At 60.9% G+C, this 55,191-nt stretch carries 61 protein-coding genes and 1 pseudogene (2 of these 62 cut by a window edge); 42 read left to right on the forward strand and 20 right to left on the reverse strand.

Going from position 1 to position 55,191, the window contains the following annotated elements:
* The 12 genes from rplF to HJB84_RS15130 all read left to right on the forward strand — a co-directional run.
* Window positions 1-341, forward strand: the 3' portion of a protein-coding gene (gene rplF, locus HJB84_RS15075) for a 50S ribosomal protein L6 (protein WP_007626076.1). 193 nt of this gene lie to the left of the window's left edge; the window shows 341 of its 534 coding nt (coding positions 194-534); the start codon falls outside the window, past its left edge; the stop codon is at window positions 339-341.
* A 12-nt stretch (window positions 342-353) separates the two neighbouring features.
* Complete coding sequence (gene rplR, locus HJB84_RS15080; RefSeq protein WP_007626075.1) at window positions 354-716, forward strand: 50S ribosomal protein L18; 363 nt, start codon at window positions 354-356, stop codon at window positions 714-716.
* Window positions 717-847: 131 nt separating this feature from the next.
* Entirely contained in the window at window positions 848-1,417 is a 570-nt protein-coding gene (rpsE, locus tag HJB84_RS15085; protein WP_007626073.1) for a 30S ribosomal protein S5, read from the forward strand.
* Window positions 1,418-1,431: 14 nt separating this feature from the next.
* A complete protein-coding gene (gene rpmD, locus HJB84_RS15090) occupies window positions 1,432-1,641 on the forward strand; it encodes a 50S ribosomal protein L30 (RefSeq protein WP_003547566.1) in 210 nt (69 codons plus the stop codon).
* Between the two features lie 16 nt (window positions 1,642-1,657).
* On the forward strand, window positions 1,658-2,134 hold the full coding sequence (rplO, locus tag HJB84_RS15095) for a 50S ribosomal protein L15 (protein WP_007626070.1): 477 nt from the start codon (window positions 1,658-1,660) through the stop codon (window positions 2,132-2,134).
* A 233-nt stretch (window positions 2,135-2,367) separates the two neighbouring features.
* Complete coding sequence (secY, locus tag HJB84_RS15100) at window positions 2,368-3,708, forward strand: preprotein translocase subunit SecY (RefSeq protein ID WP_207583846.1); 1,341 nt, start codon at window positions 2,368-2,370, stop codon at window positions 3,706-3,708.
* Window positions 3,705-4,355 (forward strand): adenylate kinase, encoded by a 651-nt coding sequence (locus HJB84_RS15105; protein WP_207583847.1) that lies wholly within the window; start codon window positions 3,705-3,707, stop codon window positions 4,353-4,355. Before secY ends, HJB84_RS15105 begins: the two co-directional genes overlap by 4 nt.
* A gap of 221 nt (window positions 4,356-4,576) precedes the next feature.
* Entirely contained in the window at window positions 4,577-4,945 is a 369-nt protein-coding gene (gene rpsM / locus HJB84_RS15110; RefSeq protein WP_007626066.1) for a 30S ribosomal protein S13, read from the forward strand.
* A 133-nt stretch (window positions 4,946-5,078) separates the two neighbouring features.
* Window positions 5,079-5,468: a 30S ribosomal protein S11 gene (rpsK, locus tag HJB84_RS15115; RefSeq protein WP_007626065.1), complete on the forward strand. Its 390-nt coding sequence runs from the start codon at window positions 5,079-5,081 to the stop codon at window positions 5,466-5,468.
* 97 nt (window positions 5,469-5,565) lie between these two features.
* Window positions 5,566-6,576: a DNA-directed RNA polymerase subunit alpha gene (locus HJB84_RS15120; protein ID WP_003547579.1), complete on the forward strand. Its 1,011-nt coding sequence runs from the start codon at window positions 5,566-5,568 to the stop codon at window positions 6,574-6,576.
* A 177-nt stretch (window positions 6,577-6,753) separates the two neighbouring features.
* Window positions 6,754-7,176, forward strand: a complete 423-nt coding sequence (gene rplQ / locus HJB84_RS15125) for a 50S ribosomal protein L17 (RefSeq protein WP_007626063.1) — start codon at window positions 6,754-6,756, stop codon at window positions 7,174-7,176.
* Window positions 7,177-7,354: 178 nt separating this feature from the next.
* Window positions 7,355-7,777 (forward strand): DUF2809 domain-containing protein, encoded by a 423-nt coding sequence (locus HJB84_RS15130; protein ID WP_207583848.1) that lies wholly within the window; start codon window positions 7,355-7,357, stop codon window positions 7,775-7,777.
* Between the two features lie 10 nt (window positions 7,778-7,787).
* Here the strand turns inward: HJB84_RS15130 and msrQ are convergent, their stop codons facing one another.
* The gene (msrQ, locus tag HJB84_RS15135) at window positions 7,788-8,444 is read right to left on the reverse strand and encodes a protein-methionine-sulfoxide reductase heme-binding subunit MsrQ (protein ID WP_207583849.1); all 657 of its coding nucleotides are present in this window, start codon (window positions 8,442-8,444) and stop codon (window positions 7,788-7,790) included.
* Complete coding sequence (gene msrP / locus HJB84_RS15140; RefSeq protein WP_207583850.1) at window positions 8,444-9,391, reverse strand: protein-methionine-sulfoxide reductase catalytic subunit MsrP; 948 nt, start codon at window positions 9,389-9,391, stop codon at window positions 8,444-8,446. Before msrP ends, msrQ begins: the two co-directional genes overlap by 1 nt.
* Window positions 9,392-9,829: 438 nt before the next feature.
* Between msrP and ilvD the strand changes: the two genes are divergently transcribed.
* The gene (gene ilvD / locus HJB84_RS15145; protein WP_207583851.1) at window positions 9,830-11,668 is read left to right on the forward strand and encodes a dihydroxy-acid dehydratase; all 1,839 of its coding nucleotides are present in this window, start codon (window positions 9,830-9,832) and stop codon (window positions 11,666-11,668) included.
* A 57-nt stretch (window positions 11,669-11,725) separates the two neighbouring features.
* Here the strand turns inward: ilvD and HJB84_RS15150 are convergent, their stop codons facing one another.
* Both HJB84_RS15150 and HJB84_RS15155 read right to left on the reverse strand, forming a co-directional pair.
* On the reverse strand, window positions 11,726-12,079 hold the full coding sequence (locus HJB84_RS15150; protein ID WP_207583852.1) for a lysozyme inhibitor LprI family protein: 354 nt from the start codon (window positions 12,077-12,079) through the stop codon (window positions 11,726-11,728).
* A gap of 23 nt (window positions 12,080-12,102) precedes the next feature.
* On the reverse strand, window positions 12,103-12,483 hold the full coding sequence (locus tag HJB84_RS15155) for a YkvA family protein (protein ID WP_207583853.1): 381 nt from the start codon (window positions 12,481-12,483) through the stop codon (window positions 12,103-12,105).
* 260 nt (window positions 12,484-12,743) lie between these two features.
* On the opposite strand from HJB84_RS15155, the gene HJB84_RS15160 reads away from it, so the two are divergent.
* On the forward strand, window positions 12,744-14,147 hold the full coding sequence (locus HJB84_RS15160; protein WP_221116274.1) for a DegQ family serine endoprotease: 1,404 nt from the start codon (window positions 12,744-12,746) through the stop codon (window positions 14,145-14,147).
* Window positions 14,144-15,460, forward strand: coding sequence for a replication-associated recombination protein A (locus tag HJB84_RS15165; RefSeq protein ID WP_221116275.1), 1,317 nt, complete (start codon window positions 14,144-14,146; stop codon window positions 15,458-15,460). The genes HJB84_RS15160 and HJB84_RS15165 overlap by 4 nt, the downstream gene beginning before the upstream one ends.
* A gap of 33 nt (window positions 15,461-15,493) precedes the next feature.
* Here HJB84_RS15165 and HJB84_RS15170 read toward each other — a convergent pair whose 3' ends face one another.
* Entirely contained in the window at window positions 15,494-16,168 is a 675-nt protein-coding gene (locus HJB84_RS15170) for a VIT1/CCC1 transporter family protein (RefSeq protein WP_207583856.1), read from the reverse strand.
* A gap of 244 nt (window positions 16,169-16,412) precedes the next feature.
* The gene (locus tag HJB84_RS15175; RefSeq protein ID WP_207583857.1) at window positions 16,413-16,724 is read right to left on the reverse strand and encodes a DUF1883 domain-containing protein; all 312 of its coding nucleotides are present in this window, start codon (window positions 16,722-16,724) and stop codon (window positions 16,413-16,415) included.
* A gap of 117 nt (window positions 16,725-16,841) precedes the next feature.
* On the opposite strand from HJB84_RS15175, the gene HJB84_RS15180 reads away from it, so the two are divergent.
* Complete coding sequence (locus HJB84_RS15180) at window positions 16,842-17,834, forward strand: alpha/beta fold hydrolase (protein WP_207583858.1); 993 nt, start codon at window positions 16,842-16,844, stop codon at window positions 17,832-17,834.
* A gap of 41 nt (window positions 17,835-17,875) precedes the next feature.
* Here HJB84_RS15180 and HJB84_RS15185 read toward each other — a convergent pair whose 3' ends face one another.
* Both HJB84_RS15185 and HJB84_RS15190 read right to left on the reverse strand, forming a co-directional pair.
* Window positions 17,876-18,880 carry a ketopantoate reductase family protein gene (locus HJB84_RS15185; protein WP_207583859.1) on the reverse strand — a complete coding sequence of 335 codons (1,005 nt, stop codon included), beginning with the start codon at window positions 18,878-18,880 and terminating at the stop codon, window positions 17,876-17,878.
* A 154-nt stretch (window positions 18,881-19,034) separates the two neighbouring features.
* Window positions 19,035-19,886: an oxidoreductase gene (locus HJB84_RS15190; protein ID WP_221116276.1), complete on the reverse strand. Its 852-nt coding sequence runs from the start codon at window positions 19,884-19,886 to the stop codon at window positions 19,035-19,037.
* Window positions 19,887-20,018: 132 nt separating this feature from the next.
* Here HJB84_RS15190 and HJB84_RS15195 point away from each other — a divergent pair, with 132 nt between their 5' ends.
* Window positions 20,019-20,906 (forward strand): LysR family transcriptional regulator, encoded by an 888-nt coding sequence (locus tag HJB84_RS15195; RefSeq protein ID WP_221116277.1) that lies wholly within the window; start codon window positions 20,019-20,021, stop codon window positions 20,904-20,906.
* Window positions 20,907-21,076: 170 nt separating this feature from the next.
* On the forward strand, window positions 21,077-22,048 hold the full coding sequence (locus HJB84_RS15200) for an alpha/beta hydrolase (protein ID WP_207584293.1): 972 nt from the start codon (window positions 21,077-21,079) through the stop codon (window positions 22,046-22,048).
* A 30-nt stretch (window positions 22,049-22,078) separates the two neighbouring features.
* Here HJB84_RS15200 and HJB84_RS15205 read toward each other — a convergent pair whose 3' ends face one another.
* Together HJB84_RS15205 and HJB84_RS15210 are read right to left on the reverse strand one after the other, a co-directional pair.
* A complete protein-coding gene (locus tag HJB84_RS15205) occupies window positions 22,079-22,702 on the reverse strand; it encodes a carboxymuconolactone decarboxylase family protein (protein ID WP_221116278.1) in 624 nt (207 codons plus the stop codon).
* A gap of 58 nt (window positions 22,703-22,760) precedes the next feature.
* A pseudogene (locus tag HJB84_RS15210) lies at window positions 22,761-23,333 on the reverse strand (sensor histidine kinase); the annotation flags it as partial.
* Between the two features lie 259 nt (window positions 23,334-23,592).
* Here HJB84_RS15210 and HJB84_RS15215 point away from each other — a divergent pair.
* The 12 genes from HJB84_RS15215 (at window position 23,593) to HJB84_RS15270 (ending at window position 39,604) form a co-directional block, all read left to right on the forward strand.
* Window positions 23,593-24,663 (forward strand): LacI family DNA-binding transcriptional regulator, encoded by a 1,071-nt coding sequence (locus tag HJB84_RS15215; RefSeq protein WP_207583863.1) that lies wholly within the window; start codon window positions 23,593-23,595, stop codon window positions 24,661-24,663.
* Between the two features lie 9 nt (window positions 24,664-24,672).
* A complete protein-coding gene (locus tag HJB84_RS15220; RefSeq protein ID WP_207583864.1) occupies window positions 24,673-26,286 on the forward strand; it encodes an acyl CoA:acetate/3-ketoacid CoA transferase in 1,614 nt (537 codons plus the stop codon).
* The gene (locus tag HJB84_RS15225; protein WP_207583865.1) at window positions 26,279-27,058 is read left to right on the forward strand and encodes an enoyl-CoA hydratase/isomerase family protein; all 780 of its coding nucleotides are present in this window, start codon (window positions 26,279-26,281) and stop codon (window positions 27,056-27,058) included. Before HJB84_RS15220 ends, HJB84_RS15225 begins: the two co-directional genes overlap by 8 nt.
* The gene (locus tag HJB84_RS15230) at window positions 27,058-28,578 is read left to right on the forward strand and encodes an aldehyde dehydrogenase family protein (protein ID WP_207583866.1); all 1,521 of its coding nucleotides are present in this window, start codon (window positions 27,058-27,060) and stop codon (window positions 28,576-28,578) included. The genes HJB84_RS15225 and HJB84_RS15230 overlap by 1 nt, the downstream gene beginning before the upstream one ends.
* A gap of 88 nt (window positions 28,579-28,666) precedes the next feature.
* Window positions 28,667-29,929 carry an ABC transporter substrate-binding protein gene (locus HJB84_RS15235; RefSeq protein ID WP_207583867.1) on the forward strand — a complete coding sequence of 421 codons (1,263 nt, stop codon included), beginning with the start codon at window positions 28,667-28,669 and terminating at the stop codon, window positions 29,927-29,929.
* Window positions 29,930-30,070: 141 nt separating this feature from the next.
* On the forward strand, window positions 30,071-31,024 hold the full coding sequence (locus HJB84_RS15240; RefSeq protein WP_207581918.1) for a carbohydrate ABC transporter permease: 954 nt from the start codon (window positions 30,071-30,073) through the stop codon (window positions 31,022-31,024).
* A complete protein-coding gene (locus HJB84_RS15245) occupies window positions 31,021-31,992 on the forward strand; it encodes a carbohydrate ABC transporter permease (RefSeq protein ID WP_207581917.1) in 972 nt (323 codons plus the stop codon). The genes HJB84_RS15240 and HJB84_RS15245 overlap by 4 nt, the downstream gene beginning before the upstream one ends.
* A gap of 3 nt (window positions 31,993-31,995) precedes the next feature.
* A complete protein-coding gene (locus HJB84_RS15250) occupies window positions 31,996-33,111 on the forward strand; it encodes an ABC transporter ATP-binding protein (RefSeq protein ID WP_221116279.1) in 1,116 nt (371 codons plus the stop codon).
* A gap of 15 nt (window positions 33,112-33,126) precedes the next feature.
* Entirely contained in the window at window positions 33,127-34,632 is a 1,506-nt protein-coding gene (locus HJB84_RS15255; RefSeq protein WP_221116280.1) for a GMC oxidoreductase, read from the forward strand.
* A gap of 43 nt (window positions 34,633-34,675) precedes the next feature.
* Window positions 34,676-36,331 carry a GMC family oxidoreductase gene (locus HJB84_RS15260; protein WP_207583870.1) on the forward strand — a complete coding sequence of 552 codons (1,656 nt, stop codon included), beginning with the start codon at window positions 34,676-34,678 and terminating at the stop codon, window positions 36,329-36,331.
* A gap of 12 nt (window positions 36,332-36,343) precedes the next feature.
* Complete coding sequence (locus tag HJB84_RS15265) at window positions 36,344-37,513, forward strand: Gfo/Idh/MocA family protein (RefSeq protein WP_221116281.1); 1,170 nt, start codon at window positions 36,344-36,346, stop codon at window positions 37,511-37,513.
* Between the two features lie 6 nt (window positions 37,514-37,519).
* Entirely contained in the window at window positions 37,520-39,604 is a 2,085-nt protein-coding gene (locus HJB84_RS15270; RefSeq protein ID WP_207583872.1) for an FAD-binding protein, read from the forward strand.
* Window positions 39,605-39,639: 35 nt separating this feature from the next.
* Here HJB84_RS15270 and HJB84_RS15275 read toward each other — a convergent pair whose 3' ends face one another.
* From HJB84_RS15275 to HJB84_RS15290, 4 genes are all read right to left on the reverse strand, one after another.
* Entirely contained in the window at window positions 39,640-39,822 is a 183-nt protein-coding gene (locus HJB84_RS15275) for a hypothetical protein (RefSeq protein WP_221116282.1), read from the reverse strand.
* Window positions 39,823-39,827: 5 nt separating this feature from the next.
* A complete protein-coding gene (locus HJB84_RS15280; protein WP_259671097.1) occupies window positions 39,828-40,061 on the reverse strand; it encodes a hypothetical protein in 234 nt (77 codons plus the stop codon).
* A gap of 71 nt (window positions 40,062-40,132) precedes the next feature.
* On the reverse strand, window positions 40,133-40,924 hold the full coding sequence (gene xth, locus HJB84_RS15285) for an exodeoxyribonuclease III (protein WP_207583874.1): 792 nt from the start codon (window positions 40,922-40,924) through the stop codon (window positions 40,133-40,135).
* 132 nt (window positions 40,925-41,056) lie between these two features.
* The gene (locus HJB84_RS15290) at window positions 41,057-41,554 is read right to left on the reverse strand and encodes a hypothetical protein (RefSeq protein ID WP_207584294.1); all 498 of its coding nucleotides are present in this window, start codon (window positions 41,552-41,554) and stop codon (window positions 41,057-41,059) included.
* Window positions 41,555-41,869: 315 nt separating this feature from the next.
* On the opposite strand from HJB84_RS15290, the gene HJB84_RS15295 reads away from it, so the two are divergent.
* Entirely contained in the window at window positions 41,870-42,412 is a 543-nt protein-coding gene (locus tag HJB84_RS15295; protein WP_221116284.1) for a hypothetical protein, read from the forward strand.
* A 98-nt stretch (window positions 42,413-42,510) separates the two neighbouring features.
* On the opposite strand, the gene HJB84_RS15300 is transcribed toward HJB84_RS15295, so the two are convergent.
* The 3 genes from HJB84_RS15300 to HJB84_RS15310 form a co-directional block, all read right to left on the reverse strand.
* Window positions 42,511-43,134, reverse strand: a complete 624-nt coding sequence (locus tag HJB84_RS15300) for a response regulator transcription factor (protein WP_207583876.1) — start codon at window positions 43,132-43,134, stop codon at window positions 42,511-42,513.
* A gap of 2 nt (window positions 43,135-43,136) precedes the next feature.
* Window positions 43,137-44,525, reverse strand: a complete 1,389-nt coding sequence (locus HJB84_RS15305; protein WP_207583877.1) for a sensor histidine kinase — start codon at window positions 44,523-44,525, stop codon at window positions 43,137-43,139.
* Window positions 44,526-44,588: 63 nt separating this feature from the next.
* Window positions 44,589-44,765 carry a hypothetical protein gene (locus HJB84_RS15310; protein ID WP_207583878.1) on the reverse strand — a complete coding sequence of 59 codons (177 nt, stop codon included), beginning with the start codon at window positions 44,763-44,765 and terminating at the stop codon, window positions 44,589-44,591.
* Window positions 44,766-44,926: 161 nt separating this feature from the next.
* Here HJB84_RS15310 and HJB84_RS15315 point away from each other — a divergent pair, with 161 nt between their 5' ends.
* A complete protein-coding gene (locus HJB84_RS15315; RefSeq protein ID WP_221116285.1) occupies window positions 44,927-45,778 on the forward strand; it encodes a methyltransferase domain-containing protein in 852 nt (283 codons plus the stop codon).
* Window positions 45,779-45,846: 68 nt separating this feature from the next.
* On the opposite strand, the gene HJB84_RS15320 is transcribed toward HJB84_RS15315, so the two are convergent.
* Window positions 45,847-46,128, reverse strand: a complete 282-nt coding sequence (locus HJB84_RS15320) for a hypothetical protein (RefSeq protein ID WP_207583880.1) — start codon at window positions 46,126-46,128, stop codon at window positions 45,847-45,849.
* 199 nt (window positions 46,129-46,327) lie between these two features.
* On the opposite strand from HJB84_RS15320, the gene HJB84_RS15325 reads away from it, so the two are divergent.
* From HJB84_RS15325 to HJB84_RS15355, 7 genes are all read left to right on the forward strand, one after another.
* Complete coding sequence (locus HJB84_RS15325) at window positions 46,328-46,726, forward strand: DUF1236 domain-containing protein (protein WP_207583881.1); 399 nt, start codon at window positions 46,328-46,330, stop codon at window positions 46,724-46,726.
* 113 nt (window positions 46,727-46,839) lie between these two features.
* On the forward strand, window positions 46,840-47,679 hold the full coding sequence (locus tag HJB84_RS15330; RefSeq protein ID WP_207583882.1) for a DUF1236 domain-containing protein: 840 nt from the start codon (window positions 46,840-46,842) through the stop codon (window positions 47,677-47,679).
* Between the two features lie 150 nt (window positions 47,680-47,829).
* Entirely contained in the window at window positions 47,830-47,997 is a 168-nt protein-coding gene (locus tag HJB84_RS15335) for a hypothetical protein (RefSeq protein ID WP_221116286.1), read from the forward strand.
* Entirely contained in the window at window positions 47,994-48,572 is a 579-nt protein-coding gene (locus HJB84_RS15340) for a BA14K family protein (RefSeq protein WP_207583884.1), read from the forward strand. The genes HJB84_RS15335 and HJB84_RS15340 overlap by 4 nt, the downstream gene beginning before the upstream one ends.
* 92 nt (window positions 48,573-48,664) lie before the next feature.
* Window positions 48,665-48,979, forward strand: a complete 315-nt coding sequence (locus HJB84_RS15345) for a hypothetical protein (protein ID WP_207583885.1) — start codon at window positions 48,665-48,667, stop codon at window positions 48,977-48,979.
* A gap of 111 nt (window positions 48,980-49,090) precedes the next feature.
* Window positions 49,091-49,975: a hypothetical protein gene (locus tag HJB84_RS15350; protein ID WP_221116287.1), complete on the forward strand. Its 885-nt coding sequence runs from the start codon at window positions 49,091-49,093 to the stop codon at window positions 49,973-49,975.
* A 78-nt stretch (window positions 49,976-50,053) separates the two neighbouring features.
* The gene (locus tag HJB84_RS15355) at window positions 50,054-51,055 is read left to right on the forward strand and encodes a L,D-transpeptidase family protein (RefSeq protein WP_207583887.1); all 1,002 of its coding nucleotides are present in this window, start codon (window positions 50,054-50,056) and stop codon (window positions 51,053-51,055) included.
* Window positions 51,056-51,101: 46 nt separating this feature from the next.
* Here HJB84_RS15355 and HJB84_RS15360 read toward each other — a convergent pair whose 3' ends face one another.
* Complete coding sequence (locus tag HJB84_RS15360) at window positions 51,102-51,893, reverse strand: phenylalanine 4-monooxygenase (protein WP_207583888.1); 792 nt, start codon at window positions 51,891-51,893, stop codon at window positions 51,102-51,104.
* A gap of 124 nt (window positions 51,894-52,017) precedes the next feature.
* Here HJB84_RS15360 and HJB84_RS15365 point away from each other — a divergent pair, with 124 nt between their 5' ends.
* On the forward strand, window positions 52,018-52,479 hold the full coding sequence (locus tag HJB84_RS15365; protein ID WP_207583889.1) for an Lrp/AsnC family transcriptional regulator: 462 nt from the start codon (window positions 52,018-52,020) through the stop codon (window positions 52,477-52,479).
* 42 nt (window positions 52,480-52,521) lie between these two features.
* Here the strand turns inward: HJB84_RS15365 and HJB84_RS15370 are convergent, their stop codons facing one another.
* Window positions 52,522-53,022 carry an Lrp/AsnC family transcriptional regulator gene (locus HJB84_RS15370; RefSeq protein WP_207583890.1) on the reverse strand — a complete coding sequence of 167 codons (501 nt, stop codon included), beginning with the start codon at window positions 53,020-53,022 and terminating at the stop codon, window positions 52,522-52,524.
* Between the two features lie 130 nt (window positions 53,023-53,152).
* Between HJB84_RS15370 and hppD the strand changes: the two genes are divergently transcribed.
* Together hppD and hmgA are read left to right on the forward strand one after the other, a co-directional pair.
* On the forward strand, window positions 53,153-54,262 hold the full coding sequence (hppD, locus tag HJB84_RS15375; protein WP_207583891.1) for a 4-hydroxyphenylpyruvate dioxygenase: 1,110 nt from the start codon (window positions 53,153-53,155) through the stop codon (window positions 54,260-54,262).
* Window positions 54,263-54,320: 58 nt separating this feature from the next.
* A protein-coding gene (gene hmgA / locus HJB84_RS15380) for a homogentisate 1,2-dioxygenase (protein WP_207583892.1) crosses the window boundary here: on the forward strand, window positions 54,321-55,191 show its 5' portion. It continues 491 nt past the right edge of the window; the window shows 871 of its 1,362 coding nt (coding positions 1-871); the start codon lies at window positions 54,321-54,323; its stop codon lies beyond the right edge, outside the window.

Raw genomic sequence — 55,191 nt, forward strand, 5'->3', positions numbered from 1 at the left:
GGGGCATGTCCCGCACGATGATCGAAGGCATCTTCAAGGGTGTCACGGACGGCTTTGAGCGCAAGCTCGAAATCAACGGCGTCGGTTACCGCGCCTCCCTGCAGGGCAAGAACCTGCAGCTGGCTCTCGGTTTCAGCCATGACGTGATCTATGAGCCGCCGGTCGGCATCACGATCGTCGTTCCGAAGCCGACTGAAATTGTTGTCTCTGGCATCAATAAGCAGCAGGTCGGTCAGGTCGCCGCTGAAATCCGCGAATATCGCGGTCCTGAGCCCTACAAGGGCAAGGGCGTCAAGTACGCTGACGAGCGGATCGTCCGCAAAGAAGGCAAGAAGAAGTAAGGATCACGCGAAATGGCTAGCAGGAAAGAAGCACTTGCACGTCGTGCCAACCGCGTGCGCCGTCATATCAAGTCGGTGGCCAATGGCCGTCCGCGCCTGTCGGTTCATCGCTCCTCGAAGAACATCTACGCCCAGGTCATCGATGATGTGGCCGGCAAGACGCTTGCGTCTGCCTCCACCCTCGAAAAGGATCTGCGCGGTTCTCTGAAGACCGGTGCCGATACCGCCGCCGCTGCCGTTGTCGGCAAGCTCGTTGCGGAGCGCGCCTCCAAGGCCGGTGTTACGGAAGTCGTGTTCGACCGTGGCGCCTTCATCTTCCACGGCCGCATCAAGGCTCTCGCCGATGCAGCCCGCGAAGGCGGTCTCACCTTCTGATCAGTTTCCGGCCGGACGCTTATAGCGCCGGCCGGATTTTCGCCGGACCGCAAGCACTCTCCGATAGGGGAGGCTGACGCGGTCCACATTTATTTGCCGATTGCACCCGGAAAAGAAAAAGGAAGAGGACAATGGCACAGGAAAGAAGGCCGCAGCGGGAAGACCGCCAGAGCCGTGACGAGCGCGACAGCGAATTCGTCGACAAGCTGGTCGCGATCAACCGCGTTGCCAAGGTCGTCAAGGGCGGCCGTCGTTTTGGTTTTGCAGCACTCGTCGTCGTCGGCGACCAGAAGGGCCGCGTCGGCTTCGGCCATGGCAAGGCACGTGAAGTGCCGGAAGCCATCCGCAAGGCAACCGAAGCCGCCAAGCGCGAACTGATCTTCGTACCGCTGCGTGACGGCCGTACGCTGCATCACGACGTTCATGGCCGCCACGGCGCCGGCAAGGTTCTGCTGCGCTCGGCCAAGGTCGGTACCGGCATCATCGCCGGCGGTCCGATGCGCGCCGTATTCGAAACGCTCGGCATGCATGACGTCGTCGCCAAGTCGACCGGTTCGTCGAACCCCTACAACATGGTTCGCGCCACCTTCGACGCTCTGAAGCACCAGGTTCACCCGAAGGACATCGCAGCTCAGCGCGGCATCAAGTATGCAACGCTGCAGGCTCGTCGTAGCGCCTCCGGCAACGCCTCTGAAGAATAAGAGGAGTTTGACAGATGGCCAAGGCTACTAAGAAGGCTGAAGCGAAGACTGTCACGATCGAACAGATCGGCAGCCCGATTCGCCGTCCGGATGTCCAGCAGCGCACGCTGATCGGTCTCGGACTGAACAAGATGCACCGTCGCCGCACGCTGGAGGATACTCCTTCCGTTCGTGGCATGATCCGTGCTGTCCAGCATCTCGTTCGCGTCGTCGACGAGAAGTGAGACGGAGGAAACGCTCATGAAACTCAATGAAATTAAAGACAACGAAGGCTCGACCCACAGCCGCAAGCGCCTCGGCCGCGGTATCGGTTCGGGTTCCGGCAAGACGGCTGGTCGCGGCGTGAAGGGTCAGAAGTCCCGTTCGGGCGTCGCCATCAACGGCTTCGAAGGCGGCCAGATGCCGATCTATCGTCGCCTGCCGAAGCGCGGCTTCAACAACATTTTCGCTTCCGATTTTGTTGTTGTGTCGCTCGGCCGGATCCAGGCGGCGATCGACGCCGGCAAGCTGGATGCCAAGGCGACCGTTGACGCAGCTGCCCTCAAGGCGGCCGGCGTCATCCGCCGCCCTAAGGACGGCGTTCGCGTTCTCGCCGACGGCGAGCTGAAGGCCAAAATCACCATCGTCGTTGCAGGCGCCTCCAAGCCTGCCGTCGAGAAGATCGAAAAGGCCGGCGGCACCGTGACGCAGCTTTCGGCTCCGGCTGCAGCCGAATAATAATCTGATGATATCTCGCCCGGGGTGCTTCACACCGGGCGATTTTGCTCCCATATGTGGGCCTCACAAAAACTTGGCTGGCGCGCCCGCGTCATGCCGGTAAGACTAAAACAAGGGTGAGGCATGGGGTTGCGCTGCAATCCGTTCTGAACCCGGTTTTGAATAATTTTCATACTGATTCCGGGGCCGGCCTATCCCCTAGAGACGCCGGAATTGGTAGCGCGGAGAATCGCATGGCTTCTGCAGCGGAACAATTGGCATCCAACCTCAATTTTTCGACCTTTGCCAAAGCCGAGGATTTGAAGAAGCGCTTGTGGTTCACACTGGCAGCTCTCCTCGTCTACAGGCTCGGCACCCATATTCCGCTTCCGGGTCTCAATCCCGAAGCCTATGCCCAGGCTTTCCGCGGTCAGTCAGGCGGCATTCTCGGCCTCTTCAACATGTTTTCGGGCGGCGCTGTTCAGCGCATGGCGATCTTCGCGCTCGGCATCATGCCCTATATCTCTGCTTCGATCATCGTGCAGCTCATGACATCGGTCGTGCCGGCGCTGGAAAACCTCAAGAAGGAGGGCGAGCAGGGCCGTAAGATCATCAACCAGTATACCCGTTATGGCACGGTCATCCTCGGTGCGCTCCAGGCCTACGGCATCGCCGCCGGCCTTGAGAGCGGCCAGGGCCTCGTTGTCGATCCGGGCTGGTTCTTCCGTGTTTCCACCGTTCTGACGCTGCTCGGCGGCACGATGTTCCTGATGTGGCTCGGCGAGCAGATCACCTCGCGTGGCATCGGCAACGGCATCTCGCTGATCATCTTCGCCGGCATCGCCGCCGGTCTTCCGACGGCTCTTGCCAGCACGCTCGAACTTGGCCGCACCGGCGCATTGTCGACCTTCCTCATCCTGCTGGTCATCATCGTCGCGATCGGCGTCATCGGCGTCATCGTCTTCGTCGAGCGTGCCCAGCGCCGGCTCTTGATTCAGTATCCGAAGCGCCAGGTCGGCAACCGGATGTTCCAGGGCGATACCTCGCACCTGCCGCTGAAGCTCAACACGTCGGGCGTCATTCCGGCGATCTTCGCCTCGTCGCTGCTGCTGCTGCCGGCAACGGTTGCGGGCTTTGCCAGCACGTCGGGGATGCCTGGCTGGGCGACATCGATCGTCGCGGCCCTCGGCCATGGCCGACCGCTTTACATGGTGCTCTATGCGGCGCTGATCGCCTTCTTCGCCTTCTTCTATACGGCCATCGTCTTCAATCCGAAGGACACGGCCGACAATCTGAAGAAGCATGGCGGCTTCATTCCCGGCATCCGCCCGGGCGAGCGTACGGCCGAATATATCGACTATGTGCTGACCCGAATCACGATGATCGGCGCAATCTATCTCGTCTTCGTCTGCATCCTTCCGGAGATCTTGGTGTCGCAAACCGGCATCCCGTTATCCCTTGGTGGGACTTCGCTTTTGATCGTGGTTAGCGTAACTCTTGATACGGTTGCACAGATCCAGGGTCACCTGATCGCGCAGCAATACGAAGGCCTGATCAAGAAATCGAAGTTGCGTGGAGGAAAGAGGGGGCGATGAGACTTATCCTTTTGGGGCCGCCGGGCGCGGGTAAGGGAACCCAGGCCCAGCGGATCGTGGAAAAGCACGGCATTCCGCAGCTTTCCACGGGGGACATGCTGCGTGCAGCGGTTAACGCCGGCACGGATGTCGGCAAGCGCGCCAAGGCAGTCATGGACGCCGGCAAACTTGTCTCGGATGAGATCGTTATCGCCATCGTCTCCGAGCGTATCGATCAACCCGATTGCGCCAACGGCTTCATTCTCGACGGTTTCCCCAGGACGCTCGTCCAGGCAGACGCCACGGAAGCGATGCTGAAGGCAAAGGGTCTCGGCCTGTCCGTCGTTATCGAATTCCGTGTCGACGATGACGAGCTGGTCCGTCGCGTCGCCGGTCGCTACTCCTGCGCACAGTGCGGCAGCGTCTATCACGATACCGATAAGGTTCCGGCTGCCGAAGGCGTGTGCGACAAGTGCGGTTCCACGCACTTCAAGCGCCGTCCTGATGACAACCCGGAGACCATGACGGCTCGGCTGCAGGTCTACTACAAGGAAACCTCGCCGCTGATCGGCTATTACCATGCCAAAGGCAAACTCAAGACCGTGGACGGCATGGCAGAGATCGATCAGGTGACGGCCGAGGTCGAAAACATTCTTTCGAAGCTTTAAGGCTTTGAAAATAAACTTGGCGGAACGGTTGCTTTTCAGCAGTGATTCCGCTAAACACCGCGCCAACTCGCGACATTCCATGCGATCGGCGCGGATTTCCCAGGGAAGTCCGGGTGCGGTCGTTTTGACATGTTGCGGACGTAAATCTGAACGAGCGGTTCTAAAGACCGCATAACGAAGCCCACTTGCCGGATGGCAACTGGAATGCAAGGAGAACAGGCGTGGCACGTATCGCTGGCGTCAACATCCCGACTGCGAAGCGCGTTGTTATTGCGCTGACCTACATTCACGGGATCGGTACGAAATTCGCACAGGAAATCGTCGAGAAGGTCGGTATCCCGGCTGAACGTCGTGTGCATCAGCTGACGGACGCCGAAGTCCTTCAGATCCGCGAAGCCATCGACCGCGACTATCAGGTCGAAGGCGATCTTCGTCGCGAAACCTCGATGAACATCAAGCGCCTGATGGACCTCGGCTGCTACCGCGGCCTGCGTCATCGCCGCGGCCTTCCGGTCCGCGGTCAGCGCACGCACACCAATGCCCGTACCCGCAAGGGCCCGGCAAAGGCAATCGCTGGTAAGAAGAAGTAATTTCCGGGAAACCGGAGTAGGGAGGCTGGCGGTCTGCGCCGGCCTCTTTTGAGTTTGGAGCGGGACCGTATAGGCGCCGTTCCGGTGTAGCCGCTGGCATTACGGCGGCGAAGAGATCAACGAAAGGAATACCATGGCTAAGGAAGCCGTCCGCGTTCGCCGTCGTGAACGCAAGAATATCTCGTCGGGTGTCGCTCACGTCAACTCGACCTTCAACAACACGATGATCACCATCACCGATGCCCAGGGCAACGCGATTGCTTGGTCTTCGGCTGGCGCCAAGGGCTTCAAGGGCTCGCGCAAGTCGACCCCGTTCGCTGCCCAGATGGCTGCCGAAGACTGCGCCAAGAAGGCTCAGGAGCACGGCATGAAGTCGCTGGAAGTCGAAGTTTGTGGTCCGGGTTCGGGTCGCGAATCGGCTCTGCGCGCGCTCCAGGCTGCTGGTTTCATGATCACGTCCATCCGCGACGTGACCCCGATCCCGCACAATGGCTGCCGTCCGCGCAAGAAGCGCCGCGTCTGATCATCGCTCTCGTCACTGGTGAGCGCCTTGGCGCTCCCGGTGGTTTTCAAGCTCGGTTGCCACGATTGGATGGTGGCAACGAACGGAAGGCAAACTCATGATTCAGAAGAACTGGCAGGAACTGATCAAGCCGAACAAGGTGGAGTTCTCCTCGAGCTCGCGCACCAGGGCGACGCTTGTTGCCGAACCGCTGGAGCGCGGCTTCGGCCTCACCCTCGGCAATGCGCTTCGCCGCGTTCTGCTCTCCTCGCTGCGCGGCGCTGCCGTCACGGCGGTGCAGATCGATGGCGTGCTGCATGAATTCTCTTCGATTCCGGGCGTCCGCGAAGACGTGACGGACATCGTGCTCAACATCAAGGAAATCGCCATCAAGATGGATGGCGACGACGCAAAGCGCATGGTCGTGCGCAAGCAGGGTCCGGGTGTTGTCACGGCTGGCGACATCCAGACGGTCGGCGATATCGAAATCCTCAACCCCGAGCATGTCATCTGCACGCTCGACGAGGGTGCCGAAATCCGCATGGAGTTCACCGTCAACAACGGCAAGGGCTACGTTCCGGCCGAACGCAATCGTGCGGAAGATGCTCCGATCGGTCTCATCCCGGTCGACAGCCTCTATTCGCCGGTCAAGAAGGTGTCCTACAAGGTTGAAAATACCCGCGAAGGACAGGTTCTCGACTACGACAAGCTGAACATGACCATCGAAACCGATGGCTCGATCACCGGCGAAGACGCCGTCGCTTTTGCGGCGCGCATCCTCCAGGATCAGCTTGGCGTCTTTGTCAACTTCGACGAGCCGCAGAAGGAAACCGAAGAGGAAGCAGTCACCGAACTCGCTTTCAACCCGGCTCTCCTCAAGAAGGTGGACGAACTCGAATTGTCGGTCCGTTCGGCAAACTGCCTGAAGAACGACAACATCGTCTATATCGGCGACCTCATTCAGAAGACCGAAGCAGAAATGCTCCGCACGCCGAATTTTGGTCGCAAGTCGCTGAACGAAATCAAGGAAGTTCTCGCTTCCATGGGCCTGCACCTCGGCATGGAAGTGCCGGCATGGCCGCCCGAGAACATCGAAGATCTCGCCAAGCGTTACGAAGACCAATACTGAGCGGCGTGAGGAAAAGTGTGAAGCGGTTTTCCGCCCGCACGCCGATCGCAAGAACATAACAGAAGGCAGGCTCTTTCGGCTGCCTTTCCCCGTCAAACAGCAGGCCGATCGCCTGCATGTGCCAGGAAACGGCAGGCCCACTTAGCGTAAGGGCACCTGCATTAAAGGAGAATAGCAATGCGCCATGGTAAAGCCGGCCGCAAGCTGAATAGAACTGCAAGCCACCGCAAGGCGATGTTCGCCAACATGGCCGCTTCGCTGATTACCCACGAGCAGATCGTCACGACCCTGCCGAAGGCCAAGGAAATCCGCCCGATCGTCGAGAAGCTCGTCACGCTCGGCAAGCGCGGCGACCTGCACGCTCGCCGTCAGGCGATTTCGCAGATCCGCGATGCCGCCGTCGTTTCGAAGCTGTTCGATACGATTGCAACGCGTTACGCCACCCGCAACGGCGGCTACCTGCGCATCATGAAGGCCGGCTTCCGCCAGGGCGACAATGCCGCCATGGCCGTGATCGAATTCGTTGATCGCGACACCTTCGCCAAGGGCGCAGCCGACAAGGCCCGCGTCGCTGCCGAAGAGCAGGCCGTCGCCGCTTAAATCTTCCGCTCCGGCGGAAACAAAACAGCCGGGCTCGCAAAGCCCGGCTGTTTTTGTTTGTGCATCGGTCGCAGACGAAAGTGGGGCGCTGATCTGCGAAGACAAACCGCAGCTCGTCGATCATTCGCAATCTCCACCTCAACCGTCCAACGGGCTGACTGATATAGGATAGGTCTCATTGCGCGACATCGTTCAGACTCGCTCTCAAGTGCGGTTCCTCCGCCTCGCCGCCCTGCTTGTGGTGATAGCACTTGGGCTGGCGCTGAGACGGTTCGGCTATGCGGTCGATCTGCCCTTCGTCGTCGTCAAATATGGGGGCTCGGCGTTCTGGGGAGCGATGGTCTATCTGCTCGTAGCCCTCTTTGTCGCAAGGTCACGGCCGGCCATCCTTGCTGTCATAGCGCTGGTCATAGCGATCTCAGTGGAGTTGTTCCGGCTCTATCACACGCCCTGGCTCGACGCGTTTCGGCTGACGACCGCAGGGGCACTGCTGCTCGGCCGGATATTTTCGCTCTGGAACATGCTGGCCTATGCAATCGGGATCGCCGCGGCCTGCGCCTTCGATCCCGCCCGGCGGGTTGCGATGAGGTCCGGCCTTTAAGTTTGCCGTCTCACGAAGCCGACGCCATCGCGCGATTGCGCGTTCGCCCCTGGCCTTTCTTCCGGCTGCGCGCGATCGGGCGATAGGAGCGGTAGAGGATGAGGGCGATGATCAGCCCGACATAGATATATTGCTGGAGATCGAGGATCTTGGTCGAGAGCGCGAAGTGCAGCGCTCCGCAGGCGGCGATGATAATGACCAGGCGGTGCAGCCAGATCCAATTCTTGCCGAGGCGGCGGATCGAGAAATTATTGGATGTCACCGCCAGCGGAATGAGCATCGCAAGGCCGGCCATGCCGAACATGATGAAGGGACGCTTCAGCACGTCGTTGATGACGGCATGGATATCCATCGCCTGGTCGAGCACCATGTAGACGGTGAAATGCATCAGCGCATAGTAGAAGGTCAGCAGGCCCAGCGCGCGGCGATAACGCAGATAGTTCCAGCCGAAGAGCTCGCGGGCAGGGGAGACGGCAAGCGTTGCGATCAGGAAACGGATCGTCCAGATGCCGAGGAAAAGCTCGAAGGTCTTGACCGGATCGGCGCCGAGCTGATCGGTCGCTCCGAGATAGAAGGTCCAGGCCGCCGGCAAAAGCCCGATGGCGTAAAGCAGCCAGACGGAGGCGGGCTGCCAGCGCTTGGGAATGGCAAGCGATAGTTCCGCCATCAGAAATTCGCTTTCAGATCCATGCCGGCATAAAGGCTCGCCACGTCGTCGGCATAACCGTTGAAGGGCAGGGTGGGGTGGCGGCTCGCGCCGAAGAAGCCGCTTTCGCCGATGCGCCGCTCGCTCGCCTGGCTCCAGCGCGGGTGGTCGACTGCGGGGTTGACGTTGGCGTAGAAGCCGTATTCCTGCGCATTGGTGACCTGCCAGGTGTTCTTCGGCTGCTGGTCGCTAAGCGTGATCCTGACGATCGACTTGATGCCCTTGAAGCCATATTTCCATGGCACGACGAGACGGACCGGCGCACCATTCTGGTTCGGCAGCGTTTCGCCATAAAGCCCGACGGCCAGCAACGTCAGCGGATGACGCGCCTCGTCGAGGCGCAGACCCTCGACATAGGGCCAGTCGAGCGACTGGAAGAAGCCCTTTTGTCCCGGCATCTCGTCTGGCCGCACCACGGTTTCGAAGGCGACGTATTTGGCGCTGCCGAGCGGCTCTACCTTGTCGAGCAGCGATGCCAACGGAAAGCCGTCCCAGGGAATGACCATCGACCACGCCTCGACGCAGCGCATGCGATAGGTGCGCTCCTCGATCGGAAATTCCTTGATCAGCGCCTCGAGGTCGAAAGTGCCTGGTTTGTTGACCATGCCGTCGACCTTGATTGTCCAAGGCAGCGGCTTGAAATCGCCGGAATTCGCGGCTGGATCGGCCTTGTCGAGGCCGAACTCATAGAAATTATTGTAGGTCGTGACGTCCTTGATCGGCGTCGGCTTCTCGTCGACCTTGTACTTGCTTTCGACCGCGGAGAGCGCCGCAGCACTCGCCTTGCCGGTGCTGTAGAGCCCAAAGGCCCCAAGTGCTGCCGCGCCCAGAAATTCACGACGGCGCAGGTATATCTGGCGTGGTGTGATCTCGGACGACGCGATCTTCGGTGGGCGATAGCTTGGCATGTCGAAAACCTCCTGGGCGGATCTTCGGAATATAGTCCCTAAGCGAACCGCCGGCATAACAGGATTAAAGCACGTCGCGCAAAAGTGTGCAGCGGTTTTGCGATAACGACATGCGTATAAACAAAGGCCTAAAGTGCGGGGAGCGAATCTGAAAGATCGCGATGCGCTTTAGTGTCTAAGCCTTGAATATTGCTGACGGGAAGCCAATTTTTTGTGTTCGGTCGTGATGGAATAGGTTGTAACCCAATGTCGCGCCAGACCGTATATGATCGATCGTACAAGGCGCTTCTCCGGGCAGCGTACCGGATTTGGCCTTGCCGGTAGTGACAGCCCCCGCCGATTGGATTAGGACAATTCCAAAAAGCAGCGTTGCCCGGCTGCAGGCTCAATGCCGTCCCGCTTCGCCTGATGATCTCCGCCACGTCGAGGAAGACACCGATGCCAGCCTACCGTTCCAGAACCACGACCCACGGCCGCAACATGGCAGGCGCGCGCGGCCTTTGGCGCGCCACGGGCATGAAGGATTCGGATTTCGGCAAGCCGATCATCGCGGTGGTGAATTCCTTCACCCAGTTCGTGCCCGGTCACGTGCACCTGAAAGACCTCGGCCAGCTCGTTGCCCGCGAAATCGAGGCGGCCGGCGGTGTCGCCAAGGAATTCAACACGATCGCCGTCGACGACGGCATCGCCATGGGCCATGACGGCATGCTCTATTCGCTGCCCTCGCGCGAGCTCATCGCCGACAGCGTCGAATACATGGTCAATGCCCATTGCGCCGACGCCATGGTCTGCATCTCCAACTGCGACAAGATCACTCCCGGCATGCTGATGGCGTCGCTGCGCCTCAACATCCCGACGGTCTTCGTCTCCGGCGGCCCGATGGAAGCGGGCAAGGTCGTGCTGCACGGCAAGACGCACGCGCTCGACCTCGTCGATGCCATGGTCGCCGCAGCCGATGACAAGATCAGCGACGAGGACGTCCAGACCATCGAACGCTCGGCCTGTCCGACCTGCGGCTCCTGCTCCGGCATGTTCACCGCCAATTCGATGAACTGCCTGACGGAAGCGCTCGGCCTGTCGCTGCCCGGCAACGGCTCGACGCTCGCAACCCACGCCGACCGCAAGCGCCTCTTCGTCGAGGCCGGCCATCTGATCGTCGATCTCGCCCGCCGCTATTACGAGCAGGACGACATCAAGGCGCTGCCGCGCACCATCGCTTCCAAGCAGGCTTTTGAGAATGCCATGACGCTCGATATCGCCATGGGCGGCTCGACCAACACGGTGCTGCACATCCTTGCTGCCGCCCACGAAGGCGAGATTGATTTCACCATGGCCGATATCGACGCGCTGTCGCGCCGGGTGCCGTGCCTGTCGAAGGTCGCACCCGCCAAGAGCGATGTTCATATGGAAGATGTGCACCGCGCCGGCGGCATCATGTCGATCCTCGGCGAACTCGACAAGGGCGGTCTGCTCAATCGCGATTGCCCGACCGTGCATGCCGAGACGCTGGGTGATGCGATCGACCGCTGGGATATCACCCGCACCAACAGCGAAACCGTGCGCAACTTCTATCGCGCCGCACCCGGCGGCATCCCGACCCAGGTCGCCTTCAGCCAGGAAGCCCGCTGGGACGAACTCGACACCGATCGCGAGAACGGCGTCATCCGCTCGGTCGAACATCCTTTCTCCAAGGATGGTGGTCTTGCCGTACTCAAGGGCAACCTTGCGATTGACGGCTGCATCGTCAAGACGGCAGGCGTCGATGAATCGATCCTGAAATTCTCCGGCCCGGCCCGCGTCTTCGAAAGCCAGGACGCTTCCGTCAAGGCAATCCTCGCCAACGAGGTCAAGGCGGGTGATGTCGTCGTCATCCGCTACGAAGGCCCGAAGGGCGGCCCCGGAATGCAGGAAATGCTCTATCCGACGAGCTATCTGAAGTCGAAGGGCCTCGGCAAGGCCTGTGCGCTCATCACCGACGGCCGCTTCTCCGGCGGCACCTCCGGACTGTCGATCGGCCACGCCTCGCCGGAAGCGGCAAATGGCGGCACGATCGGCTTGGTGCGCGAGGGCGACATGATCGACATCGACATCCCGAACCGGACGATCAGCCTGCGCGTCAGCGAGACCGAACTTGCCGTCCGCCGTGCCGATCAGGACGCCAAGGGCTGGCATCCGGTCGAAGTGCGCAAGCGCAACGTCACGACGGCGCTGAAGGCCTATGCCGCCTTCGCGACAAGTGCCGATCGCGGCGCCGTGCGGGATCTGAACGCCCGCTAACTGGTCGAAGCTATTCCCCGCTGATTGAGAGTCAGCTACTCCACCGACCGGTCGCTTTTAAAGCGGCCGGTTGATGTTTTTATAGGTCTCGCCGAGTTGCTTCAGCCGCTCGTCATAGGCAGCCTTGATACAGACGGCATCCGCCGCGCATTCCTGTCGTTTTTTCAGCCAGGCTGTCTGCTCATCCTGCAATGTTCCGCGTGAGCCCATCGCCAGCAGACCGGAAAGCAGCTCGAAGGTCGTCACCATCTTCACGTCGGCATCGTTGAGCGCGCGGTTGTCGCAGATCGCCTTTTCGTCCGGCTTCAATTCTTTCGCATCGCAGTCGAAGCTCGCCGCCTGGGCCATATCCGATGCAAAGATCGAAATCGCAAAGCCAAAGACTATCGTCATCGCTCTTGCCGTCATCATTCCAATATCCCTGTTGTCGCCGGTCAAACCAGTTTGCGCAATGTCAGAGCCAGGAAGATGATGCAGGCGAGCCAGACGGCAAGGATGAAGATCAGTCCGAGACGACTGGAGGGGCGCTCGAGGCGCTTTGTCGCCTGCTCTCGAAGCGCAGTCATCACGTCAGCCGGAACGAGCCGGGTCGCCAACATGATGCCGAGCGGCACGATCAGCAGATCGTCGAGATAACCGAGCACGGGAATGAAATCTGGGATGAGATCGATGGGCGACAGGGCGTATGCGGCAACGGCGGCGGCCACCGCTTTGGCATGCCAAGGCACGCGAGGGTCTCGGGCGGCAAGCCACAGAGCTACGATGTCACGCTTCAGTGACTTCGCCCAGTTTTTGGCTCTTGATATCAGTTGCATGGCCGAAATTCCTGAATCAAGTTCGCAATGACTTCAATCGGTTTCCAAGACGTCCCATGGCCTTATTCTTCCATGCTTCCGCCCTCTTTCCTTTCTAGCGTCGGGCCACAGAACAAGATTCAGATTTTAGGCCGGTTCGATCTAAAATCTGAATCTTGTTCGCAATTAGGTAGTTAGAGCATGATGTCGTCCGAAAACCGCTCACACTTTTCGGCATCATGCTCTAAAACGTTCCACACGAGGATTCAAAAGGGATACCCATGCAAGGCCTGTTCAAGCGCGTCTCCGTCTCGCTGTTCGCTCTCATGCTCGTTCTGCCGGCCGCGGCTGATGCGCAGACGGCAAAGACCGTGCCCGAAAGCCAGATGCAGATGCAGCTCTCCTTCGCGCCGCTCGTCAAACAAACGTCGGGCGCCGTCGTCAATGTCTATGCGGAAAAGACCGTCCGGCGGCAGTCGCCCTTTGCCGGCGATCCCTTCTTCGAGCAGTTTTTCGGCCAGCAGATGCCGAACCGTTCCGAGAAGCAGTCATCGCTCGGCTCCGGCGTCATCGTCGAGGCGAACGGCACCGTCGTGACCAACAATCACGTCGTCGAAGGCGCCGACGACATCAAGGTTGCGCTGCCGGACGGCCGCGAATTCCCCTGCACGGTGGTGCTGCGCGACGACCGTGTCGATCTTGCCGTGCTGAAGATCGACACCAAGGAAAGTTTTCCGACATTGCCGATCGGCAATTCCGATGCCGTTGAGGTCGGCGATCTCGTGCTGGCAATCGGCAACCCCTTCGGCGTCGGCCAGACGGTGACCAGCGGCATCGTCTCCGCACTTGCGCGCAACCAGGTCGTCAGGAACGAGTTCGGCTTCTTCATCCAGACCGATGCTTCGATCAATCCCGGCAATTCCGGCGGCGCCTTGATGAATATGAAAGGCGAACTGATCGGCATCAACACGGCGATCTTCTCGCGCGGCGGCGGCTCGAACGGCATCGGCTTTGCCATTCCCGCCAATCTCGTCAAGGTCTTCCTCACCTCGGCAGATGCCGGCGTCAAATCTTTCGAGCGGCCCTATGTCGGCGCGAGTTTCGATGCCGTGACCTCGGAAGTCGCCGAGGCGCTGGGGCTAAACAAAGCGCGCGGCGCGCTCGTCGTCAAGGTTTCGGAAGGCGGGCCGGCCGCCAAGGCCGGGCTGAAGGCCGGCCAAATCGTCACCGCTGTCGACGGTATTTCCGTCGAACATCCTGATGCGCTGCTTTACCGGCTGACGACGGCCGGTCTTGGCAAGTCGGTCAAACTGACCGTCGTCGAGAACGGCCGCGAGCAGCAGCTGCCGCTGACGCTCGACCGCGCTCCGGAAACCTCGCCGCGCGACCAGCGCACCATTGGCGGGCGCACCCCGTTTAGCGGCGCTGTCGTCGAGAACCTGTCGCCGCGGGTCGCCGACGAACTGCGCATGCCGTCGGAATCGGCAGGAGTCGTCGTATCCGAGGTGAAGGAGGATTCGCCTGCCGCCCGTCTCGGTTTCGAGCCGAAGGATATCATCGTCTCGATCAACGGCACGGACGTGAAGTCGACCAGCGAACTGTCCGAAATCGCCGATAGCGACCCCGGCCTCTGGCGGGTGGAGATCGAGCGCGACGGTCAGCGCATCCGGCAGTTCTTCCGATGAGCAATGATCTCTTCGCGCCGCGTGTTCCGGAGGAGGTGGCCGCCAGGCGGCCGCTTGCCGACCGGCTGCGGCCGAAGACGCTTGCCGATGTCACCGGTCAGGAGCATCTGACCGGTGAAGACGGCGTGCTGAAAAGAATGATCGAAAGCGGTTCGCTCGGCTCGATGATCTTCTGGGGCCCGCCCGGCACCGGCAAGACGACGGTGGCGCGGCTGCTTTCGGGCGAGGCGGGTTTGGCTTTCGAGCAGATATCGGCGATCTTTTCCGGCGTCGCCGATCTGAAGAAGGTGTTCGAGACCGCTCGCCTGCGGCGTATGGATGGCCGTCAGACGCTGCTCTTCGTCGACGAGATCCACCGCTTCAACCGCGCCCAGCAGGACAGTTTTCTGCCGGTCATGGAGGACGGCACCGTCATCCTCGTAGGCGCCACCACCGAAAACCCGTCCTTCGAACTCAACGCCGCATTGCTGTCGCGCGCGCGCGTGCTGACCTTCAAGTCGCATGACGAGGAGAGCCTGGAGGAGTTGCTGAAGCGCGCCGAGACGATCGAGCAGAAGCCGCTGCCGCTGACGGAGGAGGCTCGCGTCAGCCTGATCCGCATGGCAGACGGCGACGGTCGCGCGGTGCTGACGCTCGCCGAAGAGGTTTGGCGCGCCGCGCGCGAGGGTGAAAGCTTCGACACCGAAGGCCTGACGCGAATCGTCCAGCGCCGCGCCCCGGTCTACGACAAGGCGCAGGACGGCCATTACAATCTGATCTCGGCGCTGCATAAATCCGTGCGCGGCTCCGACCCGGATGCCGCGCTCTATTATCTCGCCCGCATGTTCGATGCCGGCGAGGATCCGCTCTATCTCGGCCGGCGGTTGGTACGCATGGCAGTGGAGGATATCGGTCTTGCCGATCCGCAGGCGCTGGTGATCTGCAACGCCGCCAAGGATGCTTATGAGTATCTCGGTTCCCCCGAGGGCGAACTGGCGCTGGCCCAGGCCTGCGTCTATCTCGCCACCGCGCCGAAATCGAATGCCGTCTACACCGCCTTCAAGGCGGCAAGCCAAGCCGCCAAGCAGAACGGCTCGCTGCTGCCGCCGAAGCATATCCTCAATGCGCCGACCAAGCTGATGAAGGGCGAAGGTTACGGCGACGGTTACCGCTACGACCACGACGAGCCGGACGCCTTTTCCGGCCAGGATTATTTCCCGGAGAAGATGGGCCGCCAGACCTTCTACGATCCGCCGGAGCGCGGTTTCGAGCGCGAAATCCGCAAGCGGCTGGAATGGTGGGACAAGCTTCGCAAGGAGCGCAAGCCGCGCTGACGCGTCTGGGCCTGTTCGGTTGGTGAACGGGGCTCAGCCGCCAAGCGCGATCGCTATTGCAACCAGAAGCAAGCCGAGACAAGTCATCGTCATCCCTGCATAAAAAGGCCTGCCTCCTGAAAACCTCGCCCACGCATAGCCCGTCACAAACAGCAGCATGATGAGAAACAGGTTGCTGGTTCTCAGCGCAAGGTGCGCACTGTCGATGAGAAGGAAAGGGATCACTGCGGGAATGGCCGTGGCCGAGACCAGAACGAAGACCGCGATTGCGGCAAACAGATCAGCTTTCGGTAGGGACACCTTCACAGGATCGGCCCGGCATGCGAGCGTCAGGAGTGATCGATAGAGTGCGTCCGCGTCGGCGCCCCTTGCCGAGAACGGTGCCTCTGCAATCGGGAATTCGTTCGCGAGCACCGTCAGCGCCGCAGATTCGCTTCTGGCGGTTTTGATTTGCCGAAAAAGGCGCAGCCGCCTGCTTTTGTAAAACGTCGTACCGAGGAAGAACAAGACGGCGTCAATAATCCCCCAAGCGACGTTGCAGCCGATCGTTGCGACGATCAGATCGTGGACATTTAAGCCTTCCTTTTCAAAAACCAGCCTCGAACCGACCGTCCACGTCAGCGCCATAATCAATCCGAAAAGTACTTCACCGAGCGCATCGCCAGGATCAATGATATTGGTGATACGACCGATCAGATTCGAAGTCATGGACCACTTCCTAGGTGATGAAGATCATGGTTTGATGTTTCCACCAGCGCTCTGGTCGTGGAAGCTAAGCTGATTTGCATGGGTTCGCGCTCTGGGCGGCTACGGCTCGCAACGGGTGAATTGTGATCGACATGGCAGCTTGATTCATTGATCGTGATCAAAGATCAGCTCGATTGGATGGGTCTATAGAGCGCGTCTGCGCTTAGCACTACCGCGTCGGAGTAGAGACGCGGTGCTGTAAAGCTCAGGAAGCGCGCGGCGTCTTCTGATTGCCAGGCCCGGCGATCACCTTGACGGACGAATCCGCCAGCCCGTGATGGCCTTCCATATCGACGACGACATGCCAGTGGCCGCTTTCTGGAACGGCGATCTTGATCGGCGATTTACGCGCCACGCCGCCGATATATTTGAAATCGAGAACCTCGGTGAAGCGCTGGAAATTCGGCGCCGTCATCAAGCGGACATTGTTCACCGCATTCAACGACACCTCGACGATTGTTCCGGCGCGTTGTTCCTTGATATCGTAATGGGTGAAGCGGAAATTCGGTTTCGGCATCTGTCTCGTTCATCTGAAGTCTCTGCGAAGATTTTACCAGCATGCCGGTTAAGGAAAAGTTGGAAATCAGTCTTGAAGCCTCAATCGACAAATCTCTAAGCGCGGTGTCGGAAAAGCATGATCCCTGCCGTCCTTGCGGTATCGACGCAAACATGGAGCAAGGACATGACGAAGATGACGTTGATTTCGATGGTCGCAACGGCTGCCGCATTCCTGGCCGCCCCTGATATGTCGAGCGCCGGCGGTGAAGTACCCGTTGTCGAGGAGAAGGCAGTAGCGCCGATCGTCAAAAAGGGAAGTCTGCCGGTCAATGGCATCGATTATTACTATGAGATCCGCGGCGAGGGCGAACCGCTGCTGCTGCTTCACGGTGGTCTCGGGCAGATCGAAATGTTCGCGCCCGTCATGCCTGTTTTCGCCGACCACCGGCAGGTGATCGCCGTCGATCTGCAGGGACATGGCCGCACGCCGCTCGGCAAACGGCCGATCGACCTTGCGGCAATCGGTGCCGATCTCGCAATCCTGGTGAAGCAGCTCGGCTACGACAAGCTCGACGTCTTCGGCTATTCCTTCGGTGGCGGGGTGGCGCTGAACATGGCGGCCAACGCGCCCGACCAGGTGCGCCGTCTGGTGATCCTCTCGGCGCCCTATGCGCAGGACGGCTTTTTCCCGGAGATGCTGCCGCAGCAGGCGGCCGTCGGCGCCGGCATGGCCGAGATGATGAAGGACTCGCCGATGTTCCTCTCCTATAAGGCGGTGGCGCCCGACGTTTCCGAATTTCCGAAACTGCTCGACGCCATGGGCGCGCTGATGCGCGAACCCAAGGACTATAGCGATGCGGTCGCCAAGCTTACCATGCCGGTGATGCTGATCTACGGCGATGCCGACATGATCCGTCCCGAGCATATGATTGACTTCTACCACAAGCTCGGCGGCGGCCTGCGCGATGCCGGTTGGATGCGGGAGAACATGTCGAAGAACCGGCTGGCAATCCTGCCCGATCTCACCCACTACGAGACCTTCGCCTCGCCGCTCATGGCGAATGTGGCAATGACCTTCCTCGACGGCGGCGGCAAGGCGCCGAACTGGGCCGAGCAGGTCGGAAGATAAGCGAGGCGGCCGGATTTTTCCCGGCCGCATTTTTTTCGCCATCAGCTGCCGCGTCGGTTTTCCCGATCCAGCTGCGTCACCAGCGCCAGGATCGTCTCCGATACCGGCGTCGGTACTGCAGTCAGGCGTCCAAGCGCCACCAGCATGCCGACCAGCGGCGTGATTTCGAGCGCCTTGCCGCCGATCAGGTCCTGCAGCATCGATGTCCGAACGCCGCCAATATTGCGCGATTGTTCCAGCCGTTGCTCGACTGTCATGCTGAAATGCGCGCCGAGCGCATCGCCGACGGCAAGCACTTCCTTCATAACTTTGCCCACCATGTCCATGAGCGCCGGATCCGTCATGATGTCTGTCATCAGCGCCCGTGTCAGGGCGCTGATCGGGTTGAAGGCAGCGTTGCCCATCAACTTGCTCCAGATTTCGCTTCGGATATCGGGAGTGGTCGTAATGCCGAGATCGGCGCCGGTCAGCACCGCCGCTATGGCCTCCAGATCGACAGACATTTCGCCGGACGGCTCGCCGAGCACGAAGCGTCCTTTGTGGGAAAGCTGGATCTCACCCGGATTGACCACTTCGGCGCCTTGATAGGCGACGCAGCCAATCACGCGCTCGGGGCCAACCAGCCGCCAAAGCCTGCCGCTGGGATCGAGCTCATCGAATTGCAGCTCCGCATGCCCGCTCCTGGTATCGCGATGGAAATACCACCAGGGAATGCCGTTGAGGGTCATTATGACGCGGGTGCCCTGTTTCAGCAGGCCTGCGATACCCGCGGCGGCGGGCGCCAACTGATGGCCCTTGAGGCCGGTGATGACCAGATCTTGCGGCGGCAATGTCTTGGGATCGTCGGTTGCGGTCAGCCGCACGTTGAGCGGCGTTTCCGCATCGGCTTCGCGCAGGCTGAGGCCGTTGCTGCGGATGGCGTCGAGATGTGCCCCGCGTGCGACGACGGAAACAGTGATGTAGTCATCGGCCCGGCTTGCGAGCTTGGCGGCGATGGCGCCGCCAAGGGCACCGGCGCCATAAATGCAAATGGTCTTGATGGACATGGATTTGCCTCTTCACGGTGGTGTCTGCCTTAGATCTAGGCCATCCGCGGCGTGAGGCGAATGCCAATATGCCGCAAGGCGCTCTGTCCCGCCGTAACGACAGTGCCGCCGCACCCTTACATCCGGGATGCGGCGGCGGTACCGGCCTTGGCTCTCAGGCCGAGGCTTTTGCATCGCTCGAAAAATCCGTGGAGAGGGCAAGTTCACGCCAGACGGCAAGCTCCTTTTCGACGCTGGCATGCTGCTCCTCGATCACAGCCACCGTGTCGCTGCCGAACGGCATGCGCAGCGGCGGGTTGGCTGAATTGACCATCTTCATGATGCCGGCGGCGAGCTTGGCGGGATTGCCGGGCTGGGCATGATTGGCGTCGGCGGCGAAATTGCGCATGTTGCCGGCCGGCGTGCCTTCGTAATCGGCGATGGAGGTCGGGCTCACCGCCAGCGACGTATCGGCGAGGAAGTCCGTGCGGAAGAAGCCGGGCTCGACGATCGTCACCGTGATGCCGAAAGGTTCGAGTTCGGCGGCCATCGATTCGGACAGGCCTTCGACGGCGAATTTCGTCGAGCCGTAGACGCCCCAGCCGGGATAGCCGAAGTAACCGCCGATCGAAGAGAAGTTCAGAATATGGCCGGAACGCTGGCGGCGCATATAAGGCAACACGGCGCGCGTCACCTTCAGCAGGCCGAAGACATTAGTGGCATAGAGCTTTTCGATCTCTTCGGCCGTGGCTTCCTCGACGGCGCCGAGCAGGCCGTAGCCGGCATTGTTGGCGAGAACATCGATGCGGCCGAAGCGGGCGATGCCGGTAGCCGCAGCGTCTTTCGCCTGCGCCTCGTTGGTGACATCGAGTGCGACGGTAAGCAGATTCGGATGATCGCCGAACTGCTCGGTCACGGTCTTCGGGTTGCGGGCGGTGGCGATAACGGCATCGCCTGATGCAAGGGCTTCCTTGGTCATCAGCGCGCCGAAGCCGCGGGATGCACCAGTGATGAACCAGACTTTCATGACGAATTCCTTTCGGGGACTATTTGCTTGTCTCGGCGTCGCATCTCTGTGCTGACGGGGTTGAATTTGACCGAAAATCCGTTGCTGTATAAGATTTGTTATTCTTGAAACTATGATGAGCAAAATTCAGCAATGCGTGCCACCGAACTTTCCGAACTCGCGGCTTTTGCGGCCGTTGCCCGGCAAAAGAGTTTTCGCAAGGCCGGCGAGGAGAGGGGTGTCACCGCTTCGGCAGTCAGCCATGCCGTGCTCAACCTTGAAGACCGTATCGGCATTCGCCTGCTCAACCGTACGACGCGCAGCGTCTCGCTGACCGAGGCCGGCGAACTGCTGATCTCGCATCTCGACCCGGCCTTTGGCGAGATGGCAGCAGCGCTCGATGCGTTGAACCGATATCGCGACACGCCCTTCGGCAAGGTGAGGATCAATGTGCCGAATTCGATCGGCCCCTTCGTCATCGGCCGCGTCATTGCTCCGTTGCTCCAACGCAATCCCAATTTGCAGTTGGAGATCAACGCGACAGACAGGCTGGTCGATATTGTCGAGGAGGGTTTCGATGCCGGCATCCGCTTCGGTGAGCGCCTCACCGAGGGCATGATCGCACTGCGCATCAAGCCGCGCATCCGCTTGGTCGTCGTCGCTTCGCCCGCCTATTTCGAGGCCCGGCCGAAGCCGGCGACGCCGCACGATCTCAAGCGCCATCTCTGTATCCAGAACATGTTTCCGTCAGGTGCACGCTATGCCTGGGAGTTCGAGAAGGATGGCCAGGCGGTGAGCTTTCAGCCGACGGGACCGCTGTCGCTCGACGATCACGAACTGATGATGCAGGCAGCGCTCGGCGGTGTCGGTCTTGCCTATATCTGGGAACCGCGCGTGGAAAAGGCGATCGCCAATGGCGAACTGATCCAGGTGTTGGAAGACTGGTGCCAGCCGGAGGAGCCGCTCTATCTCTACTATCCGAGCCGACGCCACATGTCGGCGGGCTTCAGGGCAGTCATCGACGCGATGAGAGCCGAGTAAAAAAGGTGAGGATTCGCATCCCTCAGCCTTTTGACTCCTGCGCGTGAACTGGCCAATGATGCTGCCATGGCCGCCATGGCCAGCATCATCGGGAGAGGTTGATGAACGGTCGAATTTTGCCAACTGGTAATCGAAGAGCTTCAAAGCGGCTCAGCGGTCTGTTGCCCACATTGGCCGCGCTGATGCTGCTGGCTTCGGCGGCGGCCGGCAAGGACATTGGACCGCAAAGCCAGGCCTCACGCGAGCAGGTCGAAAAGCTCGTCGGCCTCTGGAAGGATCATTTTGCCGGCGCCGACGGCTTGCAGCAGCGGCGGACAGCCTTTCGGGCGCTGATGGAAACGACGCCGGGGCCGACCCGCATCCAGGTCCGGCAGGTCGATGCGGACGGCGTCGATGCCGAGCTGATGTGGCCGGCCCGGCTACATCACCCGATCGGCCAAAGGATGATCCTCTATATTCACGGCGGCGGCTTCTCCAGCGGCTCCATCCGCACGCATAGCCTGCTTGCCGGCTCGCTCGCCAAGGCCGCATCCAGCGATGTGCTTCTTGTCGATTATCGGCTGATGCCCGAATATACCTATCCCGCGCAGATCAACGACGCGCTGACGGCCTATCGCTGGCTTCTCGACAATGGTTATCGCAATGACAATATCGTCATCGCGGGAGACGGCGCCGGCGGCAATATCGCGATCGAAACCGTGCTCCGGCAGATGCAGGCCGGAAAGGCGCTGCCGGCGGCGGTCATTGCGCTCAGCCCCATCACCGATCTTGCCGCGACGGGCGGATCGATGACATCGAATGCCGACAGCGATCCGCTGGTCGGCAAAGACTGGATCGGGGCCTTACGCAAGGCCTATCTCGGCAACCGGTCGCCGACCGATCCCCAGGCATCGCCGCTTTATGCCGATATGACCGGCTTTCCGCCGCTGCTGCTACAGGTCGGTTCCGGCGAAGTCCTGCTGGATGACACGTTGCGGCTCGCCGACAAGGCGCGCCAGGCGGGGGTGGACGTCACCACCGAGATCTGGCCAGGCATGCCGCATCAGTGGCAGTTGTTTCCCTCGCTGCTCGACGATGCCGATCGGTCGAGTCAGAATCTCGCCGAGTTTGCGATCCGGCATTTTGAGGACAAACCGGAATAATAGGGGCCACAAGAGTAGGGACTCACTCTCTCATTGCGATGTGCCACGCGACGGTGACGGCGCCAGCGGCCGCTCGACTTCCCGGCCCACGCTGAGCGCCTTTCTGATATTGGGCTCCAGCCGCTCGATATAGGCGTGATCGGGCGCGGCGCCGAGCGCATCCAGCATTTTCGAGAAGAAACACCGGGCCGCTGCCGCGGCCGTGATGTCGAAGACCTCGGCATCGCTCAGCCCGTGTTTCTTCAGCCCGTCTATATCCTGCTGGGTGACCGACGTCGCGTCGCGCGCCACCTTGGCGGCAAAGGCCATGATCGCCCGTTCGCCGGCATCGATCGGCGCTTTCTCCGTCTCGTTGACAACGGCCGTCAGCCCGTCGCTGGTAAAGCCCTCGCGCAACAGCACCGAGCCGTGCGCCAGCATGCAATAGGAGGATTTCAGCTCCTTGGCCGCCGCCAGCGTCACCAACTCATAGCGCCTGAGGCTCATATGGCCGCGAATGCTCGAAAGCAGCGCTGCCCAGTTCTCCATCACCTCCGGCCGGTGACCGAAGGCACGGTACATGTTCGGCAGATAACCATAATTCGCCTCGGCCGACGCATACATCGACGTCGTCTTCTCGCTGGCGGATGCATTGGGGGTGTGAATGAAAGCCATGGCATGATCCTCCTCTATTGAGAAGGATAGGGTAGATATGCAGGACAGCAATCCTGAATTAACAGGCAGCGTCACCGCTCGCAGAAGCGTTACCGGTTCGCTCGGTGGGAAGGGTTACGCTAAAGGTCGATCCGCACCCTCGTGCGCTTCGAACCTCGATCGAGCCGTGGTACAGTTCGACGATCTGCTTCACCAGATTGAGGCCGATGCCGGTGCCGGCAATTCCAGTCGACGTTCCCGCACGAAAATAACGCTGGAACAGCCGGGGCACGTCTTCGGGATCGATCCCCACGCCGTCATCGCTGACCGAGACTGTGACGTTTCCCGTCTCCTCCCATGCCGTGACGCGAATTTCGGAGGTTCCGAGCGCGTATTTGACGGCATTGGACAGCAGGTTGGTAAAGACCTGCGCCAAAGTGCGCGGATCGGCATCGATGAACTCAGGTAGCCTGTCGATCTCCAATACAAAGCTGTGCGTCCTGGCGATCGAAGACTGCCGCTCGCAACAGGTTCTTATCAATGATCTCAAGGCGCAGGCGTCGTAGCCGATATCGATTTTGCCGGTGTCGAGGCGCCCGGCCGAAAGGATGCTCTCCATAAGATCGACGATCCGGTTAACCGATGCGCGGACTGCTCGTCCAGAAGGCCAGGGCTGTCCTTTCCCACCTCGTTGACATCACTCGGCATGGGTTCACTGATCCTGACAAACAAGCCAGCCGAGTGATTGGAATTTAGATCGTTCCAATTTTCCGGTTGAGATTACGATCGAGAACGGCGCTGAATTCTCAAGGGAAATGAACAAATCGATAATGGGACTGCAAATGTCACTTGACAAAATTGGAACGTTCCAAATATTTATCCATCAGTCGACGTCGTGGTCGGAGAGGGAAATGACAAAGACGCGGGTAACCGTCATCGACATCGCAAAGGCCGCCGGCGTCTCCAAGTCGACGGTTTCGCTGGTGCTTCAGGGCTCCTCCCTGGTCAATGAAGGGACGCGTGCCAAGGTCAATGCCGTGATGCGCGAACTCGGCTACGTCTATAATCGCGGCGCAGCCAATCTTCGCCAAGCCGGTGCCAAATCGAAGATCGTAGGGGTCGTAGTCAACGACCTGACCAACAGCTTCTTTGCCGAGCTGGCGGTCGGCGTCGATATGGTCGTTCAGTCGGCCGGATTCGTGCAGTTCCTGTCGAACACCAGTGAAAGCATCGACCGGCAGCGCGAGGTCGTCGCATCGATGCGTGAGCATGGCATTTCGGGGCTGATCGTCTCGCCGGCGCGCGCCACCGATGCCGCCGATTTCAAGCCGCTCGTGGCGGCCGGCATACCGGTGGTGGTGGTCGTTCGAAACCTGCCCGGCGCCAAGGTCTCGTCGATCGTCTCCGACAACCAGGCCGGCATGATGTCGGCGGTCAAGCACCTGGCGGGCCTCGGTCACAAGCGCATCGCTTTTCTCGGCGGCTTTCCCGACACCGCCGTCTTCGACGACCGGCTTGCCGGTTACCGAAGCGGTGTAGAGGCAGCCGGGCTCGATTATCACGAGGATCTGGTCGTCTCATCCGCGCCGTCGCGGGCCGGCGGGGTAGAGGCGATCGGAAAGGCGATTACGCTTGGCCGTCGGCCGACCGCAGCGGTCTGCTTCAACGATGCCGTGGCCTTCGGCGTTTGCGACGGATTGCGCGCGCGCCGTCTGGAGCCTGGCGCCGACTTCGCAGTGGTGGGTTTCGACGATGTCATCGAGGCTCAGGCAGCGGTTCCGGCGTTGACCACGGTCTCGGTCGATCCGCAAGGCATCGGGCGCCGCGGCGCACAGATGCTTCTGAAGCAGATCAATGCCGGCAAGGCCGAGGCCGAGACGGTGATAACAGCCGTTCGCCTGGTTGTCCGCGAGAGCTGCGGCGCTGGCAAGACCACGCCGGCAAAGACCGGCAAGAGCGTAAAAATCGAAACAGGACGCTGAGCAACGCATATGAAGAAGCATCTCACCCCAGCCGAAGCGGCCGCGTTGATCCCGGATGGCGCCATTGTGACGGTATCGTCATCGAGCGGTCTCGGTTGCCCGGATCTCATGCTGAGGGCCATTGGCGAGCGTTTCGATGCGACCGGTCATCCCCGTGACTTGACGACCCTTCATCCGATCGCCGCCGGCGACATGAGCGGCATCAAGGGCGTCGACCATATTGCCAGGAAGGGTCTGCTCAAGCGTATCATCGGCGGCTCCTATCCATCGGGACCGTCGTCATCAGAGCCGCCGCTGATCTGGCAGATGATCACCAATAACGAGATCCCGGCATACAATATTCCCTCCGGCATCCTCTTCGACATCCATCGCGAAGCCGCCGCCAAACGGCCGGGCGTCCTGACCAAGATCGGCATCGACACATTCGTCGATCCCGAGCGGCAGGGCTGCGCGATGAACGAGCTGGCTTCGGAACACCCGGTGGTCAAGCGTGTCGGCTTCGAGGGTGACGACTGGCTGTTCTTCCCCTCGATCGTCCCTCAGGTCGCCATTATCCGCGCCACCACCGCCGATGAGCGTGGCAATCTTACATACGAACATGAAGGCGCATATCTCGGCGGCCTCGATCAGGCGCTGGCCGCCCGCAACAATGGCGGCATCGTCATCGCGCAGGTCAAGCGGATCACCAAGGAAGGCTCGCTGAAACCCCATGACGTCCGCGTGCCTGGAATGCTGGTCGACTATATCATCGTCGATCCCGATCAGAAGCAGACGACGCAGACAGGGTACGATCCGGCAATTTCCGGTGAGATCTTCCGCCCGCTCGCGAGCTTCCACGTTCCGGAATTCAATGTTCAGAAAGTCATCGCGCGCCGCGTCGCGCAGGAACTTCAATCGGGAAGCTGCGTCAATCTCGGCTTTGGCATCTCGGCCAACGTGCCGCGTATTCTGCTGGAGGAGGGCCTTCACGGCGCAGTCACCTGGGTGATCGAGCAAGGCGCGGTCGGGGGCGTGCCGCTGCTCGACTTCGCATTTGGCTGTGCCTCCAATGCGGATGCATATATGCCGTCTCCCTACCAGTTCACTTACTTCCAGGGCGCAGGTTTCGATGCGTCGCTGCTGTCCTTCCTCGAGATCGGCAAGGACGGTTCGGTCAACGTCTCCAAGCTTTCCTTCCGGCCGCATGTGACGGCTGGCGCCGGAGGCTTCGTCGACATCACGGCGCGGGCAAAGAAGATCGTCTTCTCCGGCATGTTCAACGCCGGAGCAAAGCTTTCGATCGCCGATGGGGCTCTTCTCATCGAAAAGGAAGGCAAGCTGAAGAAGCTCGTCAACGCGGTCGAGCATGTCACTTTCAGCGGTAGGCGGGCGATCGAGCAGGGGCAGGAGATCACCTATGTCACCGAGCGGTGCGTCATGAAGCTGATGCCGGATGGCATCGTCCTCACCGAGATTGCGCCCGGCGTCGATCTCCAGTCCCATATCCTGGATCAATCGGAGTTTCCGCTGATCGTCGCCCCCGACCTGAAAGTCATGGACGCCGCACTCTTCGGCGAGGCAGCCATCGGCCTGTCGCTTCCAGCCAAAAGGGAACGGACGCTGGAGGGCGGTTTCAATGGCTAGCGGAACAGTCAGAGTTGACATCGACGGACATGTTGCGACGCTGACGATTTGCCGTCCGGAGAAGCTGAACGCGCTCGATCTCGACATGCTGAAGGCCTTAGCGGACGCGGCCGACGCGGTGGAGGCGAACCCGGATGTGCGCGCCGCCGTTCTGACGGGCGAAGGAAGGGGATTTTCCGCAGGCGGCGATATCAAGGCCTGGGGCGGAATGCTGCCGCAGGAATTCGGTCATCTCTGGGTTCGGTACGGTCATCGTATCTTCGAAAGACTGGCGACGCTACGGGTGCCGCTGGTCGCGGCGCTGAACGGCCACGCCCTCGGCGGCGGGTTGGAGCTGGCGGGCGTTGCCGACATTCGCCTCGCAGAGCAACACATCAAGATCGGCCTGCCGGAGACCGGCCTCGGAATGGTGCCGGGCTGGTCGGGGACCCAGCGTCTCGTGCGCCGGTTCGGGGCGCAGGCCATCCGGCGCATGGCGCTCGGCGGTGAGATCTTCACCGCCGAGGAGGCAAGGCTGCTCGGCATCGTCGACGCAGTCGTTCCAACAGGAAATTCACTCGCCGCCGCCAGGGAATATGCTGAGAGGATTGCTGCAAGAGGGCCGGCTGCCGTCGAGATCGCCAAGTTGATGATCGCATCGGCGAATGGTGAAGACAATGGAACCGCGGTCGAAGCCCTGGGCTCGATCCTCGCCGCCAAGACCGGCGATCTGAAGGAGGGCGTCGCATCATTCAGCGAGAAGCGCCCGGCAACGTTCAAGGGAGAATGGTAATGACGGTTCTCGTCAACCCCACCGCGCTCAGCGACCACAAAGCGCGTGATTTCAAGATGCTGATCGATGGCAAATGGGAGACCGGCGCTGCCGATCCGATCGAGCGTGTCGCGCCAAGCCATGGTGTCGTGGTCAGCCGGTTCCCGACCGGCAGCAGGACGGATGCCGAGCGCGCCATTGCTGCGGCACGCAAGGCCTTCGACCTCGGGCCATGGCCCCGCATGACCGCGTCCGAACGGTCCGCCATCCTGCTCAAAGCTGCCGATCTGATCGCCGCGCGTGCAGAGGAGCTGGCGTTTCTGGATGCTATCGAGGCAGGCAAACCGATCACGCAGGTGCGGGGCGAAATTGCCGGCTCGGTCGATATCTGGCGCTATGCGGCGGCTCTTGCACGCGATCTCCATGGCGAAAGCTACAATACGCTCGGCGACGGCACGCTCGGCGTCGTCCTGCGCGAAGCGATTGGCGTGGTCGCGATCATCACGCCCTGGAACTTTCCGTTCCTGATCGTCGGCCAGAAGCTGCCCTTCGCGCTCGCCGCGGGCTGCACCGCCGTCGTCAAACCCTCGGAGCTGACCTCAGGATCGACACTTGTGCTCGGAGAGATCTTGCAGCAGGCAGGCGTTCCGGATGGCGTCGTCAACATTGTCACCGGTGGGGGATCTGAGGTCGGCGCCATCATGACCTCTCATCCTGACGTCGACATGGTGTCCTTCACCGGCTCGACCGGCGTCGGAAAACTGACGATGTCGAATGCGGCGCAGACGCTGAAGAAGGTGTCGTTGGAATTGGGGGGCAAGAACCCACAGATCGTCTTTCCGGATGCCGATCTCGATGCGTTCATCGACGCTGCGGTCTTCGGCGCCTATTTCAATGCCGGCGAGTGCTGCAACGCCGGCTCGCGGCTGATCCTGCACAAATCAATCGCCTCCGATGTCGTCAAGCGGATTGCCGCGTTGTCGAAGGCAGTGAAGGTCGGCGACCCGCTCGATCCATCGACGCAGGTCGGCGCGATTATCACGCCGCAGCACCTGGAGAAGATTTCAGGATATGTCGCCGGTGCCAGGAGCAGCGGTGCTCGGATCGCGCATGGCGGCGAGACGCTCGACCTCGGCATGGGACAGTTCATGTCGCCGACGATCCTCGAAGAGGTTACCCCTGATATGGCGGTGGCGCGCGAGGAGGTCTTTGGCCCGGTCCTTTCGGTCCTGACATTCGAGACATCGGCAGAAGCGATCAGCATCGCCAATTCCATCGACTACGGTCTGTCGGCCGGTGTCTGGAGCCGCGATTTCGACACGTGCCTGACGATCGGCCGGTCGGTGCGGGCAGGGACGGTCTGGATGAACACCTTTATGGACGGCGCCTCGGAGCTTCCCTTCGGCGGTTACAAGCAGAGCGGCCTCGGCCGCGAGCTCGGCCGCCATGCGGTCGAGGACTACACCGAGACCAAGACGCTGAACATGCATATCGGCAAACGCACCGGCTGGTGGATGCCGCAGACGGAAAAGCTGGCTTAGCCGGTAATGAAACTACGCCTGAGGAGGGCGGGTGATTGGTGCGGGAATGGGTCCCGCATCTTCCAAAATGGAACTGGGAGGATCTTCGATGAATAGGTTTTTGACCACGACTGCCGTGATCGCATTGGCTCTGGCCGGCGCTCATGTGTCCGCTCGCGCAGCTGACGTAAAAGAAGTTCAGATGCTGCACTGGTGGACGTCTGGCGGCGAGGCAGCGGCGCTGAACGTTTTGAAGCAGGATCTGTCGAAGGAAGGTTTTGCCTGGAAGGACGTGCCGGTTGCCGGCGGCGGCGGTGATGCGGCGATGACGGCGTTGAAGGCGATGGTTGCCGCAGGCACCTATCCGACAGCCTCGCAGATGCTGGGCTATACCGTGCTCGATTATGCCCAGGCCGGCGTCATGGGCGACCTGACCGAGACGGCCAAGAAGGAAGGCTGGGACAAGTCGGTGCCGGCAGCGCTGCAGAAGTTCTCGGTTTATGACGGCAAGTGGGTCGCAGCCCCGGTCAACGTGCATTCGGTCAACTGGCTGTGGATCAACAAGGCGGTGATGGACAAGATCGGCGGCACCCAGCCGAAGAGCTTCGACGAGCTGATCGCGCTGCTCGACAAGGCCAAGGCTGCGGGTGTGATCCCGTTGGCGCTCGGCGGCCAGAACTGGCAGGAAGCGACGATGTTCGATTCCATCGTGCTGTCGACCGGCGGTCCGGAATTCTACAAGAAGGCTTTCAACGACCTCGACGAGGAATCGCTGAAGTCGGACACGATGAAGAAGTCCTTCGACAATCTGGCGACGATCATCAAATATGTCGATCCGAACTTCTCGGGCCGCGACTGGAATCTGGCGACCGCCATGGTCATCAAGGGTGATGCGCTGGTGCAGGTGATGGGCGACTGGGCCAAGGGCGAATTCGTCGCCGCCAAGAAGACCCCGAATACCGACTTCCTCTGCTACCGCTTCCCCGGCACCGAAGGCAGCGTCGTCTACAACTCCGACATGTTCGGCATGTTCAACGTCCCCGACGACCGCAAGGCGGCCCAGGTGGCGCTGGCGACCGCAACGCTGTCGAAGAGCTTCCAGTCGGCCTTCAACGTCGTCAAGGGTTCGGTGCCGGCCCGCACCGACGTTCCCGACACCGACTTCGACGCCTGCGGCAAGAAGGGCATCGCCGACCTGAAGGCTGCCAATGAGGGCGGCACGCTGTTCGGCTCGCTGGCCCAGGGTTATGGCGCACCGCCGGCCATCGCCAATGCCTACAAAGATGTCGTCTCGAAGTTCGTCCACGGCCAGATCAAGACCTCCGACGAAGCCGTCAAGCAGCTCGTCCAGGCGATCGACGACGCCCGCTGAGACCACGCTCGATGACACCGCTTCCCCGCGCATTGTCGCGGGGAAGCCTCAGGCTCCGACGATCATCCCGCGACGATTGTGCGGAGAGGCTATGCAGGGATCATGCAGGGCCACCATCATGCAGGAGGGAGACGACATTCCATGAGCACCGTTGCGACCACCGATCCGGTTCTGACGCCGGCGCAATCGACGCCGATCTCGCTCAGAGGCCGGCTGCAGGATGCGTTGCCGAAGATCGTGCTGGCGCCGAGCTTCGTCATCACCCTGGTCTTCGTCTACGGCTTCATCGTCTGGACGGCCTATCTGTCGTTCACCAATTCCAAGACCTTTCCGTCCTATGCGCTGACCGGGGCGCGCGCCTATCAGCGGCTGTGGCGCTGGACCTTCGAGAGCGATCCGCCGTCCTCCTGGTATACCTCGATCACCAACATGGCGATCTTCGGCTTTCTCTATATCGGCATCTGCCTGGCGCTCGGACTGTTCCTGGCCATCCTGCTCGACCAGAAGATCCGCGGTGAAGGCATATTGCGGCCGATCTTCCTCTATCCGATGGCGCTGTCCTTCATCGTCACCGGGGTTGCCTGGAAATGGTTCCTCGATCCCGGCCTTGGGCTCGAGCAGACGCTGCACCACTTCGGCTGGACGAGCTTCCACTTCGACTGGATCAAGAACAAGGACTTCGTCATCTACACCGTCGTCATCGCCGGTGTCTGGCAGGCGTCCGGCTTCGTCATGGCGATGTTTCTGGCCGGTCTTCGCGGCATCGACGGCGAGATCATGAAGGCGGCCCAGATCGACGGCGCTTCCGCTTTCCAGCTCTATCGGCGCATCGTCATTCCGCTCTTGCGGCCGATCTTTCTCTCGGCCTTCATCGTGCTCGCCCATATGGCAATCAAGTCCTACGACCTGGTGGTGGCGCTGACCTCCGGCGGCCCCGGCGGCTCGGCCTGGCTGCCATCGAACTTCATGTATGAATACACCTTCAAGCGCAACGAGATGGCCGTCGGCTCGGCCAGCGCCATCATCATGCTGATGACGATCTCGGCGATCATCGTTCCCTATCTCTATTCCGAACTGAAGGAGAAGGCGCGATGAGCAGCGTCACCTCTTCGACGATAACTGCGACCACACCGCCTTCGCAGAGCGGCGACAACAGGAATAACAACACCCGCTGGATCGGCCGGCTGGTCATCTACGGCCTGCTGGTCATCTTCGCCGTCCTCTATCTGATGCCGCTCTTCGTCATGCTTACCACCTCGTTCAAGACTATGGACGAGATCCAGAACGGCAACATGCTGGCGCTGCCGCAGACGCCGACCTTCGATCCCTGGATCAAGGCCTGGGGCGAGACCTGCGTCGGGCTGACTTGCGCCGGCATCAAGGGCTACTTCTGGAACTCGATCAAGATGGTGGTGCCGGCGGTGGCAATCTCCACCATCATGGGGGCGCTGAACGGCTATGTGCTGACCAAGTGGCGTTTCCCCGGCCATACGCTGGTGTTCGGGCTGATGCTGTTTGCCTGCTTCATCCCGTTCCAGTCGGTGCTCTTGCCGATGGCAACGATCCTCGGTTCGCTCGGCCGCTTCGGCATGACGCTGCAAAACGCCACCGGCTTTACCTTCGGCTTCGGCAATCCGACCGTCAATCTGGTCTTCGTGCATGTCGTCTACGGCCTCGGCTTCACCACGCTGTTCTTCCGCAATTTCTACGAGGCCTTTCCGACCGAGCTGGTAAGGGCCGCCCAGGTCGATGGCGCCAGCTTCTTCCAGATCTTCCGCCGCATCATGCTGCCGAACTCGCTGCCGATCATCGTCGTCACGGTGATCTACCAGTTCACCAATATCTGGAACGACTTCCTGTTTGCCTCGGCCTATGCCGGCACCGGTGATTCCATGCCGATGACGGTGGCGCTGAACAATGTCGTCAACACCTCGACCGGTGTGGTCGAATACAATGTCAACATGGCTGCGGCGATGATCGCGGCCGTTCCCACGCTGATCGTCTATATCCTCGCCGGCCGCTACTTCGTGCGCGGTCTGATGGCGGGCGCTGTCAAAGGGTAACCCATGGCCTTCCTCGAAATCTCCGGTCTCAGAAAACGCTTCGGCGCCATCGACATTCTCAAGGGGATCGACCTCGAACTCGAAAAGGGCGGCTTTCTCGTGCTGGTCGGCCCGTCCGGCTGCGGCAAGTCGACCCTGCTCAACACCATTGCCGGGCTGGAGACGATCACCTCTGGCGATATCCGCATCGACGGGCGCGATATCAGCGGCCTGCATCCCTCCAAGCGCGACATCGCCATGGTGTTCCAGTCCTATGCGCTCTATCCGAACATGACGGTGGCGGGCAATATCGCCTTCGGCATGGAGATCCGCGGCGTTCCGAAGGAGGAGCGCGCCAAGGCGATCAAGCAGGTCTCCGACATGCTGCAGATCGGCCATCTGCTCGACCGCAAGCCGAGCCAGCTTTCCGGCGGCCAGCGCCAGCGCGTCGCCATGGGTCGGGCGCTGGTGCGCAATCCGCAGGTCTTCCTGTTCGACGAGCCGCTGTCCAATCTCGATGCCAAGCTGCGTGTCGACATGCGCACCGAGATCAAGCGGCTGCACCAGCGCATGGGCACCACCTTCGTCTATGTCACCCACGACCAGATCGAGGCGATGACGCTGGCGACCAAGATCGCCGTGCTGAAGGACGGGGTGCTGCAGCAGTTCGGCACGCCGGCCGAGATCTATAACAACCCCGCCAATCTGTTTGTCGCCGACTTCATGGGATCGCCGGCGATGAACCTGCTGAACGCCACCGTCGAGAATGGCGCGGCCGGGCTTGCCGTCGCGCTGGAGCGGCCGAACGCCGCCCCGCTCCGACTGCCGGTGGTCTCAGGCAATCACGGCCTGTCTTCCTATGCCGGAAAACAAGTGATCTTCGGCATCCGCCCGGAAGCCTTGACCGACCCCGACGGCGCCGACCGCAAGGCGCGCTCGCTGACCGAGGACGATTGCCTGATCGAGGTGGTCGAACCGGCCGGCTCCGACACCTTCGCCGTCACCAAGCTCGGCGGCAAATCCGTCGTCGCCCGCCTGCGCGCCGATGCCGGCATCGCTCCGGGACAGACAACTCGCCTTGCCTTCAATCTCGACAAGGCCGTGTTCTTCGATCCGGACAGCCAGGTGCGGATTATATGACGGCCAGGCGCTGATATGAACAGTTCACCAGACATCGTCATCATCGGTTCAGGCGTCGGCGGCTCCACCGTCGCCGCCGGCCTGGCTGCGACCGGCGCGCGGATATTGATCCTCGAAGCCGGCGATCACATCGCCGATCTTCCTGTCAATCGCGACCAGCGCGCCATCTTCCAGCGGGGACATTTCCGGCCGAAGGAAACCTGGTACGAGGCAAACGGCAAAGGCTTCAATCCCGGCAACTATTACAATGTCGGTGGCAATTCGAAATTCTATGGCGCCGTTTTGTCGCGCTATCGCAAAGAGGATTTCGGCGTGATCGAGCATCGGGAAGGCGTGTCGCCGGCCTGGCCGTTTGCCTATGAGGAGTTGGAGCCGTGGTACGCTAAGGCGGAAAGGATGTACCAGGTTCGCGGCAACCTCGGCGAAGACCCTACCGAGCCTTATCACTCGACTGCCTACGGCTACCCACCCGTGCCGGACGAGGCGCCGATCGCCGATGTCAGGGCGCGCCTCAAGGAAAAGGGCCTGCACCCGTTTTCCCTGCCGCTCGGCCTGGACCTCGACGCCTGGCTTTCCAAGGCACGCACGCCCTGGGATGCGCATCCGAATGCACGGGACGGCAAGATGGATGCCGAGACAGCAGCGCTTGCGGTAGCGTTAAGCCATGAGAACGTGCGGCTCGAAATCAATGCGCGCGTGACGAGGCTCGATACCGCAGCGGGGAGCCGGATCGACCGGGTCACCTATGTCAGGAACGGCGAGACGCTGACGGTTTCGCCGAAGATCCTGATCCTTTCGGCCGGTGCGGTTCAGTCGTCGGTGCTTCTGCTTCGCTCGAAAAACGACCGCTTCCCAGGAGGCCTGGCGAACTCCTCCGACCAGGTGGGGCGCAATTTCATGAACCACAACGCCTCCGCCGTCATCGGCGTCTCGCCACGGTTCCGGAACACCTCCGTCTACCAGAAGACCTTTGCCTTCAACGACTTCTATCTCTCGGACGGGAAGGGTGGACCGCCGCTCGGCAACGTGCAGCTCCTCGGCCGGATCTCCGAAAAGGTTCTGAAGGGTTCGCTGCCAAGGGCGCCGGAATGGGTCCTGCGTTTCATCACCAGCCAAGCCATCGATTTCTACGCGATGAGCGAGGACGTTCCCAATCCCGAAAGTCGCGTCATGGTCGATGGAGATCGGATCATTCTCCAGTGGCAACGAACCAACTGGGATGCGCATCTGGCACTTGTCGCCAGGTTGAAGGCGATCCTGAAGTCGATCGGATTTCCGATCGTGCTGTCGAGACCCTTCGACAAGCGCACGCCTTCCCATCAGTGCGGAACGGTCCGCATCGGAAACGATCCCGCGACGGCGCCGCTGGATCCTTACTGCCGTTCTTATGATCACGAAAACCTCTTCGTCGTCGACGCCGGTTTCCTGCCGACGTCGGCTGCCGTCAATCCCGCGCTCACCGTCGCCAGCCAGGCGCTGAGAGTTGCAGATCACATCGCATCGACGGACTTGCAGGCATGAGCAGATCCATTGGCGTCAGCCGGGTTCAAACAGGACAGTAAAAATGGGATTCGACTACATCATCACCGGTGCCGGTCCTGCAGGATGCGTGCTTGCGAGCCGGCTGAGCGAAGATCCGGATATCAGCGTCCTCCTGCTCGAAGCGGGGGGAGGCGACTGGAATCCTCTTTTTCACATGCCGGCCGGCTTCGCCAAGATGACCAAAGGTGTGGCCAGCTGGGGCTGGGAAACCGTTCCTCAGAAACACATGAAGGGCCGGGTGCTACGCTATACGCAGGCAAAGGTCATCGGTGGCGGCTCATCGATCAACGCACAGCTCTATACGCGCGGAAACGCTGCAGATTATGATCTTTGGGCGAGTGAAGACGGCTGCGAGGGCTGGGACTATCGCTCGATCCTTCCCTATTTCAAACGTGCGGAGGACAATCAGCGCTTCGCCGACGACTACCACGCCTATGGCGGTCCGCTTGGTGTTTCGATGCCGGCGGCGCCGTTGCCGATCTGCGACGCCTATATTCGCGCCGGGCAGGAGCTCGGTATTCCCTATAATTATGACTTCAACGGCCGCCAGCAGGCGGGCGTCGGATTTTACCAACTCACCCAGCGCGATCGCCGCCGGTCCTCCGCTTCGCTTGCTTACCTCTCGCCGATCAAGGATCGGAAGAACCTGACGGTTCGGACGGGCGCCCGCGTCGCGCGGATTATCGTCGAGGGAGCGCGTGCGACAGGCGTCGAGATCGCCACCGCGCGCGGCTCGGAAATCGTCCGCGCCGAGCGTGAAGTGCTGATCTCCTCCGGCGCGATCGGATCGCCGAAGCTGCTTTTGCAGTCCGGCATAGGACCGGCCGATCACCTAAGGTCTGCGGGCGTCAAGGTGCTCCACGATCTGCCCGGCGTCGGCGGCAATCTTCAGGATCACCTCGACCTTTTCGTCATCGCCGAGTGCACCGGCGATCATACCTATGACGGCGTCGCAAAGCTTCACCGCACGCTTTGGGCCGGTCTTCAATATGCCCTGTTCCGCAGCGGTCCGGTTGCCTCGTCGCTCTTCGAGACCGGCGGCTTCTGGTATGCCGATCCCGACGCTCGGTCTCCTGATATCCAGTTCCACCTCGGTTTGGGTTCGGGTATCGAAGCGGGCGTCGAGCGGCTCAAGAACGCCGGCGTGACGCTCAATTCCGCCTATCTGCATCCGCGCTCGCGCGGGACGGTGCGTCTGTCATCCTCCGATCCGGCTGCTGCTCCCCTGATCGATCCCAACTACTGGTCCGATCCTCACGACAGGGCGATGTCCCTGGAGGGGCTCAAGCTCGCCCGAGAGATCATGCAGCAGGCGGCGCTGAAGCCCTTTGTCATGGCCGAAAGGCTTCCCGGGCCGAAAGTCATGACCGACGAGCAGCTCTTCGACTACGGCTGCGCCAACGCCAAGACCGACCATCATCCCGTGGGCACCTGCAAGATGGGAACGGGGCCGGATGCGGTCGTCGGGCTCGATCTCAAGGTCCATGGTCTTGAAGGTCTCCGCGTCTGCGATTCCTCGGTCATGCCGCGCGTGCCGTCCTGCAATACCAATGCACCGACAATCATGGTCGGGGAAAAAGGATCGGACCTCATCCGGGGCCTGTCAGCGCTGCCGTCGGCGATCTTCGCCTACGAACGCAACGACACTAGACCTCGGGCCCGCGCCGAAATCCGCTAAGGAGTAATGACAATGGTCGAAGTGAGAGTTGCAGTGCTTGGCGCCTCGGGCTGGATGGGAAAGATCCACACGATGGCCTATCAGACCTTTGCGCATTTCTTCGGCGTCTCGGACGGGACGGCGCGGATCGTGGCGCTTGTCGATCGCAATCCTGACGCAGTCGAGGATCTCGGCAGCAGGGCGCCGGGTGCGCGGATCTATCAAGACTGGAAACTGGCGATCGCCGATCCTGAAGTCGATCTGATCGATATCTGCCTGCCTGACCACCTTCATTATCCTGTGGCCAAGGCGGCCCTGCTGGCCGGCAAGCATGTCTACTGCGAAAAGCCACTGGCAAACACCGCCGACGAGGCTCGGGAACTGGCAGACATCGCCAGGGAGAAGGGTGTCATTACCCGTGTCGGGCACGCCTTTCCCAGAAACCCCGTCCATGATCTGGCGAAAGACATCATTCAATCCGGCGAAATCGGCGAGATCAAGCTGTTCCGCGGCTGCCAGCACGTCGACATGTTTGGCGATCCAAACGCCCCCTTCATGTGGCGCGCCGATGGAAAGCTGGCGCCAACCGGGATCGTCGGCGACACCGGCTCGCACATTTTCAGCTTCATGGATTTCCTGGTCGGCCGCGTCAGTTCCCTGATCGCTGACAATTTCATCGTGACGCCGCGCCGGCCCGTCGTCGAGGACCTTGCCTATGGCGAGCAGGTGAAGCTCATCGGCAACGAGGCCTGGGCTGATATTACCAACCCCGACGCGACCAACCTGCTGTGCCGGTTTGCCAACGGCGCCGGCGGGATCGTCGATTTCAGCCGTGTCGCGACCGGCCGCAAGTTCATGCAGACCTACGAGGTCTACGGAACGAACGGCAGCATCGCCTATACCTATGACGAGATAAACCGGCTGCGCTTCTATTCCAACGACGACCGGACGGCGCGGCGCGGCTTCCGGGAGATCGACGTCGGGCCGGAAAATCCCACCTTCAAGGCTTTCCTTCCTCTGCCGAATTTCGGCATCGGCTACAATGAAAGCAAGATCATCGAGGTGGCCGAGGTCATCCGTTCGATCGTTGCAAACAAGCCGATGTGGCCGACATTCGATACGGGCCACCACATCTGCCAGATCGTCGATGCATGCATGGAGTCCTCCCGGCAGAAGCGCTGGGTCGACATCCCGTTGGGCTGAATGCCAATGACCAGAGCTGTTCCGCAGGAAATTCTTGACGCACTGACCGATGTCGACATGCCGCGCCTTCCACCCGAGGCTTCCTCATCGGAAGCGGTCCGGCTCGCCGGCGTCGAGCTGCCGGTCTACCGAGCCGGCTGCGTCGTCGTCGGATCCGGTGCTGCAGGTCTGCGCGCCGCGGTGGAAATGAAGCGGCGCGGCGATGACGTCGTCATCGTCAGCCAGAGCGCCTGGGGCGGAACCTCGGCCTGTTCGGGATCGGACAAGCAGACCCTTCACACGGCAAACACGGCGGATCAGGGCGACAATTACAAGGCGATGGCCCGTGCCGTCCGCAGCGGCGGCGCAATGGACGAGGATACGGCCTATGTCGAGGCTGTCGGCTCATCCCGGATGATGGCGTCGCTGCAGTTCCTCGGCCTGCCGCTGCCGCAGGATCCGCTCGGCGGAACTTTGAGATACCAGACTGACCACGACGACGTCGGCCGCGCCACCAGCTGCGGTCCGCGCACCTCGCGCTTGATGGTCAAGGTGCTGGCTGAAGAGGCGATCCGGCTCGACGTGCCGTTCTATAACCAGACCACCGCCGTCAAAATCCTCACCGAAGGCGAAGGGGCGGACCGCCACGTCGTCGGCATACTGGCCATGCGCGCCAGTGACCGCACAGGGCAGAACCCGCTCGGCATTGCGTTGTTCGTCAGTGGAGTGATCGTGCTGGCGGCTGGCGGGCCTGGAGAACTCTATCGCGACAGCGTTTATCCCAACGGCTGTTTCGGTTCCCTCGGACTGGCGCTCGAGGCAGGTGTCGAACTCGTCAACCTCACAGAGAGCCAGTTCGGCATCGGAACGCGCCGGGAAGGTTTTCCGTGGAATCTGTCGGGCACTTACGTCCAGGCGATCCCGCATATCTACTCGGTCGATGCGGAAGGCACCGAGCACCACTTCCTGGCGCAATATTACCGCACGACGCAAGAGCTGGCGTCGAATGTCTTCCGCAAGGGCTACCAGTGGCCATTTCATGCGACGCGCATGCTGGACTTCGGCTCGAGCCTGGTGGATCTCGCGATATCAAGCGAAACCGCCGCCGGGCGGCGTGTCTTCATGGACTTCAATCGCAATCCCCTGCCGGTACCAGGCGACCTGCCGTTCAGCCTCGAAAGGCTGGACGACGACGTCCGCCTGTATCTCGGCAAGGCCGGCGCTGGCCAAGACGTGCCGATCGATCGCTTGAAGCACATGAACCCGCTCGCGATCGAGCTCTACCGCCGCTACAAGATCGACATCGCCGCCGAGCCGCTGGAATTCGCCGTCAACAACCAGCACATGAATGGCGGCATCATGGTCGACACCTGGGGCCGCAGCAATCTTGCCGGCTGTTATGCTGTCGGAGAAGCGGCGGGTACCCATGGGGTGACGAGGCCGGGAGGAGCGGCGCTCAATGCCGGGCAAGTCTTCGGCACCCGGGTGGCCGAGCACATCGGCGCGAGCGGTAGAGCGAAGCGGCCCGCCACAGGGGATAAATCAGGTATCGCCGAGGCAGGTGTTGCCGATCTGCTTTCCGCCCTTCGGACTGAAAGCCCGCTCACCGTCAAATCGATTCGCTCAGCAGTGCAGTCGCGAATGAGCGAGAAGGCCGGCATCATCTGCGATGAGCAGAGCGTCGGCGAGGCCTTGATCGAGGCTCGGAAGCTGAGTGCTGAAATTCGCGCTGATGGCGTCGCCTACGGTCGCGCAGCCGAGGCGGTCCGAGGCGTGCAATGGCGGCATATGGCGCTCGCCTCCGAAGCGGTGCTCAGCGCGCTTGATTTCTTCATACGAAGGGGAGGCGGCAGCCGCGGAGCGCGAGCGATATGTGATCCGCAAGGCGAATCCATTCCGCATGCGAGCGCAGGTCTGTTAGAACAATATCGCTTCCGTAGGGAACGCGAAGCGCATCGGGATGAGCAGATCGTCGTTCGGCTCGAGGGCGATGAGATCAAGCTTTCGACGCGCCCGAACCGCGCTGTGGATGAAAACGCCAAGTCCTTCTTCGAGCGAGACTGGCCAGCCTGGCTGACTGGCCGCATTTATGATCTGGGCGCGAATGAATGAGTTGACGATGATCGGAACCGCCTCCCGGCGGGCGATCAATCGGGATTGGCGACCGGGGGCGGAACCCGCACGCGCCCGGTGTCGTCAGAGCCTTCGGCGACCGCTTCCTCGCTTTTGCGCACGTGCCTTGGCGGATCCTTTCCTTCGATCGGCTTCGGCGACAGCTGGTCGTCAGCCTGGATCTCGTCGGAGTTCAGGTAATTCTTGCTTTCTGCCATAGCAGTCACTTCCGATTGGAGAACTGCGGGGCAGGGATGCGATCCTTCGGACTAGCGCGGCCTGTCTCTGGGTCGGCGTCGGTGACACCGTCGCCCGCCTCGCGGCTGCTGCCTATATTGATGGGAGGCTTTCGCTGTTCGTCGATATTGGTTTCCGGCAGTTCGTCCTGGGTATCCTCGTTCAACGGCTTCGGCGGAAGCTTTGCGGAATTGGGGATGGAATTCGTGGCATAGGTCAATCTCCTTTGCGAGCTAACTCCAGCCGGCATCGTAGGTTCCTTGCTGCGCCTGCGATCGACGGCATCTCGGCTCACACGGCTTCGGCGGCGGGAACAACGAGCTCGATCATGACGGGTGCGTGATCGCTGGTATGCTCCCAGCCTCGCGGGTTTTTCCGGACGGTCGCCGATCGCAGCCATGGCGCGACGGCCGGGCTGAGCAGGAAGTGGTCGATCCGCAGCCCCGCATCGCGTTCGAAGCTGTTCCGCCAGTATTTCCAGAAGGTGTAGATGCGCTCTTCCGGATGCAGATGCCGGACGGCGTCGGTCCAGCCCTGGGCGACGAGATTGGCATAGGCCTTGCGGACTTCGGGCCTGAATAGGGCGTCGTCCAGCCAGCGTTCGGGTTTGTAGACGTCGATCTCCGTCGGCATGACGTTGAAGTCGCCGGCGAGGATCGAAGGCACTTCGAGTTCGAGGAGTTCGGCGGCGTATTCGCGCAGGCGGCGGAACCAGCGGAGTTTATAATCGAACTTGACGCTGGGGAAGGGATTGCCGTTCGGCAGATACAGGCATCCGATCACGACGCCGTCGATGACGGCTTCGATATAGCGGCTGTGTGTGTCATCGGGGTCGCCGGGAAGTCCGCGCCGGGTCAGGATCGGTGTCTTGCCCTTCGCCAGGATGGCAACGCCGTTCCAGGATTTTTGTCCGTGCCAGACGGCGCCGTAGCCGGATCGTTCGATTTCCTTTCGCGGAAACCTGGCGTCGTCTGTCTTAAGCTCCTGGAGGCAGACGACATCAGGGGCGTCCTCCTTCAGCCAGCGCAACAGGATCGGCAGCCGTCCATTGATTCCGTTGACATTGTAGGTTGCGATTTTCACAAGACTTCCGGGAAGCTAATGCATGTCGCCCAGAAGGGCGCAGCGGTTCCGGGATAACGACATGCATAAAAACAAAGGACTAAAGCGCGCCGCATGAATCAAATTTGATGCGACGCGCTTTAGGCTGGCTCCTCAACGCGTCGCACCGAAGACGAAGGCTATGCCGGCGACGATCGCCACTGCGGTCAGCGGCTGCCGGCGTATCCGATTCTCGATCTCGTGGACGAAGCTGCTCGCTTCCGCCTTCGCCAGGCGCGCTGTTCCTGAAGCCAGTTCCGAAGCGGTTTCCGCCACTCGACTTGCGTCTTTCTGAAGCGTCCGCATTTCCCCTCGATCGGCATCGACGCCTGCGGAAGAGCCGCCGGTTTCGCCGGTCGAGCGCAGGGCCTGATCGACGAACGGAAATGCCTCGTCGAGCCTGGTGGGATCGGGCTCTCGTTTCACCCGCTCAGCCGCCTCGACGTCGCTGCGGCCGGCAGGAATTGAGGTATGGGTAGCAGACACTGGGTCGGAGGCCGGAAAGGTGCCCTCGATACCTCTGTCGAGCTCGCCTTTTTGGGCCTGCTTCCGCTGCTCTGCCTGTTCTTTTCGCATGGACTGGACTGCGGGGGATTCGTTCGGGTTTGCCATCACTGTTTCCTCTGTTGCTCTTCGACAATCAAATCGGCGGCGCGGAAAGAAGTTCCAGAAAAATGCATTCTCCCTCATGCGGCAATACATCAACGAGGCGGCGAAGGTCACGAATGGCGCGCGGCGCAGTCTATCTCTCGCAATGATCGTTCGGAATTCCTTGCTCGTGGACTTGGCTATGGGTAAGCCGGACTAAAGTCCTGCCCTTTCTAGTACCTTAGGTCCGGTTGCATTTGATCTTCGGAACAGCGAAAATTGTCATGCGCCTATTCCGCGTAGGAAACGGCGGAGAACGGACGAACGAGGCTATATAGGATGACTCTCTCGAAACGCGATTTTCTGAGGTGGGGCGGCAGCACGGCCGCAGCCCTCGTCGCTGTTGCATCGCCGGTGACATTGAACCTTGGCGGCTCCCTTCCCGTTCTGGCGGTCGAAAGCGCGCAGGCTAAGGACGGCAACAACGGGAATGGCGGCGGCAATGGCAACGGCAACGGGGGAGGGAATGGCAACGGGGGAGGAAACGGTAACGGCGGCGGCAACGGTAACGGCGGCGGCAACGGGAACGGCAACGGGGGAGGGAGCGGCAACGGGAACGGGAACGGCGGTTCCGGGAATAGTGCCGGTGGAAGCTCCAGCAATAGTGCCGGATCCTCTTCCTCTGCCAAAGGGACCTCACAAGAATCGGGGGCGAGAGCGATCGAAGCTTCCGATGGTTCGATCGACGTCCGCCATGCAAACGGCATTACCGAAACCCTGCGGCGTGGCCGTTACGTCATGAAGGACGGAAAAGGCAGAACGATCATAAGCCGGCAAGCGACTGCAAATGATGCCAGCCGGTTAGGCCGCTACCTTCGCTAAGGAGCCGCAAAGTGGGTGGTGCGGGCAGCGCCTGTTCTGTTGCTGAGTCAGGACATGAGGTCGTCGGAAAACCCGCTCACCCTTTTCGGCAGCATGCTCTAGCGCCGTTCGCGCCATTGGAGAGCCGCTTCAGTCCTGTTCGTGACGCCGAGCTTGCTCAGAATCTGTGTCATATGGTGCTTCACTGTCTTTTCCTGAAGGTTGAGACGCAAGCCGATATGTTTGTTTGACAGGCCTTGAGAGACCAGATCCATCACCTCGCGTTCTCGTGGCGTCAGACTGTTCTTATCGGGTGCGCTGCCATGCAGCGAATTCTCCATGACCTTCGTCGACATTGTCGGCGAGATATACCGTGAGCCACTCAGCACCGTCTGGATGGCTTCGACGAGACCACGCGATCCGACACCTTTGAGAACATAGCCCATCGCGCCCTGTTGAAGGGCTGCCAGCAGCGTGTCCACCTCCTCCGATACCGTCAGCATCAGCACTTTCGTTGTCGGGCTACGCGTCAGCACATCGCCGATCGCCGACAGTCCGCCACCGGGCATCGAGACATCGAGAAGCATGATGTCGGGATGGCTGGTGGCAGCGATCATCACTGCATCATTGCTGCTGGCACCTTCGCCAACGACGGCAAAGTTGCTGATCTCCGAGAGGCTGCGCGTAACGCCCTCGCGAAAAAGCGGATGGTCGTCCACGACGCCGATAGTGATTGATGTCATCCCTAGTCTCCCATTTCCATAGGCTCGAAGGTCATGGTCACCGTCGTGCCTCCTTCGCCTGTCTTGACGTCGAAGGATCCTCCGAGGCTGTCGATGCGTTCGCGAAGTCCGACAAGGCCGAGGCTCGTAGGCCTCACCTCGGTCGGATCGAAGCCATCGCCGCGGTCGCTGACCTCGACGTGAACATCACCATTGCGCGAGACGGCTCTTACGGCCTGCTGTACGCCGCCGCCATGGCGATACGCATTGTTCAACGCTTCCTGAACGAAGCGATAGATGCAGATCTTTACGGCAGGAGCGGGTTCGGGTCCATTGTCGTCGATGATTGTTTCGACATGGGTTTCGGTCTTGCGCTGGTGTGCTTCGACCACCCGCGCGACGATCTCGGCGATCGAGGATTTCTCGATTTGCGGTAGCACCAGGCCGCTGCAAATATTGCGGATCTCGGTCATCGCCTCTGCAAGGCTCGAGCGTATCCAGGCGAGTTCCTTTTCACGCGTTTCGGGCTGGGTCGACGCATTGATCAACAGATCGCTGTCCAGCCGCAGTGAGGCATAAGCAATGTGCTGGGCCGGCCCGTCGTGCAGATCGGCACCGATGCTGCGTAGATAGGTTTCGTTGAGCGCCGCCGCCCGCTGGGAGGCGCGCTGCAGCCGCCGCTGGAGCCCGCGATTCTCCTCCAAAAGTGCCGACAGTTCATTGACCCGTTCTTTGAGATCCTTGCGTTGCGCCTCTATCGTGCGGCTGCCCCGAAAGACCAGAACGGAGAGAACAAGGAAAAAGACTGCTGTCAGGGCGGCGACGGCGCCCCAACTGCGGAGCCTGGCATGCGCCAGACTGTCGCCTAATCCTTCTGCCGTCTCGTAGAACTCGATGACGGCGACCGCCTGTCCGGACCATGGCTGGAGCACAGGATTGTAGATTTCCATGAGCGGCCTGCCGAGCGCGCGCTCCTTGTCGCTTTCCGGATCGCTTGCGACCTCGTAGCGGGCGACGAGAGACCCTGCGAACGCGTTTCGAAGCTTGCCGTTTACCGCAAACTTCTTGCCCACCAGCTCCTTCTCATTCGAATAGAGGATAGTTCCGTCGCTTCGCCACAGCTTGAACGAAACAAGACGCCTGCCGAGCGCGCCCTGACCAAGCGTCTCGTCCAGAGCCTGAGCGCTGCCTTCGTCGAGCGGTATTGCTTTTTGCATGTCGGGAAGCAGCGGCGCGACCACGCTGTCCACGTAGAGCGCCGTCGCAGCACCGGAGTTGTGGATGACCGCCTCCTCTATGAGGTGGGTGACGAGAATGCCAACCAGGAACATGGCGGCGATCGATATGAGCCCACCCGCGATGAAGAACTGGGAGGCGAGTGAGCGGGCATTCCAGCGGCGAAGCCAAATCATTTTGATACCGGTAAGAGACTTGCCGACTAACCTATCGCTTCCTCAAAATTTTTCCAGACAGCGTCAGGGTAGATCCCTGGTATCGAAGATTTCGGCGCCCCTTATGCTTTTGGTCAACTGGAGCGAGTCTCCAGACATGGCGGCGCCAAAGACGTAGAGAAGCGCAGCGAGAACGACGACAAGGGCGATGACGGACACATTGCAGGCGTCATTGACGCGGGATCTGTTACTCTGGGCCATATCTGGATCTCCTTCACCTCTTCGAAACGGCGCGGTCCTGTCCGCGTTCCACCCCCGGGACTTCGGTCTGACAGACCTGGGACCTAGGTCCTGCCCCCGTGGACGTCAGTAGATTCAGTCATATTTCAGCACTGAATGGTCCGGGTTTTGGAGATCTGCGAGTGACAATTTCTGCCGACATCGAAAACGGCGCCCGCGCCGCATTTGCCAGTTCTCCCGCACCATTCGATGAAGGTGTGGCCGAGCTTTACCAGACCCTCCTTGTGCCGATTCTTTTCGAGCCCTATGCGGCGGAGATGGCGATCGCCGCCGACCGGTCGAAACCTGGCAGCGTTCTCGAGCTCGCGGCGGGGACGGGCGCCTTGACACGCGCGCTGCGCATGGCGCTTGATCCGCCAACGGAAATCGTTGCCACCGACCTCAACCAGGCAATGATGGACATCGGCGCACCATCGGTGACGATGTCGCGGACCCACTGGATGCACGCCGATGCCCAAAACCTCCCCTTCGCGCCCGAGATGTTCGATCTCGTCATCTGCCAGTTCGGCGCGATGTTCTTTCCCGATAAGGTGAAGGCCTATGGCGAGGCGGAAAGAGTGTTGCGCAGCAAAGGCCGTTTTCTGTTCTCGACGTGGGATGCACTTTCGGCCAACGACTTCGCCAGATCCGTGGATGAATGCCTGGCAAGCCTATTCCCATCCGATCCGCCGGATTTTCTCAGGCGCTTGCCATACTCCTACTTCGACCCCGGCTCTATCAAGGCGCAGATGTCCTCCGCCGGCTTTGAGGCGATTACCTGCGATCGGCTCGAATTGACATCCGTCGCGGCCAGCGCGCACGACGTCGCAGCCGCCTTCTGCCAGGGCACGCTGCTCCGGGGAGAGATTGAATGGCGGGCGCCGGAGCGGATATCCGAGATCGTCGACGAGGTGGCTGAGCGAGTGGAAGCACGGCACGGAGCCTGTCCTAGCGGCGGCATGAGCGCGTTGGTCGTCGCCGGCCGCGCTCGGTAGCGCCCTCGGCCCAGGCTGGCGCGCCAATCACCCGGATCGTCCAAGCGGGACCGCCAAACGCCTTCGAGCTATGACGGCTCTCCGGCCTTCTGCGCGGTCGTATAGGGAGCTTCGTGCATGGCGCTGATGACGTGGCGCTCAATCTCGACGCAGACCTCATCATACTCCCGCACTCGGTGGGAGTTGAACCCTTGTCTGCGAACGGCATCGCGCGCTTCGACAGCCATCTGGTAGGCCTCGAAGAGTTCGAGCTGCAGCGGGTCGCGGGCTTCCATGATCAGCTTCCGCATCTCCGGCAGGCGCATTGCCAGGCGCCTGCGTCCCGCCTCCCTGCGGTTGGATCGTGCCATCTCCTTCAGTCTCCTGCCTATGCCCGGAAATACGGGGCCCTTCGATCTGCAAGTAGCGCCGGCAACGGACATTGACATGGATTTGGGACCAAAGGCCGGGATCGATCAGACTGAGGTCCGGGGCGGGGAACGACCCCGCCTCCAGCTAGTTGGTTTGGCAGCGGTCATTAAGATCGCTTCAAAACAGAAGGAGGAAAATATGCTCTCCAAGCTTATCGTCTGTGCGGCAACTGCCGCGACCCTCATGTCCGGCGTCGCATTCGCCCAGTCCTCGACCGTCAATGGTGCGGCCGGCGGCGCAGTCACCGGAGCGATTGTCGGTGGTCCCGTTGGCGCTGCTGTCGGCGGTGTTACCGGCGCCATCGTTGGCACCGCGATCGATCCGCCGCCGCAAAAGGTCGTCACCTACGTTCGCGAGGCTCCGGCACCGTCGGCGCGCGTAGTCGTAAAGGAGAAGGTTGTCGTCGGACAGCCGCTGCCGGAAACGGTCGTCGTGACGCCTATTCCGGATGATCCGACCTATGCCTACGCCGTGGTCAATGATGAACGTGTCATCGTCGAACCGTCCTCCCGCAAGGTGATCCAGGTCATCAAGTGACCTGATCCTCCACGCGGCCGCTACCGCGTCTTAACTTCGGAAATCATCGTTTAGATCAGCCGCACGGTCGACGGCAGCGTCGTCGTGCGGCCGAAAAAGCAAAGAGAATTATTATGAAGAGCAAGACACTCGCCGTCCTGATGACGGCACTCGCGATCGGCGTTTCGCCGGTTGGCATCATTTCCGCCTCGGCGCAGGATGCGCCGATTCTTCCCAAGAAGGGTGCGACCCAAAACGGCCAGTCCAGCGACGGTGCGACCAAGCGGCCGGATGCGGGCGGTGCCGCCTCTGGTGGCGCAGGTGGTTCCACTGGCCAAGGCACGCAGCAGCCTTCGGGCTCCGACGGAAGCTCATCGGGGGCATCCTCGGGAACCACCACCGATGGATCCTCCGGCCAGACGGCAACCGAGCCCGGCACCAAGACGCAGTCCGGAAGCTCCGATAGCTCGACGACGCCCAAGTCGGGACAGTCTTCGACCGAAAGCCAGAAGCCGGCCGGCAGCCAAGATACCGGGACATCGACCGGCACCTCGACCGGCTCCGGCGAAACTCAAAAACCCGGCGATGCCGCGAAGTCTTCCGGCGGTTCGGCCGAGACCCAGTCCAACAGCAAGATGAACGTCGGCAACAACAACACGTCGGTCGACAGCAACACCAAAAACACCACCAAGATCGAGACGAACAACACGACCAACGTCAACATCTCGGTCGAGCAGCAGACGGAAATCCGTACTGTTGTGAAGGAAGTTCATGTCGAGCCGGTTCGTGAGACGGATTTCACGGTCTCGGTCGGTACGACCATCCCGAAGAAGATCAGGCTCGAGCCGCTGCCGCCGCGCATAATCGAGATCGTGCCGCAGTATAAGGCCTACCGTTTCTTCCTCCTCGCCGATGGCCGGATCGTCATCGTCGACCCTTCTGCATTCACGATCGTCTACATCATCTCGACATAGAGCGCCGCGCGTCCAATAGCACGCGCTAAGGACGCTCTATCACTTTCAATCTGCGCATAATCCTTTCCGAAAATCGGTTCCGATTGCGGGGTTGTGCGTGACAGCCGGTGCCCGGCGGAGAGCGCCGCCGCCGGGGCCGAGGAGAGGAACATGATCTATTCCGAAGAGAAATCCGCAGGTCTGGCCCTGCCGCTGATAGCGATCCTGCTGGCGATCGCCGGCATCTTCGCCATGCTTGTCGTCACCGGCGGACGACATGGCAGCACTGCCGGCCGCGTCTGGGTTCCGCAGGCGCAACAGCAGGGGGTGGGCCAATGAACGCGCTGGCATCTGTCGCCTTTGGAATCGTCAGCTCCGTCGGGGCCTGCATAGCCGCCGCATCCGTTGCCTCCCACGTCGTGGCGGATTCCGAGCCTCATGCCTTCCAGGATCTTGCGGCGCCCGATCTCTGGACGACGCAACCGGTGAAAGTGGACCCTCGACTGCAGCGTTATGAACGGATTGCGCCTCTCTATTCCAGCTATGTCACCGAGGCGCCGGCCATCATGACGGCAACGACGAAGCCGGAATCCGCTGGCCCGTCAACTGAGCGCCTGGCACAGCTGCCAAAATTTTCGGCCGAGCACCTCGCCTGGTGCGCGCAACGTTACCGCTCCTTCGATCCTGCGACCAACACCTATCGATCCTATAGCGGTGAGATCCGCGCCTGCTCTTCGTCGTACCAGCCTGATATCGCCGAGGCCGATCAAGGTGCGGGCACCAAAGTGAATGCGAAGACGGCTTGGTGCTCCGCTCGCTACAGGTCGTATCGACCGGAAGACAATACATATCAACCATGGGACGGCCCGCGGCGCACCTGCGACGCGCCGGTCCTCGTGGCGACGAGTAATTGATCATCACGGTGTCGAGCCGCAGTAGGACCAAAGTCCGTGTTGCAAACGCTACGGTTGTGATATCGGTTGTGTTGAGGGTCGGGGAGCAGGGGATGGCGACGACGCTGATAACGGAAATTCAGAGGGCGCAGATAAGGCTGCGGTCCTTGAGCAGGGCGGACCGGGGAGCCCTTATCATCCGCATTCTGCGGGAGCTGAAGACGCATCGGCAGGAGGTTCTCGGCAACGTGCCGGCCGACCGTTGCGTCTGGATCGACACGCTCATCGCCTCGGTTTCGTCGACCATATCGGAAATCACGGGCATGCCGGACGGCGAGTTCAATCGTGTCTTGAGCGAGTTCGAAAAGCTTATGGCAACGCTGCATGATATTTCGCATGCGGACCAGCGATTGAAGACAATTCACTGAGGGGGAATTGCCCGCGTCCGTGTCGAGCAGTCGTCGTTCTTGTTGATTGAAAATTGAGGGGTTGGTGTCGCCCCCGGGAAACCGATCGCTTGGCGCAAACGTTCTCCTTCCATGACCGAAACGAAATCCCCGGCTGATCGTGACGACGCGCCGTCCGGCGATGACGACCCCAAGCCCGGCGCTGACGTTTCCTTTCCTTACGACAGGATGACCGTCGAGCAATTTCGACGACGCTTCCCCCGTGCCCGCTGGAGCGACGCCCGCAAGGCCTGGTTCGTTCCCGGCCGGACTGCCTCCCGTCGCATCGGACGATGGCTTGCCGAGCAGGAGGCCGAAGCCGACGCCCATGCGGATGCGAAGGGAAGCGATGCCTTCGCCTTCGATCCGATCGATAGTCCATACCTCGAGCTTGGCAAGGCAGGCTTTCGAATCCGCACGCCATACTCGAAGACCGCCGTCGACGAGTTGCGCGAAGTGCCCTTCTCCCGGTGGGACGGCGATCTCAAGATATGGCACGTTCCCTGCCGATCCTATGAGGAACTCAGGCGCAGATGGCCGGATATCGAAGCGGCGGCCCGAAGAAACGAGCCGGAGGAGAGACGACGTCGAGCCGAGGAGCGGAAGGGGACCGCGCTGGATCTCCGCAGCAGGCTCCGCTCCGCGGAACGTAAGCGCCGTCGTTACCCGCTTCCCGGCGACGACCTGCCGCCGATCGGGAGACCCGTCGCGATCTCGTATGGGATCGTCGTCTTTACGGAGGTCACCGGCGAACTCGCCGACCCGGCTGTCGTGGCGGACCTCTATCCCCGCGGAACCGACGATCAGGTCTGGGGATATTGGCGGGTGCCCACACTCGAAGAACTCGTCCGCACCTGGCCCGCGAAAATGCCGCCGCTTCAGGACGCTAAGTGGTGGCTGCCGACGATCGAGGAACTCAGGCCCGCCCGTCACGCGGCAAGATCGCGCGAAGCCAAGAGCCGTGCGAAGACGCTGTGATCTGGAGAAGGACTTGAAGCGACTAAGCCTAAAGTCCGAGTAGCTTTGCTCGATGGAACAAGTTTCGGCGATGGTCATTTGTCGTTTATGAAAACAGCCCTGCCGATATCGCTGCTCGCTTTGGTCATCTCCGTTGGCGATGCCGCCGCGGGGGAACTCAAGCCCGATGCAATCAACGCCGCTTCGATTGCTTCCATCAAAGCAGACAAGCGCTCGTCCGAAGATCCGGACCCGGCGATCATCCGCCTTCAGGTCCTGCTTGACCGCGCCGGCGCGTCTCCTGGCGTCATCGACGGGCTCGCCGGCGAGAACGTCAACAAGGCGGTCGCCGGTTTCGAGGCGATGAACGGCCTTCCTGTCGATGGCAGGCCGGATGCAGAGGTCGTTTCCCGCTTGGAAGGCGTTGCCCCGATCGTCGAGAGCTATGTCGTCTCGCCAGAGGATGCCAAGGGTCTCGTTGACCGGATCCCCGAGGATTACGGCGAGAAGGCAAAGATGCAGAGCTTGGGATATACCAGCGTTGCGGAGAAGCTATCCGAGCGGTTTCATATGGGTATCGATCTTGTGAACGCGCTCAACCCGGCTTCGCAGTTCGCTCCTGGCGACACGGTGTGGGTCGTGAATCCTGGTCCCCCAAGGGAAGGCAAGGTCAAGAGGATTGAAGCTGACAGGAAGACCGGGCAGGTACTGGCCTATGCCGAGGACGGAGCACTGCTTGCAGTCTACCCGGCGACGATTGGAAGCGAAGACAATCCGGCGCCGTCGGGCAAGCACAAGGTCAAGGGCGTCGCGAGGATGCCGGTCTACCGCTATGACCCGAAGCTGAACTTCAAGCAGGGAAAGAACGACAAGGTCCTGACCATTCCGAAAGGGCCGAACGGCCCGGTCGGAACCGTCTGGATCGACCTGACGGAGCCGACCTATGGAATACACGGGACACCTGAGCCGAAGCTCATCGACAAGGTTGGCTCGCATGGTTGCGTTCGGCTGACGAACTGGGACGTCGAAGAGCTGGCCGCCATGGTCAAGCCGGGTGTCCTGGTCGACTTCGTCAATCGAAGTTCAGCCGCTCCGAAGTGACACGCAGCATGCTGCGATCCCACGCTCTTCCCCACCGCTTCAGCGCTTACGAAGCCTTGGCCTCGAAAGCGGGGGCGAAATCACCGAGCGATTTCGCCTTGAGGATCGTAGCCTCGATATCCTGCTCTATGATCGCCTCCAGATCGGCGAAGCTGTCGATGACGTAGTAGATCGGCTGGAGGATATCGATACGGTAGGGGGTTCTCAGCACGCTCAGCAGATCGAACGGCCGAAATTCGCAGGCCATACCCTCCGTTGCCGCCTTCGCCTCGCTTGGCGATGAGACGATGCCTGCGCCGAAGCAGCGGCGGCCTTGCGGCGTGTTAATCAGGCCGAATTCGACCGTGAACCAGAAGATCCGGAACAGATGCCAGGAATAACCTTTGCCGAGGCGGACGGCGGTTTCGCCGAAATGCCGGACGAAATTGGCATAACTCTGGTTGGTCAGCAGCGGGCAGTGACCAAAGACCTCGTGGAACAGGTCCGGTTCCTCGATATAGTCGATATGCTCGCGACGGCGCAGGAAGGTTGCGAGCGGGAATTTGCCTTGCGACAGAAGCTCGTAAAAGCGCGAGGGCGGAATGAGCGCCGGCACGCCTTCGACCCCGAAGCCGGTGGTGTCGTTCAGGCGTCGGCTCACATCGAGAAGCTGCGGCACCTTCTCCGGCTTGAGGCCCAGCAGTTTGACGCCGTCGAGATATTCCTGGCAGGCGGTATCGGCCAGCATTTTCATCTGGCGCCGGTAGAGTTCGCCCCAGATCGCATCTTCCTCGGCTGTGTAGTCATAGAGGCCGTCCGGGCCTGGCAGTTTGGCGGTGTAGCTGCTTTCCTTGGTCATAGGCTGATCCTCCCGGAGCATGACGATATTCCTGCCATTATCCTCCAGCTTTGGCGGATTTTCTTTTCTTTCATCTTGGCTCTTGCCATAATGGTGGCAGATTTTCCCGAGTGTTGGGCAGAAAATGAAAGAAACTGGGAACTTTCGCCGCACCCTTCTGCAGCTCATCCAGGCCGACGGCAGCCTGTCGCTGGCAGATCTGGCTGAGAAGGCCGGCATGTCGCAGAGCTCGGCCTGGCGGAAGATCCAGGAACTGGAAGCCGACGGCGTCATCCGCAAGCGCGTGACGCTGCTCGATCCCGGCAAACTTGATCTCAAACTCTGCGTGATCGCCCATGTCACCCTGGAGGATCATCACGAAGAGGCGGTGGCCTCTTTCGCTTCGGTGGTGCTGGAGCGGCCGGAGATCATGGAGTGTTACGCCTTGTCAGGCGCTTTCGATTACATGCTGAAGATCCGGGCGAGGGACGTGGAAAGCTACGAAGCATTCATGACCCGCTACCTCATGCGCAACCCGCATGTGCGCATGGTGGTCTCGAGCTTCGTGCTGCGCGAGCTGAAATTCTCGACCGAACTGCCGCTTTGACGCTTATCGCCAAATAAGTCGTTGATCGGTGACAATGGGAGATCATCGCGCGCTGTCGCCGTGCCAGATGCCGGGCATGCGCACCGGAAAGCCCTCGAAGGTCTTCAGCGTATCGAGCACGATCGAGGTCTTCACGTGCTGCACAGACTCGTGCGGCAACAGAACGTCGTTGACGAATTTGGAGAGGTCGGCGAGCCCGCGGGTCGCGACCTTCAGGTGATAGTCCATCTCCCCGGTCAGTGCATAGGCTTCGAGAACCTCCGGCAGCCCGTTGATCAGCTGGGAAAATCGCTGGGCATTGTCTCTGTTGTGGGTGGCAAGCGTCACGGAAATGACCACCAGCATATCCAGCCCCAGTTTTTCCCGGTCAAGGTAAGCCCGATAGCTGCGAATATAGCCCTCGGCCTCCAGTCTCGTCCGCCGGCGCGAGCATTGCGACGGGGAAAGCGCGATGCGATCGCCGAGCTCGTTGTTCGTCAGCCTGCCGTCCTTTTGCAGTTCCTGTAGTAGGCGCAAATCCAGTTTGTCGAGCTGTTCATCCATTGCGTAAAATCTCCAAAACGCTCACGAACCGTGCATAATATCTTCTCATGGCATGAAGAATGCAAGGATTTTGCACGCGTTTTGGGCCACACTTTGCGCAGTCAAACTCCCATCTAATAAGGAGGAGAAAATGGGTCCTTTCCCGCATGATGCACCGCCATCCGAAATCACCGCCGACAACCCGGCCGGCACCGACGGCTTCGAATTCGTCGAGTTCGCGCATCCCGAACCCGAAAAGCTCAGCGAGCTCTTCACACGCATGGGCTATGTCGCCGTTGCCAGGCACAAGACCAAGGACATCACCGTCTGGCGGCAGGGCGACATCAACTATGTCGTCAATGCCGAGCCCGGCAGCCATGCCGCCCGCTTTGTCGAGCAACATGGTCCCTGCGCCGCATCGATGGCCTGGCGTGTCGTCGACGCCAAACACGCTTTCGACCACGCGTTGTCGAAAGGCGCCGTTCCCTATGAAGGTGATGACAAGCTACTCGACGTCCCGGCCATTACAGGCATTGGCGGCTCGCTGCTCTATTTCGTCGAAACCTATGGCGCCAAGGGATCGGCTTACGATGCTGAATTCGATTGGCTGGGCGAGCGCAACCCGCGCCCCGAGGGGATCGGTTTCTATTATCTCGACCACCTGACCCACAACGTCTTCCGCGGCAACATGGACAAGTGGTGGGATTTCTACCGCGAGCTGTTCAATTTCAAGCAGATCCACTTCTTCGATATTGACGGCCGCATCACCGGTCTGGTGAGCCGCGCCATCACCTCGCCCTGCGGCAAGATCCGCATTCCGCTGAACGAATCGAAGGACGACACCAGCCAGATCGAGGAATATCTGAAGAAGTACCGGGGCGAGGGCATCCAGCACATCGCCGTCGGCACCGAGGATATTTACGGCGCCACCGACCGGCTTGCCGACAACGGGTTGCGCTTCATGCCGGGTCCTCCGGAGACCTATTACGACATGTCCTATGAACGCGTGAACGGCCACAGCGAACCCATCGAACGCATGAAGAAACACGGCATCCTCATCGATGGCGAAGGCGTGGTGAATGGCGGCATGACGAAAATCCTGCTGCAGATTTTCTCCAAAACCGTCATCGGCCCGATCTTCTTCGAATTCATCCAACGCAAGGGCGACGAAGGTTTCGGCGAAGGTAATTTCCGGGCTCTTTTCGAGTCGATCGAGGCCGATCAGATCAGGCGTGGTGTCATCGGGACGGCGGCGGAGTAAGCTCTCTCGCGCGTCTGAAAAGACGCTCGGCGGAGAGTTTTTCGGGGAGGAGTTGAGCATGGACCAGACATCGATCCAGACGTCGGGCGGTGAAGGCGCAACGGCAAACAAGCTGAAATACATGCCGGGCTTCGGCAATGACTTCGAAACCGAGTCGCTTCCCGGCGCCTTGCCGCAGGGCCAGAACAGCCCGCAGAAATGCAATTACGGTCTTTATGCCGAGCAGCTTTCCGGCTCGCCGTTCACCGCGCCGCGCGGGACGAACGAGAGGTCCTGGCTCTATCGCATTCGCCCGAGCGTGCGTCACACCCGGCGCTTCTCCAACGCCACCTATCCGCTCTGGAAAACCGCGCCTTGCCTCGACGAACATTCGCTGCCGCTGGGCCAGCTTCGGTGGGATCCGATCCCCGCACCAACGGAGAAACTGAACTTTCTGGAAGGGGTGCGGACGATCACGACGGCAGGCGATGCCGTGACCCAGGTCGGCATGTCAGCCCATGCCTATGTCTTCAACGAGGACATGGTCGACGATTACTTCTTCAATGCCGATGGCGAACTGCTGGTCGTACCGCAGCTCGGCGCCATCCAAATATTCACAGAAATGGGCATCATGGATGTCGAGCCCCTGGAAATATGTCTCATCCCCCGCGGCATGATGTTCAAGGTAGCCAGGACCGGCGAACAGACGGTCTGGCGTGGTTATTTATGCGAGAACTACGGCGCCAAATTCACGCTGCCCGACCGCGGGCCGATCGGCGCCAACTGCCTGGCAAACCCGCGCGACTTCAAGACACCTGTCGCCGCCTTCGAGGACAAGGAAACGCCTTGCCGCGTCCATGTGAAGTGGTGCGGAAAATTCTATGTCACGGAGATCGGCCATTCGCCGCTGGATGTCGTGGCCTGGCACGGCAACTACGCGCCGTTCAAAT

This window comes from Rhizobium sp. NZLR1b, assembly GCF_019685155.1.
GTDB lineage: Bacteria > Pseudomonadota > Alphaproteobacteria > Rhizobiales > Rhizobiaceae > Rhizobium.

Bases quoted from the DNA above. Each gene is read 5' to 3' on its own strand.
- HJB84_RS15340 (WP_207583884.1), top strand. From the start codon at position 47,994: ATGAACGCGCTGGCATCTGTCGCCTTTGGAATCGTCAGCTCCGTCGGG.
- HJB84_RS15250 (WP_221116279.1), top strand. From the start codon at position 31,996: ATGGCCTTCCTCGAAATCTCCGGTCTCAGAAAACGCTTCGGCGCCATC.
- HJB84_RS15180 (WP_207583858.1), top strand. From the start codon at position 16,842: ATGATCCCTGCCGTCCTTGCGGTATCGACGCAAACATGGAGCAAGGAC.
- rplQ (WP_007626063.1), top strand. From the start codon at position 6,754: ATGCGCCATGGTAAAGCCGGCCGCAAGCTGAATAGAACTGCAAGCCAC.
- msrP (WP_207583850.1), bottom strand. From the start codon at position 9,391: ATGCCAAGCTATCGCCCACCGAAGATCGCGTCGTCCGAGATCACACCA.
- HJB84_RS15160 (WP_221116274.1), top strand. From the start codon at position 12,744: ATGCAAGGCCTGTTCAAGCGCGTCTCCGTCTCGCTGTTCGCTCTCATG.
- HJB84_RS15350 (WP_221116287.1), top strand. From the start codon at position 49,091: ATGACCGAAACGAAATCCCCGGCTGATCGTGACGACGCGCCGTCCGGC.
- HJB84_RS15195 (WP_221116277.1), top strand. From the start codon at position 20,019: ATGCGTGCCACCGAACTTTCCGAACTCGCGGCTTTTGCGGCCGTTGCC.
- HJB84_RS15175 (WP_207583857.1), bottom strand. From the start codon at position 16,724: ATGCCGAAACCGAATTTCCGCTTCACCCATTACGATATCAAGGAACAA.
- HJB84_RS15320 (WP_207583880.1), bottom strand. From the start codon at position 46,128: ATGGCACGATCCAACCGCAGGGAGGCGGGACGCAGGCGCCTGGCAATG.
- rpsK (WP_007626065.1), top strand. From the start codon at position 5,079: ATGGCTAAGGAAGCCGTCCGCGTTCGCCGTCGTGAACGCAAGAATATC.
- HJB84_RS15230 (WP_207583866.1), top strand. From the start codon at position 27,058: ATGACGGTTCTCGTCAACCCCACCGCGCTCAGCGACCACAAAGCGCGT.
- HJB84_RS15290 (WP_207584294.1), bottom strand. From the start codon at position 41,554: ATGGCAAACCCGAACGAATCCCCCGCAGTCCAGTCCATGCGAAAAGAA.
- HJB84_RS15345 (WP_207583885.1), top strand. From the start codon at position 48,665: ATGGCGACGACGCTGATAACGGAAATTCAGAGGGCGCAGATAAGGCTG.
- hppD (WP_207583891.1), top strand. From the start codon at position 53,153: ATGGGTCCTTTCCCGCATGATGCACCGCCATCCGAAATCACCGCCGAC.
- HJB84_RS15235 (WP_207583867.1), top strand. From the start codon at position 28,667: ATGAATAGGTTTTTGACCACGACTGCCGTGATCGCATTGGCTCTGGCC.
- HJB84_RS15185 (WP_207583859.1), bottom strand. From the start codon at position 18,880: ATGTCCATCAAGACCATTTGCATTTATGGCGCCGGTGCCCTTGGCGGC.
- rplO (WP_007626070.1), top strand. From the start codon at position 1,658: ATGAAACTCAATGAAATTAAAGACAACGAAGGCTCGACCCACAGCCGC.
- rplR (WP_007626075.1), top strand. From the start codon at position 354: ATGGCTAGCAGGAAAGAAGCACTTGCACGTCGTGCCAACCGCGTGCGC.
- HJB84_RS15360 (WP_207583888.1), bottom strand. From the start codon at position 51,893: ATGACCAAGGAAAGCAGCTACACCGCCAAACTGCCAGGCCCGGACGGC.
- HJB84_RS15275 (WP_221116282.1), bottom strand. From the start codon at position 39,822: ATGGCAGAAAGCAAGAATTACCTGAACTCCGACGAGATCCAGGCTGAC.
- msrQ (WP_207583849.1), bottom strand. From the start codon at position 8,444: ATGGCGGAACTATCGCTTGCCATTCCCAAGCGCTGGCAGCCCGCCTCC.
- HJB84_RS15220 (WP_207583864.1), top strand. From the start codon at position 24,673: ATGAAGAAGCATCTCACCCCAGCCGAAGCGGCCGCGTTGATCCCGGAT.
- HJB84_RS15330 (WP_207583882.1), top strand. From the start codon at position 46,840: ATGAAGAGCAAGACACTCGCCGTCCTGATGACGGCACTCGCGATCGGC.
- ilvD (WP_207583851.1), top strand. From the start codon at position 9,830: ATGCCAGCCTACCGTTCCAGAACCACGACCCACGGCCGCAACATGGCA.
- HJB84_RS15190 (WP_221116276.1), bottom strand. From the start codon at position 19,886: ATGAAAGTCTGGTTCATCACTGGTGCATCCCGCGGCTTCGGCGCGCTG.
- HJB84_RS15205 (WP_221116278.1), bottom strand. From the start codon at position 22,702: ATGGCTTTCATTCACACCCCCAATGCATCCGCCAGCGAGAAGACGACG.
- HJB84_RS15240 (WP_207581918.1), top strand. From the start codon at position 30,071: ATGAGCACCGTTGCGACCACCGATCCGGTTCTGACGCCGGCGCAATCG.
- HJB84_RS15105 (WP_207583847.1), top strand. From the start codon at position 3,705: ATGAGACTTATCCTTTTGGGGCCGCCGGGCGCGGGTAAGGGAACCCAG.
- HJB84_RS15170 (WP_207583856.1), bottom strand. From the start codon at position 16,168: ATGACTTCGAATCTGATCGGTCGTATCACCAATATCATTGATCCTGGC.
- HJB84_RS15245 (WP_207581917.1), top strand. From the start codon at position 31,021: ATGAGCAGCGTCACCTCTTCGACGATAACTGCGACCACACCGCCTTCG.
- HJB84_RS15155 (WP_207583853.1), bottom strand. From the start codon at position 12,483: ATGCAACTGATATCAAGAGCCAAAAACTGGGCGAAGTCACTGAAGCGT.
- HJB84_RS15215 (WP_207583863.1), top strand. From the start codon at position 23,593: ATGACAAAGACGCGGGTAACCGTCATCGACATCGCAAAGGCCGCCGGC.
- HJB84_RS15305 (WP_207583877.1), bottom strand. From the start codon at position 44,525: ATGATTTGGCTTCGCCGCTGGAATGCCCGCTCACTCGCCTCCCAGTTC.
- HJB84_RS15325 (WP_207583881.1), top strand. From the start codon at position 46,328: ATGCTCTCCAAGCTTATCGTCTGTGCGGCAACTGCCGCGACCCTCATG.
- HJB84_RS15270 (WP_207583872.1), top strand. From the start codon at position 37,520: ATGACCAGAGCTGTTCCGCAGGAAATTCTTGACGCACTGACCGATGTC.
- HJB84_RS15165 (WP_221116275.1), top strand. From the start codon at position 14,144: ATGAGCAATGATCTCTTCGCGCCGCGTGTTCCGGAGGAGGTGGCCGCC.
- HJB84_RS15150 (WP_207583852.1), bottom strand. From the start codon at position 12,079: ATGATGACGGCAAGAGCGATGACGATAGTCTTTGGCTTTGCGATTTCG.
- HJB84_RS15120 (WP_003547579.1), top strand. From the start codon at position 5,566: ATGATTCAGAAGAACTGGCAGGAACTGATCAAGCCGAACAAGGTGGAG.
- HJB84_RS15225 (WP_207583865.1), top strand. From the start codon at position 26,279: ATGGCTAGCGGAACAGTCAGAGTTGACATCGACGGACATGTTGCGACG.
- rpmD (WP_003547566.1), top strand. From the start codon at position 1,432: ATGGCCAAGGCTACTAAGAAGGCTGAAGCGAAGACTGTCACGATCGAA.
- HJB84_RS15335 (WP_221116286.1), top strand. From the start codon at position 47,830: ATGATCTATTCCGAAGAGAAATCCGCAGGTCTGGCCCTGCCGCTGATA.
- HJB84_RS15365 (WP_207583889.1), top strand. From the start codon at position 52,018: ATGAAAGAAACTGGGAACTTTCGCCGCACCCTTCTGCAGCTCATCCAG.
- HJB84_RS15370 (WP_207583890.1), bottom strand. From the start codon at position 53,022: ATGGATGAACAGCTCGACAAACTGGATTTGCGCCTACTACAGGAACTG.
- HJB84_RS15265 (WP_221116281.1), top strand. From the start codon at position 36,344: ATGGTCGAAGTGAGAGTTGCAGTGCTTGGCGCCTCGGGCTGGATGGGA.
- HJB84_RS15310 (WP_207583878.1), bottom strand. From the start codon at position 44,765: ATGGCCCAGAGTAACAGATCCCGCGTCAATGACGCCTGCAATGTGTCC.
- HJB84_RS15300 (WP_207583876.1), bottom strand. From the start codon at position 43,134: ATGACATCAATCACTATCGGCGTCGTGGACGACCATCCGCTTTTTCGC.
- HJB84_RS15260 (WP_207583870.1), top strand. From the start codon at position 34,676: ATGGGATTCGACTACATCATCACCGGTGCCGGTCCTGCAGGATGCGTG.
- HJB84_RS15255 (WP_221116280.1), top strand. From the start codon at position 33,127: ATGAACAGTTCACCAGACATCGTCATCATCGGTTCAGGCGTCGGCGGC.
- secY (WP_207583846.1), top strand. From the start codon at position 2,368: ATGGCTTCTGCAGCGGAACAATTGGCATCCAACCTCAATTTTTCGACC.
- rpsE (WP_007626073.1), top strand. From the start codon at position 848: ATGGCACAGGAAAGAAGGCCGCAGCGGGAAGACCGCCAGAGCCGTGAC.
- HJB84_RS15295 (WP_221116284.1), top strand. From the start codon at position 41,870: ATGACTCTCTCGAAACGCGATTTTCTGAGGTGGGGCGGCAGCACGGCC.